The organism is Duganella kummerowiae (assembly GCF_053572355.1).
The window spans coordinates 1-55,324 of the sequence record NZ_JBKFEH010000009.1 but is presented as its reverse complement, the minus strand read 5'-3'; the positions used below and the strand labels follow the sequence as shown (position 1 = coordinate 55,324).

Here is a 55,324-nt window from a genome sequence, read left to right as displayed (position 1 = left end):
CATCATGCCGCTTGCCGCGTCCTTTATCCTGCGGGACTGTAACCACGGGATTGGCGCACAGCTGAAACTGAAGCTGCTGGCCCACGCTGAGTCGAGGATCGTATTCGCGGCTTTGCACCCCCCAGGCATCGCTGATGTCCCGCAGCGGACGGGATGAAACAACGTAGTAGCGTGGCAGCTGTTCCGCCTCGTGCTTACGATAGATAAAATCACGCGGCTGGTCCGGGTCGTCGGCAAAGAACTTCCATAACCACTGGTGCTCTTTATAGACGGAAAAAGGCATTTCGCTCGCGGCCTGACGCAACCGGCCTTGCTCCGGGGATATCACACTAAAGTACACGAAATTACTCCTTGTTGATGATGGCAATGTGCTCGGTTCTATCCGAGAACAACCAACCGGAACGTGTGATGACCTGATCCTTGCGTGGTACGCTCAGATCCTGGGCCACGCCGACGATCTGCAACGCCTGCGCGTCGTCACCCCAGGCGATGCGCCGCAAAGGCTGCAGCGTCGACACATCGCCCCCGCCCTTTTCCTTGTACTGCTGCCGCAACTGCTCCTGGTAAGACAAAAACGATGTCTTGATATCGACGTCCTGGAACAGGCATGGATGCAGAGGCAAAGCGGGAGGACAGGATTTACGGCCCAGGTACAACACATACTTGGGCCGCTTCAAGGCCTCGGCGATCTGGCTCAAGGTGTAGGGTGCAGCATCCGACGCCAGCTGTAAGGCAATCAGCGAGGCGGCGTCCTGGCGATAGTCGCGGGTGGACAGGATGGTGTTGAGATCGCGCTTGGGTATGCTCAACTCATCCTTCCGGCTAGCATGTGGCCGTTTCTTGAGGTCGGCGCGTCCCGGGACCTGCGCGGTGTGATAGTCCCGCAGCAGACGCCCCTCGGCCAGCAGCCCGACCACGATTCTCAATTGATCCCGCAAGGCCGCTTGAGCGCTGTCGTCATCGCGGGTAATACCGAGCGCGGCGCCAACCAGGCCCAACACTGCCGACCTGCCGGGATAATTGGCGGTCGGGCGATATTCGCCCACTGCCACATCGCCCCAGGCCGACAGCGGCGCATAGAGCTGGAAAACCAGGGTCTCCATGCTATTCCGCCACAAAGCCGGCTACTTCAGCCAGACTGCCCTCGCCCGCTTCGACATTGAATTCGACATGCGCATCGGCACAGGCTCCATACACCGCATCGAAATTGTCACGCCGCTTGCGCAACTCTGAGATGGCAGTACCCAGCACATCGACATTCTTGATCGGCTTGAGGAAGGCCTGCGACAAGGAACGTGGCTGCTGATCGCCTTTTTCGGCCAGCACATATCCGGCATAAGCCCGCGATGCAAAGCTGTTTTGCTTACCGGTGGGCGCGACCTTCGTCACCGCCGCGACCAGCGCGTGCAGCGTCCGCTTCGCCAGCGCAGCATCGCCGCCCAGGTTGGCAATCAATTGCTGCCGGTCGATACAGAGGTAAAGATAAAAAACCCCGGCGCCAAAGCCTTGCTCACCGATGTGAGCGGCGCCGCGATCCTCGTCACCATTATTCAAATCATCCACCGCGATGAAATAGTCGTCATCGACTGCTGCCTTATGGACCGTGATGGCGTGAGCGACCTGGACTGCAGCCTCGGTGTTATAGGCGGGCGAGTTAGCCAGCATGCGGCCAAACATCGCAATATCCGCAGCGGTGTGCTGCTTGCGTAGCAGATTCAAGTCCTCATCGCTGGGACCGCTTTCGGTGGCGGCCAGCTTTTCCACCAGCGCGTCGATGGCCCGTTCCTCCTCCGGGCTGAAATGAACCAGTTGTTCGACGTGCAGATCCCTGTTGTCCTTCTCTTTTTCGGATTTGAGCGCACCGAACCTGGCAGCGATCTTGCGCGCCCAGTCACGGGCATTTTTTTCGCTGACCTTCCTTTCACGCAGGGCATCGTAGATTTTTTCGCCCTTCTCTTTGGTACGCGTTCCGATATTACCTTTCAATTCAGTCTCGAAGATATCGGAAGTACGCCAGGCGCGCTTCAGGCTTTGCGAAGAAATGCGCAGCCGGGTGCTGTCTCCCACGACGGCAGTCTTGGGACGGCCGGTATCGTCGCGGTTCAGATTGGAGGGTGGGTAGCTGGTCAAGACGTGCAACTGGACGAAACGCGACATGCTTGCTCCTTTTGGTTTGTTAGGACTGCAATGAATCTCAGGTTGTTTTCTTGTCGGGCCAGCGATAGGTGTACGCCCAATGCCGCTTGACGCGGTCATCGCGGTCCCAGTTATAGATGTCGTTGGCCAACTGACGGATGTTGGCCTTGTTTTTCATTAGGGGCAGCACCCGCCGCATGGAGATGAAGATTTCATCGACACCCTCCCTGCGCAAAAGATCGCGGAAACGCAATTCAGACACCAGGGGGCGATCGCTTCCCTCGCTCGCGGGCAGCGACATCCCCTCGGCGGTAGGCACATCCACATTGACTTCCACCAGAACCAGCAGGCCAGCGATCGCGGCCAATCTGTCGTCGCGTTCGGGGCGTCTGCCGGCGGGCCAGCCATGCTGGAGCATGTAGCGGTAAAAGCGCTGGTAGGCCGGATCGAGCACCACTTGGTCCAGCGTGGCGCAACGGCGCAAGCTGGCCCTGGCGGCACGGTCGGTGGCCAAGCCCTCCCACCAGTCGACCAGTGCATCGCCGAAATGATGTTGCTTGCCGAAATTAACGTAATCAGACATGGTTTTCTCCTAAGAGGCCGATGGGGTGGCACCGCCTGCGGCGGGCGCTTTGCTTTTCCGCTTGTGAGCCGCTTCTTTTTCAATCGCAGGTAATCCCAAGATGTCACGTATCGCCTTGCCGTTCAGGGCATGTTTCAAGCCGTTATATGCCTCGGCAAGGCGGCGCGGATCGTGCTGGTCCAGCGGACTGCTGCCGACGATATCCTTGTCGAAGATTCGATATGCTTGTTTGGCCAGGGTAGCCAACCATTGCTCACGCTGTCCGGTCAACCAGCTGTTCCCGTCCACGTCGAGGCCGGCGTCCGATCGCGCTTGGTCAATCAGCTGTTTGATCTGTTCATAGAAGGAGGACTCCGTTCCATCCCAAAACATCTTGTCAATGAAGCTGAGATCGCCGGCCGCATCCGCTTCGCCAAACCAGGCGCGCTTGATGGCTTGGCGCAGATAAAACACCGCTTGCTCCGAGGCTTCGGTATACGCCTTGGCGACTTCCTGCATGTTTTTGCGGCTGGCCCGACTAGCCTCGCCCAGTTCATATAAGGGGAATATGGCCTCGTACCAGCAGCGTGGTTTCATCTTGTTCATGTCATAACCCGAAACCCACAAGCGTATTTGCCTGCCCCCCCGCAGCCGGTGTTCCTGCGCATAGTCAATGACGGCGGCTGCCTGTATCCGGCGCTTTTTCTGATCCACGCCCATCGACCAGGCCAGCCAGTGTTTGTAAGTGAGACCGCCGGGTTGGGGGTGAACAGGCAGCCAGTCTTCCTTGGTCTCGTAATACGGCGAGTATGGATGGCGCCACGGTCCCTTGTAGTGCAAGCCTTGCGTATGAGCTTGGTAACGCCGGACCAGCAGGGACGACTCGCGTTTACAAATGCTGCATGCGCCTTCTTCGGCGTCGGAGAAGTCCAAACGTATGCGTCGCGGCATGGCCCAAAACACATGGCAAGGATGCACATGCAATGGCTGGGTTTCTCCTGCGTCCGCCTGTATCTTGCTGATCGGCGATAGCCAAGGGAAAGTGAAATGGCGCTCGGTCTTGTTGATGTCGCCACCACGAGTGCGGAAAGTGGACTGCGGCAACACGTTCAGCCAGAGGTCATGCCACACGCTGTCGGGTGCTGCCTGCACCAGCAATGTGGTCAACGGCCCCCCGCCGCGCAGGCTGGGGAAATGACCAGAACCTCCGACGGGTGCATTGGTCTGCAAGGTGAACAGCGCCAGCGCTACACAATGCGGGCACATGGCCAGGGCTTGGCCGCGTTTGACGAAGTGGTCGGTGTTCTTTTCTAGCGCCGAGCCTCCTGGCGCGTCGATCAGCAAGGCGTCGATGGTGAATTCGGTGCCGTCGGCGAGATCGAAGTCCTGCATGAAGCGGGCGCCGGCACCGTCCAATACGAAGACATCCTCCAAGCCCGCCAACCATTGCCCCAGCACGGCTTCCGATGGCGGCGCCGCCAGCCATTCCGACCAGTCGCCGTCATCCTCAGCCGGAGAGACCGTCTGCAGCAAGCCGATAACGAACTGGGCCAGCGCGGCATTGAAATCCGGCCGGTTCGCCGCGAAGTCGAGGATATCGGGTTCGCCAATCTGCGCTGGCGCGATCCAATCCACCCCACCTCCACGCCGCCTTACCGGCAACCACTTTTCAGTCAACAGTGAAATCATATCTTCCTCATCAAGAACTCAAGCCCCCAAGAAGCGTTGACCGCACCCTGCGATCACTCCCGCCTGAAACCGAGCTTGTCGTCGTACAGCCATCGGTGGAGTGTCCTATTGCCTGGTTTGTCCGCTAGTGTCCAGGCGCTACCACTCCACATTCCGCCGCCATCAGCGCTGAGCGGCAGCAGTACGCAATATTTTCCCTCCGCTGGCAGTGTTTGCCGCAAGACCTCATGCGGCGGCTGGGCGTTAGCGGAAACTTCCGCTTCCGCCATATCCCGTTGCGCGACCTTCAACATGCTGTTTGCCCAGTGACCTTGGTTCCAAAGCGTCATGGCGCCGTTCTCATGGCGGGCCAGTATGACCTCGACCGTGTCTTCGCCCAAACGCGTGGGAACCCGTGATTCGTCGGACCATGCACCGCCAGCCCCCCTCACATAGCCGGTGACGACTTTCAAGGCATTCAGCTGAGCCAGGCTGGCCTCCGAGATTTCCTTTCCGTCGGCGGCTATCATGCTGCGCGCCAGGCTCTCCGGCACCGGTTCCGTACCGGAAAAAACGGCTTCGATAAAAGGTCGCGCATCTTCCGGCATACGGAAACGGCCTGCCTGCAGCACTTTCGCACTCAACCAGAGCTGGGCGTGATTGGCATACACGTATTGCCCTCCCCGAAAAACATCCGCATACCATTTGGGATGCGGCGTCTCGGTCCATTGCGGGCCGTACACCCAAAGACATGGCGCGGGCCGGCCGTCCTGCGCCGCGTTGGAGGCCAGCCGGTTGCCATCCGCATCGCGCACATGGCGTTGCAGACGGCCCGCCCGCTGCAGCACTCGGTCGATCGGCGCAAGATCGGTGAGCAGCACGTCAAAGTCCACATCCAGCGACTGTTCGGCGACCTGGGTAGCAATCATCACGCCGCCACGGCGACTCGCCGCATCGCTGCCGGCGCCGAAGCGGGCAAGCACCTGCTCCTCCTTGCCCAGCCTGTCCTTGAGCGTGAAACGGGCATGGAAAAGTACAATGTCCTTTTCATCCAAGACCGCAGCAAACTGCTGATAGGCTTCGATGGCATCCGCCACGGTATTACGTATCCATCCGACACAACGCCCCTGGGCGACGGCGTCGATAATGTACTGGTGGACGGCCTGCACATCCGACTCGTAATGCACCTGCACCGCGCGAGCGACACTGGCTCGCGAAGGCAACGCGGTCTCAAAGAGCATCGGTTCCCCATCGTTCCAGCGCGTCGCTAGCGGATAGGCATCGGCCTCCAGTACCGGCGCACGCGCCTGATTGCGGCCACGTGCATATGAATCCAGCAGCGCCTGTTTCATTTTTTCCGGCAATGTGGCCGACAGCAGGATTGCGGGACCGCCAGTACGCGCGTGGAACTCCAACAAGACCTCAAGCAAGCCCTGCATATATGCATCACATGCGTGCACCTCGTCGACCACCAGTACCTTGTCGAACAGTCCAAGCAGCCGCAATGATTGGTGCTTGCTGTGCAGAATGGCCAGCAAGGCCTGATCCACAGTGCCGACTCCCGCCGAGGCCAGCAGCGCCCGCTTACTGTGGTCCGCCAGCCAGGCAGAGCACATCGATGTGGCGGTCTCGTCGCGCTGGGCCGTATCGTTTTCCATCTCGCCAGCGCGCAACACAGAGCGGGCGAAATCCTCCACCAGCATCTTGAAACCATGCGCTAAGGTGAGGTGTGCGTCACCGGCAAACAGCTTCTGATACATATCGGCGATGCGCCGATACATGGCGTTGGCAGTTGCCATGGTCGGCAGTCCAATGAAAAAACCGGACGCCGATCCCTGCGACATCAGGCGATAGGCGAGCATGACGGCGGCTTCGGTCTTGCCCGCTCCCGTCACGTCTTCCAGCAAGTAGATTTGCGCGGCGCGCGGCAACTCCACCGTGGCGGCCCAATGCTGCAAGGGAGACGCCGTCTCGACGCGGGGAAACAAGTCCTGCAATGACTGGCCCGCGTCAACCGTGACTGGCAGGACGCCTGTATGCTTGAGCGCACGCCTCGCACTTTGCAAGGCATCGTTCCAGTATGAAGAAAGATCGACCGGACCGGACTCATAAGGAAAATAGTCCGTGTTGGAACCCAGCCAGTCCGCCAGTACTGCAACTCCAGCGAACCACCACGACAGCAGCTTGGAACAAGCCTCGAACTCCCTACCCGGCCCACGCGGAATGGTACGGGCCTCATCGGTGAGCAACATGGAGGCGAAAGCACGCACCATTTCCTGGGCAGCGCGCTTGTCATCCTTGTGGAAGAAACGGTCCACGTGGCCAACAGGCCGAGGAGGCATGCCGTGGTGGCCGGTCACGGCCCGCATCCACCACTGGATGCCGAGCATGCTGCGCTCATCGCCCATGCCTAGCTCTGCCAACACGCCGTCCTCGACCAGTTCCTCTGTCCACAACCAGAACCCCAGCGAATCATGCCGCTCGGTATATTGTTTGTCTTCGTACGCTGGCCTGCCTTTCAACTTGGCCACAAGGTCCGGCCTCTGGGACTGAAAAGCCTCACTTAATTTCCCGAGGTCGTGCAGGGCGAGGAAAAAAGCGGCCCATGACAAGAAAGCGTCTTCCGAACACTTCAATGTCTCGCAAAACAGGTGCAACACCGACCGGTTCGCTCTCAAATACTCCACGCCCATTGCGGCCACGTCCAGCGCATGCAAAGGCAACAGATGCAGCTGGGCGCCATCCGAAGTGGTTGGTCTGGCTTTTCCCCAGTAGAGGAAGGCTGGAAAATTGTTCAACACCGGCATTTGGACAGAGCAATAGTTTTTCTTTCAACCAACTGATATTACAGTCAAATTAACTATTTGTGTAATTTTTTTAGCAACTAGTAGTTTGCCAGTCATCCGAAAAAAACCGGCGCAAGCGCCGGTCTCAGAGGGACAACAATGCCGGATCTTAGTTCACCGTCAACTTGCCCGTCCCCGCATTGCCGACCACCGACGCCTTCACCGCGCTGGCGCTCAGCAGGCTGAAGCTATATGGCACGGTCCAGCCCACCGAGCTGCTGAAGCTGCAGGCGCTCGAAAGGTTCAGCGCGCTGCCGTTCAGCAGCGAGCCGGCATCGGTAATGGCGCCGGTCTTGCTCGACGAACCGGGGTTCTTCACCACGTGCGGGCAACTCGTGGCCCCCGTAATTGCGAACACATTGTTCTGCGAGATGATCTTGGCCTTGTAGCCCACCCCTATGCTGTACTGGTGCGGATAGATGGCGTGCGTGCGCGAGCCTTCGAAGTAGTTGTTATAGATGTGCACCTTGCCGAAGCGCACCCGCGGCGCGCGCTCGGCCACGTTCAGGAAGTAGTTGTTGTGGAAAGTGATGGTCAGGTGGCCGTCGTCACTGGTGGTGCTGTCCGAGGAACCGATCAGGTTGTTCTTTTCATGCAGCTCGAAACGGTTGTTGGAGATGGTCACGTAATCCGAGCCATTCTTCACATCCAGCGCGCCATCGTGGCATTCCTTGATCTTGCCGTTTTCCACCGGCAGCAGGTTGTCGGTCTTGGGCGCGTCGGTGAACACATTGTGGTCTATCCACACATTCTTGGAATTGCTGACCGTGATGCCGTCGTATTCCGAATTCCAGTTGCCGGTATCGCCATCGTCCGGGTCCCACACCGGGTTGATGGAACAGGGATTGACGATGTTCAGGTTGCGGACGATAACGTTCTGCACGCCGCTGATCACGATATTGCCGTTGACCAGCTTGGTGTCGCTGCCGATACCGATCAGCGTGGTGTTACTGCCCAGCTTGATCTGGATGCGCTTGGCCTCGTCGCTGGCGCTGGTGAAAGCGCCGCCGTTGTCGGCCGCCGCCATGTCGATAGTGCCATACAGCTTGATGATCTTGGCGTTGTTGCCCTGCGCCTTGATGGCAGCCAGCAGTTGAGACGCCGAATTAATCTTGTAGATAGCGGTCGAGGCTGCTGCCGCGCCGCCGCTGGTGCCGCCGTTCTGGCCGGCCCAGCCAGTGGATGGCGCCTTGTCGGTACTGGCGTCGGCCAGGGCCTGGCCACAGGCGCACAGGGCGACAGCGCCCGCGATGAGGGTGTGCTTGAACGTCACTTTGATCTCCATATGGTTATTATTGAAAGGTCAGTCATCGTATGACTAACGGTTTTATGATACAGATCAATAGAAAAATGACCACAAGTGCCGCCTATTAGTAGCTTTTTTGCTACAAAATGCGGTCAAGTCATCGCACAACTTGGGGAAGGACAGCGCATGGGCCGGGCCGCCAGCCATGCGGTGACCGGGCCAGTGCAACACAGTATAATGACCGCTGTTTTGGCCGGTGCCAGGCACCCGCCGCGTCCCATACCTGATGAATATTTAAGCGCATGCTAGCCCAACAAAAACAAGACCTTATCGCCCTGTTCCAGGCCGCCCTCGCTCCCTTGCTGGAAGGCACCGGCATCACGCCCAACGTGGTGCTGGAGCGCCCGCGCGATCCTGCCCACGGCGACGTGGCCTGCAATATCGCCATGCAGCTGGCCAAGCAGCTGAAATCCAACCCGCGCGAGCTGGCCACCAAGCTGGTCGCCGCGCTGCTGGATAACCCGGCTGGCAAGGGCCTGGTGGAATCGGCCGAGATCGCCGGCCCCGGCTTCATCAACCTGCGCGTGGCGGCCGCCGCCAAGCAGGCCGTGGTCAAGGCCGTGCTGGCCCAGGGCGCCAATTACGGCTTTAGCGACGCCGGCAGCGGCAAGAGCGTGATCATCGAATTCGTCTCGGCCAACCCGACCGGCCCGCTGCACGTGGGCCACGGCCGCCAGGCCGCGCTGGGCGACGCCCTGTCCTCGCTGTTCGCGTCGCAGGGCTACGCCGTCACCCGCGAGTTCTATTACAACGACGCCGGCGTGCAGATCCAGACCCTGGCCAACTCGGTGCAGGCGCGCCTGCGCGGCTACAAGCCGGGCGACGCCGAATGGCCGGAATCGGCCTACAACGGCGACTACATCGCCGATATCGCCAACGACTTCCTGGCCAGGAAAACCGTGTCGGCCTCGGACGGCGCTCCCGCCACCGCCTCCGGCAACGTGGAAGACATCGAATCGATACGCGCCTTCGCCGTGACCTACCTGCGCAACGAGCAGGACATCGACCTGCAAGCCTTCGGCGTCAAGTTCGACAACTACTACCTGGAATCCTCGCTGTACTCGGACGGCAAGGTGGATGCGGCGGTCGAGGCCCTGAACAAGTCCGGCAAGACCTACGAGGACGGCGGCGCCCTGTGGCTGCGCACCACCGAGTACGGCGACGACAAGGACCGCGTGATGCGCAAGACCGACGGCACCTACACCTATTTCGTGCCGGACGTGGCCTACCACATCGTCAAGTTCCAGCGCGGCTATACCCAGGCCATCAACATCCAGGGTTCGGACCACCACGGCACCATCGCCCGCGTGCGCGCCGGCCTGCAGGCGGTCGGCCTGGGCATCCCCCAGGGCTACCCCGACTACGTACTGCACAAGATGGTCACCGTGATGAAGGGCGGCGAGGAGGTCAAGATCTCCAAGCGCGCCGGCTCCTACGTCACCGTGCGCGACCTGATCGAATGGTCGGGCGGCGGCGACATCACCAAGGGCCGCGACGCGGTGCGCTTCTTCCTCATCTCGCGCAAGGCCGACACCGAGTTCGTGTTCGACGTCGACGTCGCGCTCAAGACCTCGGACGAAAACCCGGTCTATTACGTGCAGTACGCCCACGCCCGCATCTGCCGCATGCTGGAGCAGTGGAGCGGCGACCACGCCACCCTGGCCGATGTGGATCTGTCGCCACTGACGGCGCCCACCGAAGCGGCCCTGCTGGCCACCCTGGCCGCCTGGCCGGAAACGCTGGCGCGCGCCCAGGCCGAACTGGGCCCGCACCAGATCGCGTTCTACCTGCGCGACCTGGCCGCCAACCTGCACAGCTTCTATTTCGCCGAGCGCGTGCTGGTGGACGACGAAGCCCTCAAGCTGGCGCGCCTGGCGCTGATGGTGGCGACCCGCCAGGTGCTGCGCAACGGCCTGGCGCTGATCGGCGTCTCCGCTCCCGAAAAAATGTAATCGCGAAGGACATCACGCAGAATGAATTTCCGCTCCGGCAGCACCCCGCGTTCGCGCCAGCAGGGCAACACCCTGGTCGGCATCATCATCGGCCTGGTGGTCGGCCTGGTCATCGCGGTGATCGTCGCCCTGATGATCACCAAGGGTTCCAATCCTTTCACGGACAAGGGCAAGGCCAGCCGGGCCAGCGAACCGGCCGCCGGCCAGATTTCCGATCCCAACAAGCCCATGTACGGCAACAAGGAAGCGGCGCGCGAGGCGGCGCGCGACCTCCAGCGTGAGCAGCCCAAGGCCGAGGCGCCCGCCGCACCGGCCGCAGCGGCGCCCTCGCCGGCCGACCAGCTGCAGGCCGTGGTGGACAAGATACAAGGCCAGGACGCCAAGCCGGCGCCCAAGGCCAGCAACGTGACGCCCACTCCGCCCGCCAAGGCGGCAGAGGCCAAGACTGCCGACACCAAGGCGGCCGATGCAGGCGACGAGAAATACATCTATTATCTGCAGGCTGGCGCGTTCCGCGAGATTGCCGATGCCGAAAGCGTGCGCGCCAAGCTCGCGCTGATCGGCTACGAGGCCAACATCTCGGACCGCGCCACCGATTCCGGCGTGCTGCACCGGGTGCGCATCGGCCCCTTCACCCAGGTCGAGGCGATGAACAAGGTGCGCAGCAAGCTGTCTGAAAACGGCGTGGACATGGCCGTGGTCCGCAACCAAAAATAACAGGAGTAGCAATGCGATTTCTGAAACACCTGCTCGGCGCGCTGGCGCTGGGCTTCATGGCCGCCTCGGCCTCGGCCAGCCCCACCAACCCGACCGTCAACGTCGAATACAGCATCCTGCAGACGCCGCAGGCCACCGACACCGGCAAGAAGGTCGAGGTGATCGAGTTCTTCGCCTATTACTGCCCGCACTGCAACGCCTTCGAACCGGCGCTGTCGGCCTGGGTAAAAAAACAGGGCGACAACATCGTGTTCAAGCGCGTGCACGTGCCCTACAACGAGAGCGTGGTGCCGCAGCAGAAGCTGTTCTACACGCTGCAGTCCATGGGCCTGCTGACCCAGCAGCTGCATGAAAAAATCTTCGCCGAGATGCACGTGGCGCACAACCGCCTGAACCGCGACGAGCAGGTGTTCGACTTCATCGCCAAGCAGGGCATAGACCGCCAGAAGTTCATCGAGGTCTACAATTCCTTCGGCATGCCCGGCCAGCTGCGCAAGGCGGCCTCCATGATGGACGCCTACCGCATCGATTCCTGGCCCAGCATCGCCATTGATGGCCGCTTCATCACCTCCCCCAGCAAGGCCGCCGCCGGCGCCAGCGTCAGCGAGGAGCAGATGGGCGCCATGGTATTGCAGGTGATGGACGTGCTGGTGGCCAAGGCCAAGGCCGAGAAGAAATAAGCCGCGCCGCATGACGCAGCGCGTCTTCATTACCGGGGCCTCCAGCGGCCTGGGCGCGGCCATGGCGGCGTGCTACGCCGCGCAAGGCGCCACCCTGGGCCTGCTGGCCCGGCGCGGCGAGGTGCTGCAGGAACTGATCGCCGCCCTGCCCCACCCCGAACGCCATCGCGCCTATGCGGTGGACGTGCGCGACCATGCCGCCATCGCCGCCGCCGCGCAGGACTTCCTGGAGCATGCGGGCGGGGTGGACGTGGTGATCGCCAACGCCGGCATCTCGGCCGGCACGCTCACCGAACACAGCGAAGACCTGGCCGTGTTCGAGGCCATCATCGCCACCAATGTGCTGGCCACGGCCGCCACCTTCGCGCCCTTCATCGCCTCCATGCGCGCCCAGCGCGGACAGGGCCGGCTGGTGGGGATAGGCAGCGTGGCCGGCATCCGCGGCCTGCCGGGCGCCGAAGCCTACAGCGCCTCCAAGGCCGCCGTCATCAGCTATTGCGAATCGCTGCGGCTGGAGCTCAAGCCCTACGGCATCAAGGTGGTGACCATCTGCCCCGGCTACATCGACACGCCGATGACGCGCCACAATCCCTATCCCATGCCCTTTTTGATGCCGGCCGAGCGCTTCGCCAAGACGGCGCTGCGCACCATTGCCGCCGGCAGCAGCTACGCCGTGATCCCGTGGCAGATGGGCGTGGTGGCCAAGCTGCTGCGCCTGCTGCCCAACGCCGTCTACGACTTCGCCTTCGCCAAGGCGCCGCACAAGCCGCGCCAGGACGCCGGGCGCTGATACACTGCTGCACACCATGACCGATATCTTATCCGCTGCCGCCATCGCGGCGCGCTGCGCCTCCAGCGCCTCGCATGTCGCCATCGAGGTGGTGCCGGAAACCGGCTCCACCAACGCCGACCTGCTGGGCCGGGTGGGCGCCATGGCGCGCCCGGTGCTGCTGATCGCCGAGCGCCAGACGGCGGGGCGCGGCCGCGCCGGCCGCAGCTGGCTGTCGCAGCCGGGCGCCACCCTCACCTTCTCGCTGGCCTGGCCGTTCGAGGGTACGGCCCAGCGTCTGGCCGGGCTGCCGCTGGCGGTCGGCGTGGCCATTGCCGAGACGGTGGCCGGACTGGGCGTGCCGGTGCAACTGAAATGGCCCAACGACGTGCTGCGCGAGGGGAAGAAACTAGCCGGCATCCTGGTCGAAACCCAGGGCGCCGATGGCGCCATCTGGGCCGTGATCGGGGTAGGCGTCAACCTGGTCATGCCGGATGAGCTGGAACAGCGCATAGGCCGCGAGGTGGCGGCGGCGCCGTGGCTGGCGCAGATGGACCGCAACCAGCTGATGGCCGCGCTGCTGGGCCGCCTGGCCGCCGTGCTGGCCGAATTCGCCGTCACCGGCTTCGCGCCGTTCGCGGAGCGCTGGAACCGCCTGCATGCGTGGCAGGGACAGGAAGTGAACATCCTGGACCAGGGCCGCATGCTGCAGCAGGGCCGCGCAGCCGGGGTGGACGATATCGGCCGCCTGCTGCTGGAGACCGAAGGCGGCCGCGCGGAGGTGCTGTCCGGCGATGTGTCGCTGCGGCTGGCGGGAGCGCAGCCATGATGCTGCTGGTCGACGCCGGCAATACCCGCGTCAAATGGGCGCTGGTGGCGGAGCATGCCGCGCTGGGCGCCTGGCAGGCGCACGGCGCGCAAATGCACGCCGACCTGGCGCGTCTGGCGCCGGACTGGCTGGCGGCGCTGGAGGGCGCCGCGCTGACGCGGGTGATGATCTCCAACGTGGCCGGCGGCGCCATGCGCGCCCGCCTGGAAGATGCGCTGGCCACGATCGCCGCCCCGGCCGCCGTATGGTTCGCCTCCGTGCCCGAGCGGGCCGGGGTAATAAACGGCTACCGCAATCCCGCCCAGCTGGGCTGCGACCGTTTTGCGGCCGCCATCGGCGCGCATGCGCTGGCGCCGGGCCGCGACCTGGTCGTGGCCAACTGCGGCACCGCCACCACCATCGACGCCATCACGGCCGACGGCCGCTTCCTGGGCGGGATGATATTGCCGGGCGTGGGCCTGATGGCGGCCTCGCTGGCCCGCAACACGGCCCAGTTGCCGCAAATTGCGCAAGGCGGTAAGCTGCCGGACGGATTTGCCGATAACACGGACGACGCCATCCTGAGCGGCTGCCTGGCGGCGCAAGGCGGCGCCATCGAACATGCCTGCCGGCGCCATGGGGCGGCCGAGTGCATCCTGTCCGGCGGCGCCGCGCCCTTGGTGGCGCCGGCGCTAGTCGTGAACTATCGCCATGTCGAGAACATCGTGCTGATCGGCTTGCACGCCGCCTGCCGCGGCGCATAATGGGGGCGCCACTGGGAACCATGCTCAAATTTATCTTCTGGTCGCTGCTGGCCTTGAATGCCGCGCTGTTCGCGTATGGACGGGGCTATCTCGGCCATTTCAGCGGCAACGAGCATGAGCCGGAGCGCCTGAAGAACCAGCTCAACGCCGACAAGCTGGCCATCATCACCGAGGCGCGCGCCACCGCCAGCACCGTGCAGGAAAGCCCTCAGGAAGCGCCGCAGCCGAAGAAGCCGGAACCGCTGGCCTGCCTGGAAGTCGGCAGCTTCTCGCTGGCCGAGGCGCGCCGCTTCGAGCGCCAGCTGGAAGACCTGGACCTGGGCGACCGCCAGTCGCGCCACAACCTGCCGGGCACCGAGATATCGAGCTACATCGTGCACATCCCGCCGCAGGGCAGCAAGGAAGGCGCAGAGAAAAAAGCGGCCGAGCTGCGCGCGCTGGGCATCACCAATTTCTACATCCTGTCCGACTCGCCCACGCTGCGCTGGGGGATTTCGCTGGGCGTGTTCAAGAGCGAAACGGCGGCCCAGAACCAGCTGGCCGCGCTGATGAAACAGGGCGTGCGCACGGCGCGCATCACGCCGCGCATGAGCGGCAGCAAGCTGCTGATGTTCCAGTTCCGCGATGTCGATGCAGGCCTGCAGGCCAGGCTGGACAAGCTGCGCGCGGCCTATCCCAACGCGCAGTCCAGGGCCTGCAAATAATCAGTCCCAGGCTGGCGCCAGGCCATCCGGGTCGACCAGGCGGCCGTTGCGCTCCAGCGCGGCGATACTCGCCATCTCGTCCTCGCCCAGCACCAGGTCCAGCGCCTTCAGGTTGGACTCCTGGTTGGTGCGCTTGGTGGACGATGGAATCACCGCATGGCCCAGCTGCATGGCCCAGGCCAGCGCCACCTGCGCCGGCGTGGCGGCATGGCGCTCCGCGATGTCCAGCAGCACCTCGTCGTCCAGCACCTTGCCATAGGCCAGCGTCATGTAGGAAGTGATGTGGATGCCCTGGCTGCGCGCATACTCCGCCAACTTGCGGTTCTGCAGATAGGGATGCAGCTCGACCTGGTTGGTGGCGATGGCGTCCGCGCCTACCGCGCCTATCGCCTGGCGCATCAGGTCGATATTGAAGTTGGAGACGCCGATCTGGCGCGTCAGTCCCTGTTCGCGCGCTTCGGCCAGCGCGGCCATGGTCTCGGCCAGCGGCACCGCGCCCTTGGGCGATGGCCAGTGGACCAGGGTCAGGTCCACATGATCAGTACGTAGCTTGGCCAGGCTGTCCTTCAGGCTGGGGATCAGCTTCTCGCGCGACAGGTTCTCGGTCCAGATCTTGGTGGTGAGATAGAGCTGTTCGCGGGCGATGCCGCTGTCCGCAACGGCCTGGCCCACCTCGGCCTCGTTACCGTAGATTTGCGCCGTATCGATGGCGCGGTAGCCTGCTTCCAGGCCGTTGCGCACGGATGCGATGGCCGCCTCGCCCTGCAGGCGGAAGGTGCCTATGCCCAGTTTGGGGATGCTCATGGGTTGCCTCTTCATGTTGATCGATGAGGCATTATGGTACGAACGCGCCGCTGGAAACAGCGGCGCGCCGGCACATCATTATTGATTCTGAATCATCAATCAGGCTGCAAAACCGCCGTCCACTGCCAGGCTGGAGCCGGTGATGAAGGCGGCTTCGGGACCGGCCAGGTAAGCCACGAAGGAAGCGATTTCCTCGGCGCGGCCGTAGCGCGGCAGCGCCATCAAGCCTTTCAGCGCGGTCGAGAACTCGCTGTTATCGGGGTTCATGTCGGTGTCGACCGGGCCGGGCTGCACGTTGTTGACGGTGATACCGCGCGGGCCCAGGTCGCGCGCCAACCCTTTCACCAGGCCGAGCAGGGCCGACTTGCTCATGGCGTAGACGGCGCCGCCGGCGAACGGCATGCGGTCGGCGTTGATGCTGCCGATGTTGATCACGCGGCCGCCATCGCCCATGTGGCGGACGGCTTCCTGGGTGGCGACAAACACGCTGCGCACGTTCACGGCCACGCTGTGGTCGAAGTCCGCCAGGCTGAACTGGTCAACCTGGCCGAGGCGCAGCACGCCCGCATTGTTGACCAGGATGTCCAGGCGGCCGAAGGTTTGCGCGGCCAGGCGGATGGCGGCGGTGACGGCGGCAGCGTCGGCGCTGTCGGCCTTGATCGCCAGGGCATGGCCGCCGGCTGCTTCGACGTCCGCAGCCAGTTGCCGGGCGGCGTCGGCCGAGGCGGCATAGGTGAAGGCGACGGCGGCGCCTTCGCGGGCCAAACGGCGCACGGTGGCGGCGCCGATGCCGCGCGAACCGCCTTGGACGAAGGCGACTTTGCCGGCCAGGGTTTGGGTGGTGGTGGTCATTTGAAACTCCTCAAGTGGTTTGGAATGACTCCAGTATTGGCCGGAAACCACCTACCGACTAGATGGTGATTTATGACTTCAGTTAAAACCAATGGTTGAAAATCCGGGCGCCAAGCGCGTGCTGCGCTGATACGCGTCAAAGGTGGATGCCGCTCCGCGTGGCACCATGGTCAGTCTGCCCCGACTGATGGAGAGCCCCGATGGAACGCGATATCGACCTGGTCGACATCCTGCGCATCCCGCGCGAACTGATCACCAGCCACCGTCCCCTGCGGCTGCTGCTGGACATCAGCGGCGGGCCGCGCGACGACATCCTGCTGCCCCAGCACATGGTGGGCGAGGAAAGCATCTGCGGCGGTTTTGAATACCGCGTGCTGTGCGTGTCCACCAGCGCCTGTTTGCCGCTCAAGCGGCTGATCGGCCTGCCCGTCACGCTGGAAATCGTCACCGACCGGCGCGAGCTGCGGCTGGTGTGCGGCATCGTCACCGAGGCCAGCGCGGGCGACAGCGACGGCGGCCTGGCCGGTTACCAGATCGTGCTGCGCGACATGCTGGCCATCCTGGAGCGGCGCATCAATACGCGCGTGTTCCGCTGCATGAATGAAATCGAGATCGCGCTACAGATATTGAACGAATGGCGGCTTTCCAACCCGCTGCTGGGGACCGGCTTCCACTGCGAAGTGGACGCCATCATCACGGACCGGGACTATCCCAAGCGCGAATTCACCATGCAGCACAGCGAATCGGACGCCGCCTTCATCCGGCGCCTCTTGGCGCGGCGCGGCGTGGCCTGGTTCTTCCGTCCGCAACCGCGCGACGAGTTTCCCTATCACGTGATGGTGCTGGTGGGCGGCCCGGCCAGCCTGGATGAAAACGCGGCCGCCACCATCCGCTACCACCGCGACGACGCCACCGAGCAGCGCGACACCATCACCTCCTGGAGCGCGGTGCGCGTGCTGCGCCCCGGCCGGGTCGGTCGCCACAGCTGGGACTACCGCATGCCGCTGTCGCCGGACTTCATGTGTTCCGAGGCCCGCACCAGCGCCAGGCAGGGATCGCGTGGCGACGATCTTTCGGCCGGCATGGACGACTACCAGGTGCTGCCGCCGCACAGCGGCGCCGGCATCGACGACCTGGCCCGGCTGGGCAATATCCGCCTGCAGCGCCACGAGTTCGAGACCAAATGCTTCCACGGCGAAGGCAGCGTGCGCGACCTGTGCGCGGGCCAATACTTCACGCTGGAGGGACACCCCGAGATCGACCGTCATCCACCGCAGGAGCGCGAATTCGTGGTGACGGACATGCGCATCGCCGCGCGCAACAACCTGCCCACGGCGCTGGCCGAGCGCATCGAACGGCTGTTCCTGCCCAGCCGCTGGAGCGAACCGGAGGCTGCGCTGGCCGAGCGCGTGGCCAAGGGCCCGCTGCGTACTCAAGTGCAGTTCACGGCGGTAAGGCGCGGCATTCCCATCGTGGCCGCCTACGATGCGCGCACCGACCTGCCGCCAGTGCAGATGCAAAGCGCCATCGTGGTCGGGCCCCAGGGCGAGGAGGTGTATTGCGATGACCTGGGGCGCGTAAAAATCCGCTTCCCCGGCACTCGGCCGGAGGACCACGGCAACGGCCGCGGCGCTGCCGACAGCGACGAGGATTCGGCCTGGGTGCGGGTGGCCAGCAGCTGGGCCGGGAATGGCCCCGGCAGCGGCGCCCAGTGCGGCTTCCTGGGCCTGCCGCGCGTGGGCACCGAGGTGCTGGTGGCTTTCATGGGCGGCGATCCGGACAAGCCGGTGATTGTCGGCCAGCTGTACAACGGCGCAGGACTGCCGCCAGCGCTCGGCCGGGGCGAACTGCCCGAGAACCGCTATTTGTCTGGCATGAAAAGCCGGGAGGTGAATGGCGGCCGCGCCAACCAGCTGCGGTTTGACGATACGCCGGGGGAGATCAGTGCGCAGCTGGCCAGCGACCATGCCGCCGCCCAGCTGAACCTCGGCTTGCTGGCGGCATCGAGAGCCGGCGCCAAGGCCACCAAGCGCGGCCAGGGCGCGGAACTGCGCAGCGACAGCCAGGTATCGCTGCGCGGACAGCAAGGCGTGCTGATTACGGCGGAAACAGGCGATCCGGACGGCCAGCATCACCTCGAAAGGCCGGAACTGATACGCATTGCAGAAGGCCTGGAAAAAATCGCCCGCGAATTGAGCGACAGGGCTGGGCAGGCGGCAGGCCAGGAACTGCCAGCATTGCTGGACAGCCTGCGCCAGCTGGCCGACGGTGGCACGCCGATGGTTGCCGTCAGCGCTCCCGCAGGCCTGATCGCCACCAGCAGCGGCAATGCCGTACTGGGCGCGGGGACCAGTGTGGACATCATCAGCGGCGGTCCTGCGCGGCTGGCGTCGGGTGAGACCACCTCCCTGCGCTCGGTGCAGGAAATGAGCCTGTACGCCAACGAGGGCGGTGTGAAGGTCACCGCCGCCAGCGGCCCGGTCACGGTGCAGGCGCAACACGACCAAGTCACAGTGCTGGCGCAAAAGGTGCTGGAGCTGATCAGCAATACCGACTGGATCACCATCAAGGCCAAGCACGGCGTGCGCATACATGGCGGCGGCACCGAGCTGGAACTCAGCGCGGGTGGCATCAAGGGCTACACCGCGGGCAGGCACGAGATGCATGCGGCCGACCATCAAACCTTCCCCGCGCAAGGCCGCAGCGCGCAATTCGCGGGCGACCAGCCCGTTTCGCGTATCTGCGTGCCCTGCCTGCTGATCGCCGCCGAAGCCCACAGCGCCTTCGCGCTGCCGAAATGAGAGCATGCCCATGACTTCCTACCTCTTGGCCGACACCACGCTGCTCGGTGATCTAAACCACCGTCCGTGGCTGAAGAAGAAACGGCCGCCGCGCTGGATAGCGCCGATCTACGGGCGGGACGCGGCGCATGTCAGCCCGGTGCTGATCGACATCGAACGCGCGGTGCAGGCGGCGCGTGTGGCGGAAATGATGGAGCTGATCAGCAAGCGCCGGCCGCAACTGGGTGTGTCGCTGATCGAAACGGAGCTCACGCTGGACCAGTTGCTGCAGCACTTGCGCCAGTTCATCCACGTCTGCAAGGAGGACGGCGCCAGGCTGACGCTGCGCTTTGCCGACTGCGTGGTGCTGCCGGCGCTGGCGGCCATCTTCACCCCGGCCCAATGGGCGGCGCTGGTGCGGCCTTTCCAGAGCTGGAAGGTACACGGGCGCGATGGGCAGCTCATCCGCTTGCCGTCAGCCAATTCCGAAGAAACGGTGGCGCTGCCGCTGGTGGTCAGCGACACGCAGATCGCCGAGGTGGCCGACGCCCTTGGCACCGACCAGTTGCTGAGCAACCTGCGCAGGATGCGGCCGAAAAAGGCGGGCGAGTACGACACGCTGGAAGCCTTCCAGCAGGCCGACCTGGCGCGCCGCATGTGGCGCATGGCCGGGCAGACCGACGCCACCGCCCTGCTGCTATTCGTCCGCGACGTGTTCGACACCCAGGGCCGCATCCTGCGGCTGCCGGTCATGCTGAAGATCCTGGAGCAGAAGAATCTCGAGCACGTCAGGAAAGACCTGCAGCGGGTGGTCGCAGCGCAGTACTAACTTTCGAAGGAGTGAAACATGAAAAACAGCAAAGGACGCGGGGTGATCCGGTTCGGAGACAAAACCTCGCACGGCGGGAAAGTGGTGTCGGCACAAGCCGCCTTCAAAGTGCTAGGCAAACCGATCGCGGTCGATGGCGACATGGTGTACTGCCCGAAATGCAAAGGCACCTTTCCGATCCAGGTGGCCAGGGGCGAGCGCTACCACCATGGCAAGGCGGTTGCCTACGACGGCGACACGACCGCCTGCGGCGCTGAACTCATTTCTTCGATATGAAAGGACACATCATGAAACTGGTCGGGACAATGATGGCTTCGATAGCTGTAGTTTTGCTCTGCTCGTGTTCAACATTGGACGATCAAGAAAACTATTCCTACGCAGCTCCGATAGTCGGCGTCCACCACCTTGGCAAAAACTTCAGCATCAACGTATTTTTTTTAAACAAAGGTGGTGGTGGCAATGTCGACCGATATGGAGGAGGCACAGGATATCTTTGCTGCATATTAATTCCGAAAAAATGGCATAACCATTTAACAGCAGAGGTTCGGTGGAATGTTAGAGAATGGGAGGAAGGCCAACCAAAAATAAAGAAAGAAACCATTTACATTGCAACTGTTCCGGTAGAGGCCTATGAAAAGGTCCATGCTGTGTATGTTCACTTCTTAAAAGGTGGAAAGGTCCGTGTAACCCCCAGTTTTTACACCCCTAGAAATCCGATGCATCCAATTCAGCCTGAGAAATTAGGCGAAGATTTGGCCACAACTGGCAAAGAATTCGAAAGGATGTTTAGCGATGCGGAGCTTGAAGTTTTTCGCAAAGAAAGGGAAAAAAGTGCAGCCTTTCGATAACACAATTTCCGGATCCGTCCATCCACCGGAAATCAGCAGAAAACATTATCTTGCTGTTTGCGATGCGAGCAACTGCGAGTTGAATATCGAACTAGGAATCTTTTTTGATGGCACAGGAAACAATCTAAACCGAGACATTTATAACCACTCAGAATCCAACATTGCTAAACTTTATCAAGTTTATTCGAGCTCAAAGGCAGATAAAGTCTACGTTCCCGGTGTTGGCACAGAATTTCCTGAAATTGGAGAAATTAAAAAACTAACATTGGGGGCGGCAATTGGCAAGGGCGGTCAAGCGAGAATTATTTATGGACTGCTAAGCTTGATTAATTCCGTTTTCGACAAGACCTTGTCGAAAGTGGGATTGTCGTCTGAAGAAATCCTCGCACTATGCAGTCCTGGTCAAGCAAGCAGCCCGCAAAAAAGACTTCTTACATCACTGGGCACCGCGAAGATAGCAATCGATGGTGAAACCCTGTGGCTACCATTCCTGCATAAGCAAACTAAAGCACTCAAGGAGGCCTTGGCAGCGGCAGGCAAGCCCGTAATCAAAGAATGCGTTCTCGACGTGTTCGGGTTCTCGCGCGGTGCAGCCGAAGCCCGTGTATTTTGCAACTGGCTCTTGATGCTGACCGAAGAACAGCAGTTTGCTGGCATCCCAATCCGAATACGTTTCCTCGGCCTGTTCGACACCGTGGCCGCGGTCGGCACTTCGGATGGTATCTCCGGAGCCGTGCTCGACACTACCGGCGGCCATGGCGACTGGGCGCAGAGCAAGCATCTGCGCATTCCAGCCGAGGTCGAAAACTGCGTACACATGGTGGCGATGCATGAGCTGCGCCGGAACTTCCCGTTGGACGAGGTGACTGTGGACGGCGTGCTGCCGCCTAATTGCACCGAAGTCGCCTACCCCGGCAGCCATAGCGATGTGGGCGGCGGATATGCGCCCGGTGAGCTGGGAGTCTCGAAGGAAGACTCGCTCAAGCTTTCGCAGATTCCACTCAACCATATGTTCGAATGCGCCGTGGCCGCCGGTGTGCCGCTGTCCAGGGAACTGGACCCGCAATCGTTTGCCATCAGCCCCGAGCTGGCGCAGGCCTACCGGCAGTTCCTCGCATGCTCGCCACCAGGTCCGCAGCGCATCAGCGACTGGACGCTGCCCTACCTCGTGTGGCGCTGGCAGCAGCGCCACAATTACGCCAAGCTGGACCACGTGCGCAACGCCAGCGAAGAGGACCGCAAGCACTTGCTGGAAGCGAATGCCATCTTCGTCCGCGATGGCGAACGCATGAAGCTGTTTGGCGACGAGGTGATATCGGAACAGTTCGTCAGCGATGCGCGGTCCAGGAGGCTTAACCTCAAGGGCAACGTGCCGCGCCAGGAAGCGATCACCTATCTGGAAGCGGAAGCCTGGGAACTACGCAACCGCGTGCTGGCCGCGCGCCCCGTCGAGCCGGAGCTGGGCGCCTTCTTCGATCACTACGTCCACGACTCGCTGGCCGGCTTCCGCAGCGCCGTAAAAGAATCCACCGGCCATTGGCGCTACCGCCGCAAGTTCCAGGGCTACGACCAGCCTCTGCTCAGCCAGAACCCCGGCAACAACGCCAAGGCAGCGTGATTCAACGCTGCACCGGAATCGGCTTCAGGCCCAGCGAACCGGGCAGCGACTGCGCCGCCTGCAGGGCGTCCTGGCGGCTCGCATAGGGGCCGCTGAACAGGCGGAACACGGTGCCGCCCTGAACAACTTCCAATGCACCCAGCGCCTGGCCGGTTTGCGTGGCCAGCTTGCTGCGCGCCGCTTCGGCGTTTTCCGCGCGCGAATAGGCGCCCAGCTGCAGGTAGTAGCCGCCTTTGGCCGCAGCCTCGGCGGGCGCTGCGGCGGCTGGGCTGCGGTCGGCCAGCATCAGGGCTTCGATGTCGGTTTGCGTGGCGCTGGCCACGACCGGCGCGGCGGCCGCTGTGGACTGCGCGGAGGTAGCGCTGCCCGTAGCCGCCACAGGCGCGGGCACGGCGCCGGCGGCAAGCGCCACACCTGCGGCCGGGGTTCGGGTGACGGGAGCCGCAGTTGCTGGCATGCTGCTCGCGGCAGGCGCCACGCCGCCCAGCGAGGACTGCGGCACCGCGCTGGGCGACAGCACCAGCGGCTGGTTGGCGATGCTGTTGGCCGACAGCGCGCCGGCCTGCGACGGCAGGCGCGGCGCGGCCGGCGCAGTGCGCGTGATCAGGCGCGCCGGCGTGCTGGTACTGACGCCCCCCTTGGTCGCCAGCATGCGGTCTATCTCGTCCGGCAGGATGCGTTCTATCTGCAGCTCATGGCTGCCCTTGCCCAGCAAGCCCAGTTTCAGCGCCGCCGTGTACGACACGTCGATGGCGCGGTCGGAATGGAAGGGCCCGCGGTCGTTGATGCGCACGATCACCTGCGCCCCGCTCACCAGGTTGGTCAGCCGCGCATACGAGGGGATAGGCAGGATGGGATGGGCCGCCGTCATCTTGTACATGTCGTACAGTTCCCCGGACGAAGTGCGCTGGCCATGGAACTTCTTGCCGTACCAGCTGCCGATGCCAATCTGCGTGTAGGGCTGGTTGTCGGTCAGCGGCGTGTAGGTCTTGCCGAACACGGTGTACGGGCGGTTGGCGCGCGGAATCGGCGCGTCGTTGCGCACGTCGGCGTCCGGCACCTTGTCCAGGTTGGGCGGCGGATTCTCGCCCGGGCCGTCGTCCTGGTAATAGCCGCCGCGTCCCGATCCGGCGGGCGGCAGTACCGGCACGGCCGGATCCGGCTTGGCGGTGGATGGCTTGGAGGCGGACGGCGCCGGCTTGTGCACCGGCGCTGGAGACGTCGTGGGCGCCACCGGCGCGGTGCCGCAGCCCACCAGCGCCAGCAGCGCCAGCCCCGCACACCATCCAGGCAAGCGTTTGGTCAGCATGGCGTCCTCAGGTCTGCACCAGCTTGCGGTGGCGCTGTATGCTCATCAGGATGCCGGCGCCCAGACCCAGGGTCAGCAGCGCGGTGCCGCCGTAGCTCATGAATGGCAGCGGCACGCCCACCACCGGCAGGATGCCGCTCACCATGCCCATGTTGACGAAGGCATAGGTGAAATAAATCATGGTGACGGCGCCGGCCAGCAAACGGGTGAAGAAGTTGGGCGCATTGGCCGCGATCATCAGGCCGCGCCCGATCAGCAGCAGGTACAGCACCATCAGCACCAGGTTGCCGACCAGGCCGAACTCCTCGGAATACACGGCAAAAATAAAATCGGTGGTGCGCTCAGGGATGAATTCCAGGTGGGCCTGGGTGCCATGCGTCCAGCCCTTGCCGGTGATGCCGCCCGAGCCCACGGCAATGGTGGACTGGATGATGTGGAAGCCCTTGCCCAGTGGGTCGGAGGACGGATCGATCAGCGTCATGACGCGCTCGCGCTGGTAGTCGTGCAGCACCGACCAGATCACCGGCAGGCTGGCCGCCCCCATCACGAACAGCGTGGCCAGCGCCTTCCACGACAGCCCGGCCAGGAAGATCACGCAAAAGCCGGCCGCCACCACCAGCAGCGCCGTGCCCAGGTCCGGCTGCTTGGCGATCAGGCCCACCGGAATGGCCAGCAGCACCGCCGCGATCACATACGAGTGCCACTCCAGGTGGCCGGAGCGCTGCTGGAAGAACCAGGCCAGCATCAGCGGCATGGCGATCTTCATGAATTCGGACGGCTGGATGTCTATCCCCACGTGCAGCCAGCGCCGCGCGCCCAGCTTGATGGTGCCGAACAGCGCCACCGCCACCAGCAGCAGCACCGCCACCACGTAGACCGGCACGGCGATGCGCATCATGAACTGCGGCGAGACATTGGCCACCACCCACATCACGAAAAAGCTCATGCAGATATTGCGCACCTGGTCTTCCATCTTGCCGGGTATGCCGATGCTGGCCGAGTACAGCGTGATCATGCTGACCGTCAGCAGCATCAGGATGATGACGAACAAAGGCCCGTCGAACACGGTGAAGTAGGGCCGCAGGCGGCGCCACAAGGAACGCCTTTCGTTGATGGGCATGATGCCTTCCTTATTGTTTCTTGCGTACCGGGTTGGCCGGTGGCGGCGCCTTGGTCACGTCCGGCTGGGTCGGCGCCGGCGCCGGCTCGGGCTGCGGCTGGCGGCGCGCCTCGCTGGCGGCGGCGGCTTCCTCCACGTCGGCCGGTTCCTCGACCGGCGCCAGCACCTCGGCATCTTCCTTCGGCACCTTGGTGGTTTCCTTGTCGGCCGGGCGTTTGCCCAGCAGGTAATAGTCGAGGGCCTTGCGCGCGATGGGCGCGGCAATCTCGGCGCCGAAACCGGCGTTCTCCACCACCATGGCCACCACGATGCGCGGCTTGTCGGCCGGCGCGAACGCGGTGTACAGGGAGTTGTCGCGCAGGCGCTCGGCCAGCTTGGCGGCGTTGTACTTCTCATTGGCCTTGATCGCCACCACCTGCGCGGTACCAGTCTTGCCTCCCGAGGTATAGCCGGCGCTGGCGAAGGCGCGGTAGGCGGTGCCGCCCGGTTCGCTGTTCACGCCCACCATGGCGCTCTTGATGATATCGATGTTGTCCTGCTTGAGCGGAATGCGGTAGCTCTCGGTCGGCACGGTCAGTTTGCGGGCGCGCGTGACGCCGTCTTCCAGGATCTTGACCAGGTGCGGCTTCATCACCACGCCATCGTTGGCCAGGTTGGCCATGGCGTGCGCGATCTGCAGCGGGGTATAGGAGTTGTAGCCCGAACCGTTGCTGACCGAGATGGTGTCGCCGCCCACCCAGCGTCCGGCATTGCCCTTGAAGCGCTTGCGCTTCCATTCCTTGGACGGCAGCACGCCGGTCTTTTCGTTTTCCAGGTCGATGCCGGTCTTCTCGCCAAAGCCGAAGGGCTTCATGAAGTCGTGGATGGCGTCGATACCCATGTCATTGCCGAGTATGTAGTAATAGGTGTTGCAGGACACGATGATGGAACGGCGCATGTCCACCGTGCCGTGGCCGCCCACCTTATCGTCGCGGAATTTGTGGCCGCCCAGGTAAAAGAAGCCGGGATCGGCGTAAGCCTGGCTGGGCGTGCGCTTGCCCAGCTCCAGCGCCGCCAGCGCCATGAAGGGCTTGAAGGTGGAGCCGGGCGCATAGGTGCCGGACAGCGGCCGGTTCACCATGGGACGGTCCAGCGAAGTATTGAGCTCGTTCCAGCTCTGGGTATCGATACCGTCCACGAACAGGTTGGGGTCGTAGCCGGGCCGCGATACGTAGGCCAGGATGTCGCCGGTGGACGGCTCGATCGCCACGAAGGCGCCGCGCCATTCGCCAAACGCTTCCTCCACCACCTTTTGCAGCTCGATGTCGATCGACAGGATCAGGTTGGCGCCCGGCTTGGCCGGCGTGCGCGACAGGGTGCGCACCGCACGTCCGCCGGCCGACACTTCCACTTCCTCGTAGCCAGTGGTGCCGTGCAGCTGGCGCTCGTAGCTCTTTTCCAGGCCTTCCTTGCCGATATGGTCAGTGCCGTTGTAGTTGGCCGCGTCGTCGGTGGCTTCCAGCGCCTTCGCTTCGGCGCGGTTGATGCGGCCGATATAGCCGATCACGTGGGAAGCGGTCTCGCCCAGCGGATACTGGCGGAACAACCGGGCCTGGATCTCCACCCCGGGGAAGCGGAAGCGCTGGGCCGAGAAGCGCGCCACTTCCTCGTCGGTCAGGCGGGTGCGCAGTGGCACGCTCTCGAAGTTCTTGGATTCCTCCAGCAGCTTCTTGAAGCGCTTGCGGTCCTTGATGTCGATCGCCACCAGCTTGGCCAGTTCATCGATGGTCTCGTCCAGCGTGACGTGCAGCTTGGACGGCGTGATCTCCAGCGTGTAGGCCGAGAAGTTACGTGCCAGGACCACGCCGTTGCGGTCCAGGATCAGGCCGCGATTGGGCTGGATGGGAACGATGGCGATGCGGTTTTCCTCGGCCTTGGTGGCGTAGTCGCTATGCTTGACCACCTGCAGCCAGATGAAGCGCGCCAGCAGCAGCGCGAAGCAGAAGAACACCAGCCCCCCCAGCGCCGTCAGGCGCAGGCGGAACAGGTGCAGTTCGCGTTCCGTGTTCTTTATTTCGGTCATGCGTGCACTTCAGGTCAGATCGGGCGCGTGTGGTCGCGGTCCACGGCGCGCCGCTGCGGCGCCAGCAGCAGCCAGGTGACGGTCGGCCACAGCACGGTGGCCACCGCGCTTTCGATGAAGTAGAACCAGCCGGGGAAGCGGCTGGACACGATCCAGCGCACGATCAGTTGCACCGACTGCGCCAGCAGCAGCAACGGGAACACGTGCATGGCCTGGGTCCAGACGGGGAACCACAGCACGCGCCGGTGCAGCATGATGGCGAAATAGGAGAGGATGGTGTAGGCCAGCGCGTTCTCGCCCAGCAGGGTGGAATCGTGCACGTCCATCAGCAGGCCGAGGAAGAAGGCGGTGCCGATGCCGACCTTGCGCGGCTGGTGTATGCCCCAGAACACCAGCAGCAGCGCGACGAAGTCGGGCGCGCCAATGAACTGGCCCCAGGGCAGCAGGTTGAGCAGGAAGGCGCAGAACAGGCTGAACGCGATGAACAGCGGGCTGACCGGCAGGAGGATGTAGTGCGGACGATTCATCGTGCCGGCTCCTTGGACGGTGCGGCCGCCGGCGCCTGGGCGGCCGGCGGCGTGGCGGGTTTGGTTGCTGGCGTGCCGGCGGCCGGCTTGGCCACAGCGGCGCCGGTAACGCCAGGCGCGCCGGCGACGGACGGGTGGGCGGCGCCGGTGGCAACACCGGGCGCAGCCGTAGCGGCGGCGGGCTTGGCCGCTGCGGCGCCGGCGCCGCCAGGGGCGGCGTTGGCAGGGTTCGCGGCGGACGGAGTGGCGCCGTTGGCTTCATGCGGCGCGGGCTGTGCGGCAGTGGCTGCGGCCGGCTTGGGCTGAACCGGCATCAGGCCCGGCCCGGCGGCGGCCGGGACGGCGCCGCCATTGGCCGGGACGGCGCCGCCATTGGCCGGGACGGCGCCGCCGTTGGCCGGGGCGGCGCCAGCGGCAGGCGCGGCGCCGGCGGCAGCATCGGCGCCCTCCTTCGGCGGCTCCTTGATGGGCGCCATGCGGTTGTTCTTCTTGAGCGGTTTGCTGTCGTCCTCGGGAGGTCGCGGCGGCAGCTCCGGCGTCGAGGTCAGTATCAGCAGTTGGGTGTGGTTGCCAATGCCGGCCAGCGGCTGGCACAGTACGCCGCCAAACCTGCCGCCGGCGCCGTTCTCCACCTGGGTCACGCGCGCCACCGCCAGGCCGGCAGGATAGACCCCATCCAGGCCCGAGGTGACCACGATGTCGCCGATCTGGATATCGGCATTGGGCGCCATGAAGCGCAGCTCCAGCTGGCCCGACTTGCCGCGTCCATAGGCCACGCTGCGCAAGCCATTGCGCAGCAGCTGCACCGGGATGGCCTGCTCCTTGTCGGTCAGCAGCGTGACTTCCGAGGTGAACGGGAACACCCGCGTGACCTGGCCCACCACGCCCTGGTTGTCGATCACCGGCAAGCCCAGGGCCACGCCCTGCTGCGTGCCGCGGTCGAGGATGATCTTGCGGCTGTTGACGTCGCGCGCGTCGTACAGCACCTCGGCCAGCATGGACTTGACCGGAACCTGCTCGCGCGCATCCATCAGCTTGCGCAGCTGCTTATTCTCCATGGCCTGGAGCTGGGCCTGCTGCAGCAGCTGGGCGCTGGCGATCTGCTGCTGGCGCAGTTCGCGCACCTGTTTTTCCAGCGCCGCCTGCGAGGAAAAATAATCGCCCACGCCGTAGATGGCGTCGCGCGGCAGCAGGGCCGCGCGCTGCAGCGGATTGAGCACGGTGCCGACCACCGTGCGCACCACCGCCAGCGCGCGCACGCGCGAGTCGGCCAGCAGCAGCGCAACTGATATGCACGCGAACACCACCATCTTGACCCGGGCCGAGGCGCCTTGCTTGAACAGTGGCGGAGGACTGTATTCCATGACTTCCCAAAAATCCGGCGCTCGCGCGCCAACGAACGGTATGGTCTTGCCTAACGCAGCGGGGCCGCTGTTGGCGGCCCCGTCTGGTCAGATCATTCGTAGGAGAAGATCGAGCCCAGTTGATCCATCCGCTCCAGCGCCATCCCGGAGCCGCGCACCACGCAGGTGAGCGGATCTTCCGCCACCAGCACCGGCAGCCCGGTTTCCTCCATCAGCAGGCGGTCCAGGTCGCGCAGCAGGGCGCCGCCGCCGGTCAGCATCATGCCCTTTTCGGCGATGTCGGCGCCCAGTTCGGGCGGGGTCTGTTCCAGCGCGTTCTTGACGGCCGAGACGATGTTGTTGAGCGGGTCGGTCAGCGCTTCCAGGATCTCGTTGGACGAGATGGTGAAGGAGCGCGGGATGCCCTCGGACAGGTTGCGGCCCTTGACTTCCATTTCCTTGACCTCGGAACCGGGGAAGGCTGAACCGATGGCCTTCTTGATCGCTTCGGCGGTCTGTTCGCCGATCAGCATGCCGTAGTTGCGGCGGATATAGTTGACGATGGCTTCATCGAACTTGTCGCCGCCCACGCGCACCGAACCCTTGTACACCATGCCGCCCAGCGAGATGATGCCCACCTCGGTGGTGCCGCCGCCGATGTCCACCACCATGGAGCCGGTGGCGTCCGAGACCGGCAGGCCGGCGCCGATGGCGGCCGCCATCGGCTCCTCGATCAGGTACACCTGCGAGGCGCCGGCGCCCAGCGCCGATTCGCGGATGGCGCGGCGCTCGACCTGGGTCGAGCCGCACGGCACGCAAATGATGATGCGCGGCGAGGGACGGAAGAACTTGGAGTCGTGCACCATGCGGATGAACTGCTTGAGCATCTGCTCGGTGACGGTGAAGTCGGCAATCACGCCATCCTTCATGGGGCGGATCGCTTCGATATTGCCGGGCACCTTGCCCAGCATTTGCTTGGCCTCCTTACCGACGGCCTGGATGGTCTTTTTGCCGTTCGGGCCGCCTTCCTGGCGGATCGCGACAACCGAGGGTTCGTCCAGGACGATGCCCTGGCCGCGTACATAAATCAGGGTGTTGGCCGTGCCCAAGTCGATGGCCAGATCGGAAGAAATATACCTGCGTAAAAAACCAAACATGAGTATCCTGTGGCGCCCTGTGCGCGGCGCGTAACCGTTGAAAACAATCTCCGTAGGCACGTCGCCCATGGGCGCCGCGCTGAGTATCCCCGACGCGGTGGCGGCGATGATTCCGCGCCAGCAACGCATCAACCCGCCATTCTACCTTATAATTTGAATGCTATTTGCCCTATATCCCGCCAAAAGTGCATTGCTTCAGCCCGCAATTTAAGCGGCATTCGGAAGCTTTTGGCAGGAATTGGCAGCCTGTTCAAGTATTTATCAATATAACAACCAAACCCGCGCGGCAGCGCCGCGCCATACGCCATGTCCCTGACCTTATCCGACGTAAAACGCATCGCCCACCTGGCCCAGCTGGAAATGAGCGACGAGAAATCCGGCACCGCCCTGGACCAGCTGAACGGCATTTTTGCGCTGGCCGAGCAGATGCAGGCGGTCGATACCGACGGCGTCGCCCCGCTCAGCCATCCGCTGGCGGCGCACATGAATAACATCGCCCTGCGCCTGCGCGAGGACGCGGCCACCGAACCCAACCGCCGCGACGCCTACCAGGAAGTGGCGCCCAAGACCCAGGATGGCCTGTACCTGGTGCCGAAAGTGATCGAGTAAGGCCGTCGCTCCCGCACATGCGGGAGCCCATGCTGAGCTGGCCGCCACGCTCAGCATGGATTCCGCAGTGGCGGACCACCGCCTGCGCGGGAATGACGACGTAGCTGCCGCCGAACGAATAAACTGAACTGTCATGCACACTAAAACGATCAAAGAATTATCCGCCCTGCTGCAAAGCAAGGCGATTTCCGCCACCGAACTGGCCACGATCTACCTGGACCGCATCGAAAAGAGCGACCTGAACGCCTTCCTGCACGTGGACCGCGCCCTGACCCTGGCCCAGGCCGCCGAGGCCGACGCCCGCATCGCGGCCGGTACCGCCACCCCGCTGACCGGGGTGCCCATCGCCCACAAGGACATCTTCGTCACCAAGGGCTGGCGCTCGACGGCCGGCTCGAAAATGCTGGCCAACTACATCAGCCCCTTCGACGCCACCGTGGTCGAGAAATTCCAGGCGGCCGGCATGGTCACCCTGGGCAAGCTCAATTGCGACGAATTCGCCATGGGCTCGGCCAACGAGAACTCGGCCTTCGGCCCGGTGAAAAACCCGTGGGACAAAAATGCCGTGCCGGGCGGCTCCTCGGGCGGCTCGGCCGCCGCCGTGGCCGCGCGCCTGGCGCCGGGCGTGACCGGCACCGACACCGGCGGCTCGATACGCCAGCCGTCCGCCTTCTGCGGCATCACCGGCATCAAGCCCACCTATGGCCGCGTGTCGCGCTTCGGCATGATCGCCTTCGCCTCCTCGCTGGACCAGGGCGGCCCGATGGCGCAGACCGCCGAAGACTGCGCCCTGCTGCTCAATGCCATGGCCGGCTTCGACGAGCGCGATTCCACCAGCCTGTCACCCGAACTGGGCGGCGTCGAGGAAGACTTTACCCGCGAGCTGGGCCAGCCGCTCACCGGCCTGCGCATCGGCGTGCCCAAGGAATACTTCGGCGAGGGCTTGTCGAAAGACGTGGAAGACGCCGTGCGCGCCGCACTGGCCAAGTACGTCGAGCTGGGCGCCACCCTGGTCGATATCTCGCTGCCCAACACCGCGCTGTCCATCCCGGCCTACTACATGATCGCCCCGGCCGAGGCCTCGTCCAACCTGTCGCGCTTCGACGGTGTGCGCTACGGCCACCGCGCCGAGGGCTACAAGGACTTGCAGGACATGTACAAGAAAACCCGCGCCCAGGGCTTCGGTCCCGAAGTCCAGCGCCGCATCATGGTTGGCACCTATGTGCTGTGCCACGGCTACTACGACGCCTACTACCTCAAGGCGCAAAAGATACGCCGCCTGATCGCACAGGACTTCGAGAAGGTGCTGAACGGTCCGGACGCTGTGTGCGACGTGATCATGGGCCCGGTGGCCCCGACCGTGGCCTGGAACCTGGGCGAGAAGTCGGACGATCCGGTGGCCGCCTACCTGGCCGACATCTACACCCTGTCGACCAGCCTGGCCGGCTTGCCCGGGATGTCGATCCCGGCCGGCTTCGGTAACCAGGGCCGCCCGGTCGGCCTGCAGATCATCGGCAAGCACTTCGGCGAGGCCAGGCTGCTGAACGTGGCGCACCAGTACCAGCTGGCAACCGACTGGCACACCCGCGCCCCGGCAGGCATTTAAGGACGTCATTCCCGCGCAGGCGGGAATCCATGCTGAGCATGGGCTCCCGCCTGCGCGGGAGCGACGGGTCAACAAACGAATACGGCCCACGGGCCACACACAGCGAGAAATGTATGGAATGGGAAGTCGTCATCGGTCTTGAGAACCACGTGCAGCTCACGACCGACTCCAAAATCTTCAGCGGCTCGCCGACCAGGTTCGGCGCCGAACCCAACACCCAGGCCAGCCCGGTGGACCTGGCCCTGCCCGGCGTGCTGCCGGTGCTGAACAAGCAGGCCGTGGACCGCGCCATCCGCTTCGGCCTGGCCGTGGATGCGAAAATCGCGCCGGTCTCGGTGTTCGCCCGCAAGAACTACTTCTATCCCGACCTGCCCAAGGGTTACCAGATCAGCCAGTTCGAAGACCCCGTGGTCCAGGGCGGCGCGCTGACCTTCGGCTACGAGAAGGATGGCGAATTCGTCACCAAGACCGTCAACCTGACCCGCGCCCACCTGGAGGAAGACGCCGGCAAGTCGCTGCACGAAGACTACGCCGGCATGTCGGGCATCGACCTGAACCGCGCCGGCACGCCGCTGCTGGAAATCGTCTCCGAACCGGAAATCCGCAGCGCCGCCGAGGCGGTGGCCTATTGCAAGGCCCTGCACTCCCTGGTGATGTGGCTGGGCGTGTGCGACGGTAACATGCAGGAAGGCTCGTTCCGCTGCGACGTCAACGTCTCGGTGCGCCCCAAGGGCCAGAAGGAATACGGCACCCGCTGCGAGATCAAGAACCTGAACTCGTTCCGCTTCATCGAGGAAGCCGTGCACGTGGAAGTGCGGCGCCAGATCGAGCTGATCGAGGATGGCGGGAAGGTGGTGCAAGCCACCCGTTTGTACGATCCGGACCGCAAGGAAACGCGCGAAATGCGCAGCAAGGAAGACGCGCAGGATTACCGCTACTTCCCCGATCCCGACCTGCCGCCACTGGTCATCTCCGACGCCTGGATCGAACAGGTGAAGGCCTCCATGCCCGAGCTGCCGGCCGCTATGCGCGCGCGCTTCATCAGCGAATACAAGCTGCCCGAGTATGACGCCCTGGTGCTGACCCAGTCCAAGGACATGGCGAGTTATTTCGTGGCGGTGGTGGCCAAGGCCGGCCAGGACAACGCCAAGGCAGCCGCCAACTGGCTGATGGGCGATGTGTCCTCGACCCTGAACCGCGAAGGCGTGGACATTGCCGATTCGCCGGTGTCGCCGGCCCAGCTGGCCAAGCTGCTGCAACGCATCGCCGATGGCACCATCTCCAACAAGGCCGGCAAGGAAGTGTTCGCCGGCATGTGGGAAGCCAAGTCGGACGACGAGAACCTGGCCGACAGCGTCATCGAAGCCAAGGGCCTGAAGCAGATTTCCGACAGCGGCGCGCTGGAAGCCATCGTCAACGAAGTCATCGCCAATAACGCCAAGTCGGTCGAGCAGTACCGCGCCGGCAAGGAAGCCGCGATCAACGCCCTGATCGGCCAGGCCATGAAAGCCTCGCGCGGCAAGGCCAACCCGGCCCAGCTGACCGAGCTGCTGAAAGCCAAGCTGGCGGGTTAAGCGGGGCCAGCAACGGGAAAAGGACGCTGCGGCGTCCTTTTTTCTTGTGGCTGATGGACTGTGACAATGTGCGTCTTTTCGACCTGACGCAAGCTGATAAGCTGCAGGTTCAAACGCCGCCACCTCGAAACGCCATGACGCCACGACTGCCGCAACGCTTGCTTCCCCTGCTCCTGCTGCTTGCCTTCCCTGTGCCGCCGGCTTACGGCGCGCCGCCGGCGTCCGGCGACCTCGCGCCCGACTACGTCGGCAAGACCCTGGCTGGCGATCCCCTCGCCGTCAGCGCCTACCGGGGCAAGGTGGTGGTGATATCGTTCTGGGCCACCTGGTGCCCCTACTGCCTGAAGGAGCTGCCGGTGCTGGAAGGCATACAGAAACTGGCAGGCGCGAACAAGGTGCAGGTGGTCGCCATCAACACCGAGGACCGCGAGACATTCCGCGATGCCTCGCGTGTACTGAAGAACTACACGTTGAAACTGGCCTACGATCCGGGCAAGAAAAGCCATGATGCGTATGGCGTGAACGGCATACCGCACTTGCTGATCATCGGCCGCGACGGACGAATTCTGAGTGTTTATCGCGGCTATGACGAGTCTTCGCTGAACGATATCGTGGAGGATCTGAACAGCGCCATCCGTGCGCCAGGCAGCGAAGAGGGGCAGCCGCAACAAGCACAGCACACGGCCAGCCGTCCCTGAACGCTGGAGCAGGGTAAAGCATGACAGCCCTCGCCATAGGTTTTCCCTCAATTCAGGAGAGCACCATGCCACCTCGCAAACTTGCCGGACTGGTGTTGTGGCTTGCTGGCTTTAGCATTGCCAGCGGCGCCATGGCTCAGGCGGCTGGCGGCAAGCCGGCCTACGATCCGGTCGCGGGACAGCCCGCCTGCGCCAGGCCGGAATGGCCGGCCGCGTCGCTGGCAGCGGGGGATAGCGGCGTCGTCACCCTCAAGCTGCTGATCGATGTCGATGGCGCGGTGGTCGATTCCAGGGTGCTGCGCTCCAGTGGTCACGAGGCCCTGGACGAGGCCGCCCGTATCGCCATGCTCAAGTGCCATTTCAATCCCGGCCTGAAGGACGGCAAACCCGTCAAGGCCTGGCTGATGCTGCAATACGTCTGGAAGCCCGACTGAAGGGCGATTCCCCGAAAGCGCTTCTGCGCAGGATCAAAGCGGGGCCTTCCTGCTGCGGCAACCTGTTCCCATCACCGGACAGGCCCATCATGCTGACGACCAAGACGCTACGCCAACTTTCCAGCGCCAGATGGCAGGATGCCCGCATCTTGTATGAGACAAGGCGCTACGATGGCGCATACTATCTTTGCGGCTACGCTGTGGAACTTGCCTTGAAAGCCAGGATATGCAGAACCTTGAGGTGGCCGGGTTACCCCTCCACGAACAAAGAGTTTGAACATTTTCGTTCTTTCAAAGTCCATGATCTGGAGGTCCTTCTACAACTTACGGGGCGCGAGGCCTTTATCAAGAACACCCACTTTTCTGAATGGTCCGAGGTATCACTATGGAATCCAGAAGTTCGGTATCAACAAGGCGGCAACACCACAGCGCATCAGGCGCACCGTATGCTGAGGTCGGCATCGGTCGTGATTTCCAGGTTATGAAAGACATCGCCGAAAAATTGAGGACGGTGGAACAGCGGCTATCCGACAGCGGCAAGCCTTTCTCTTTGTTTGCGCTGCTATGGGCCGAGGCTGGATCGAATCGTTGGAACCTACTCGCCTCGGCCGACTGGCTGCAAGATGACAGGTTGGCAGCCATGCGTGTCATCGCGGCCGAAATGAACAAGCTCATCACCAAGGACGAAATCGTCCGCTTGTCGGGCATCGTCATCATCGAGACCGGCAATCCCGGCCTGGACGCCGTCTGCTCTACCTATAACGTGGCGCACGGCATGGTCGAGGTCAACAACGCCGTGCTGTTCGGCGTCGAGATCAAGCGCGGCTACATTATCACCGCGCGCCGCGACATCAGCCCTGTATCCGCGGCTCCATCCAGGCCAGGATGTCGGCAAAAATCTGTTCCCGGTTGAGCTCGTTAAAATTCTCGTGGTAGTTCTGCGCGTGGCGCTGCAGGGTCAGCAGCTTGGGGCGTATGGTGCGCAGCATCAGCTCGGCCGCGTTGCTGTCGGCCAGCCTGTCTTCGCCGGCCAGCACGGCAAACAGGGGATGCTTCCATCCCGGCAGGCGCGCCGCCAGCCCCTGCTGCGCATGGGTCAGCGCATTGCCGAAGCGGACCGTGATCTCGCTGGCGCGTATGCCGTCTCGCTCATCGTTCAGGTGGCGCTGCGTGATGGCGGCGTCGTGCGTCAGCTGGTGCGTGAAGGACGCCATCGGCACCTTCATGCGCGGGGCCAGCGCTCCCAGCACGCCGGACAGCGACAGCAGCAGCGGCGACACCTTGATCGCGTTCACATAGTAGGGCGAGGAAAAGATGAAGCCCTTGATGCAGGCATGCGAGGAAAAATGCCCCAGCCCCAGGTGGGTGGCGATCAGTGCCCCCATGGAGTGCCCCATGACGAAGATGGGCAGGCCCGGGTAGGCGCGCTTGGTCCATTCCAGGAAGCGCACGCTTTCGTCCAGGAACACGTGGAAGCTGGGGATATCGGCCCGGCGCTGGCCCTGGTGCCCGCACAGGTCGTAGCTGACCGTGGCAATGCCGTGCTGGCGGAAGTACAGGGCCGGGGTGCAGTAGTCGCCGCCGTGGGCCATGCCGCCATGCAGCGCCAGGATGACGGCGCGCGGAGCGGGCGGCTCCCAGATGTGGATTTGACGCTCGGCCTGTGGGCCGCAGTTTAGGCTTGCTACACGGTCTTCATCAAAGCGCATGGCAACTCCGGTTATGCTTTTGGCAAAAACCGTTAGCTTAGCGCAAAATAATGAGGATTGAGCAAAATCAAGAAGTAATAATCAAGATGTAATACTCAAAGAAATCCCCATTTCCACCAGCAGGGTCAGGTCTGCCAGCGAGAAATCCAGGCTGGGCGTGGGGCCGTCGGCATTGGTGGTGAAGGCCACGCGCAATTCGGCAGCCACGTCGGCGCGCTCGAAATGGATGCCGCGCGCCTGGCTCTCGGCCAGGTACGAACGTATCATGCGCAGCAGCACGTCCGGATCCTTGTCGGTACCTATCGACACGTAGAAGCCGGAATCGATGCGCACCCGGCCGTCGGGGCGCACGTCGCCCTTTTCCCAGGTGCTGTCCGGTTCGGTGGGCAGGCCGTCGCGGATATCCGCCAGGCCTTCGGAATCGCCGTTGACTTTCAGGGTTGCGATATTCATGGTAAACCTCTGGTTACTCGGTCTTGCGCCGCTGCGAGGAGGCCGGAACGCCGGCCGCACGTCTCTGTCAAAAGGTTACACCAAAGAAACTCGAAAGTCTATCGTGCTCAGGCCACGCCGTATTGCGCGCGATAGGCCGCCACGGCGTCCTTGTACTGCTGCAGCTGCGGGTCGCCGGCGGCGCTGTCCAGGTAGGCAAACAGGTCATTCAGGTTGCCGATCGAGATCACCGGAATGCCGTAGGTCTGGCTGACTTCCTGCACCGCCGACAGGGCCGACAGCACGCCATCCTTGCCGCCGCGCTCCATGCGGTCCAGCGCGATCAGCACCGCGCACGGCTCGGCGCCGGCGGCGCGTATCATGGCCACCGACTCGCGCACCGAGGTGCCGGCCGAGATCACGTCGTCTATGATGACCACCTTGCCCTGCAGCTTGGCGCCGACGATGGTGCCGCCCTCGCCGTGGTCCTTGGCTTCCTTGCGGTTGAAGGCAAACGAGGTATTGCGGCCCTTGCCGGCCAGCGCCACGGCGGTGGCCGAGGCCAGCGTGATGCCCTTGTAGGCGGGACCGAACAGCATGTCGAATTCGACGCCGGAATCGAGCAGGGTCTGGGCGTAGAACTGCGCGACCTGGGCCAGGGTGGCGCCATCGTGGAACAGGCCGGCATTGAAGAAGTACGGCGACTGGCGGCCGGCCTTGGTAGTGAATTCGCCGAAGCGCAGCACGCCCGCGTTGACCGCGAAAGCGATGAATTCCTGTCGTAGATTGCTCATGGTGCCCCTTTTTTATGTCAGTGGGCGGTATTTTACCCCGCCACCGGGGCCGGCCAAAACAGGCTACACTATGGCCCGTTTCGACTTTCCGCCCTTGATCCCATGCCCAAAATTATCTCCGCCAACCTGAATGGCATCCGCTCCGCCGCCAAGAAAGGCTTCTTCGAATGGATGGCCAAACAGGACGCCGATTTCGTCTGCGTGCAGGAACTGAAGGCGCAGTCGCCCGACATGACGCCGGAATTCCTCAACCCGGGCGGCTATCACGGCCACTTCCACTATGCGGAGAAAAAGGGCTATTCGGGCACCGGCGTGTACAGCAAGATCGAACCGGACCGCGTGCTGATCGGCTTCGGCAGCCCGGAATTCGACGCCGAGGGCCGCTACGTGCGCTGCGACTTCGGCAACCTGTCGGTGATCTCGGTGTACTGCCCATCCGGCTCCTCGGGACCGGAACGCCAGGAAGCCAAGTTCCGCTTCATGGACCTGTTCCTGCCCCACCTGCTGGCACTGAAGGCCGAGGGCCGCGAGATCGTCATCTGCGGCGACTGGAACATCGCCCACAAGGAAATCGACCTGAAGAACTGGAAGGGCAACAAGAAGAATTCCGGCTTCCTGCCCGAGGAACGCGAGTGGATGACCCGCATCTTCGAGGAAGTGGGCTTCGTCGACGTGCACCGCACCATCGACACCCGCGAGGAACAGTACACCTGGTGGAGCAACCGCGGACAAGCCTGGGCCAAGAACGTGGGCTGGCGCATCGATTACCACGTCGCCACGCCCGGCATCGCCAAGCAGGCAAGAAGCGTCGCCATCTACAAGGACGAGCGCTTCTCCGACCACGCGCCGCTGACCATCGAGTACGTCGACGTCTAAAGACTACGCTTGCTGCAGAACTGGCGCCACTCGCCGGTCAGCGGGTCCAGGAAGGAGATGGCGCGCGCCAGCAGCTTCAATGGCTGCGACACGTCGTCCTGCTTGCATGGCAGGGCGACCGGATAGAAGGCATCGTTCAGGATCGGGATGCCTAGCGCCGCCAAGTGCACGCGCAGCTGGTGCTTGCGCCCCGTGTGCGGGTACAGGCGGTACAGCGTGCAATCCTCCCGGTGCTCGATCACGTCGATCAGCGTTTCCGAATTCGGTTCGCCCGGCTCCTCCTTCATGAGGAAGAACTTGTCGCCATCCACCATGCGGCTGCGGTAGTGGAACGGAAATTCGCGCCCGTGCAGGCGCGGCGCCAGCGCTTCGTATTCCTTGTCGATCACCCGCTTCTGGAACATGGACTGGTAGGCCCCGCGCGACTGGGCATTGCAGGAGAAGATCACCACGCCGGCCGTCTCGCGGTCCAGGCGGTGGATGGGCGTGAGGTCTTCCAGGCCCAGCTTCTTTTTCAGGCGCACCAGCAGGGTCTCATGCAGGAAGCGGCCGGTCGGGATCACGGGCAGGAAGTGCGGCTTGTCGACCACCACCAGGTGTTCGTCGCGGTGCAGAATTTCTTCTTCGAAGGGGATGGGCGTTTCAGCCTGTTCCAGCTCACGGTAGTAGAAGATGCGCATGCCGCGCCGGTAGCGGCTGGACGGCCGCAGCGGATTGCCTTCGCCATCGACCACCTCGCCGCGCGCCATGCGCTCGCGCCAGGCCGCCTCGCTGACGGCCGGATAGCGCTCCACCAGGAAGCCCAGCATGTCGCTCCATTCGCCTTCCGGCAGCCACAAATAGCTGGGCGCGACGCCGTCGCGCACCGGCAGCGGCGCGCGCGGCTTGCCGTCCTGCGCGGCCATGTCAGCGCTTCTGCTGCTGTTGCGGCTGGGATGCCGCGGGCAGCGCCAGCGAGTGGTACTTGGGCAGGGCGTTGGGGTCCAGGCCCTTGGCCCGCGCGTACACCGGCAGCACCAGGTGCATATTCTTGTTCATTTCCTCGATGCGCGACTTGCCGCTCGGGTGGGTGGACAGGAATTCCATGGGCGCCCGGCTGTTTACGGCGCTCATTTTCTCCCACAGCGCGATGCCGGCGCGCGGGTCATAGCCAGCCCGCGCGGCCAGGTCCATGCCGACCAGGTCGGCCTCGGTTTCATCGCTGCGCGAGAACTTCAGCGCGAAGCCCTGCGCCGCCATATTGCCCACGCCCTCGCCCACGCGCGGATCGAAGCCCAGATAGGCGGCGCCGGCCGCGCCGGCGATGCGCGAGATCAGCGAGGTGGCGGCATTCTTGCCGGCCTGCTCGCGCGCGTGCTCGCGCAGCGCGTGGGCGATCTCGTGGCCCATCACCATGGCCACTTCATCGTCGGTCAGATTGAGCTTGGTCAGGATGCCGTTGTAGAAGGCGATGCGGCCGCCCGGCATGCAGAAGGCGTTGACGGTGTCGGACTTGAGCAGGTTGACTTCCCACTGCCACTTGGCCGCATCGGGATTCCAGCGGGTGGTGAACGGAATCAGGCGGTGGGCGATGGCGCGCAGCCGTATCAGCTGCGGATTGGTGGGCGTGGCCAGCGCATGCTTCTGGTCGGCCTGGGCCAGCAATTGCTGGTACTGCAGGCGCGATTGCTCCTCGAAGCGCGCGGAGTCGCCGCTCAGGCCGCGCATGCGCGACATGCTGGTGACGGGAATGCCGTCCGGCTCAGGCGCCGCATAAGGGCTGGATGCGGCGCCCAGCAGCGCCAGCACCAGTACGAGGTGTTTAAGCTTGTTCATCTTTGCTATTCCAGGGTGCGATTTTCGGCAGCATCATCATCGCAGGAAAAGCCAGTATAAAGCACACAATAAAGAACCAGAACCAGCCCGTTTCAGCGATGATGTAGCCCACCGAGGAATTGATGAAGGTGCGCGGCACGGCCGCCAGGCTGGAAAACAGGGCGTACTGGGTGGCCGTGTAGCGCGGATCGGTGGCGCGCGACATGAAGGCCACCAGCGCCGCCGAGCCCAGTCCCAGGCTGGCGAAGGCCTCGAAGCCGAACACGGCGGAGAGCAGCACCGGATCCGGGCCCACCCTGGCCAGCCAGGCAAAGCCCAAAATCGCCAGCGCCTGCAACACGCCGAAGACCCACAGCGCGCGGTTGATACCCAGCTTGATCATCCAGATGCCGCCCACGGCGCCGCCGGCCAGGCTGGCCCACCAGCCGGTGGCGTTGGCCGCCAGCCCGATCTGCTTGGTCGTGAAGCCTATGTCGAGGAAGAACTTGGTCGACAGCGCGGTGGTCATGGTGTCGCCTATCTTGTACAGCAGGACGAAGGCGATGATCAAGAGCGCCTTGTTCCAGCCGTCGCGCAGGATGAATTCGCGGAACGGCAGCACCACCGCTTCCTGCAAATTCTTGGGCGGCTCGCCATACACGGCCGGCTCGCGCGCCAACAGGGTGCACACCAGCCCGGGCAGCATGAAGGCGGCCACGATCCAGAACACGGCCTGCCACGGCATGCTGTCGGCCAGCACCAGGCCCAGCGCGCTGGGGATCAGGCTGGCGGCCTTGTAGGCGTTGACGATGATGGCCGCGCCCAGGCCCTGCTCACGCTCCTCCAGGATTTCGCGCCGGTAGGCGTCGATCACCACGTCCTGGCTGGCCGAGAGGAAGGCGATCACGCTGACCGCCAGCGCGATCAGGCTCAATTCCGTCAGGGGATCGAGCATGCCCAGGCCGCCCATCACCAGGAACAGCAGCAGCTGGGTCAGCGCCATCCAGCCGCGCCGGCGTCCCAGCCGTCCGATGCTGTAGCGGTCCATCAGCGGCGACCACAGGAACTTGAAGGTGTAGGGAAAGGTCACCAGGCCGAACAGGCCGAGCGCCTTCACGTCCAGCCCGGCCTTGGCCAGCCACGCCTGCATCAGGTAGATCAGGGTGTACAGCGGCAGCCCGGAGCTGAAACCCAGGAACAGGATGGAGACGGTGCGGCCGTTCAGCAGGGAGCGCCAGCTGCGCTGCTGTTCCGGGGCCGCCATCAGTGCGCCGCCTTGCGCCGCAGGCGGAACACCGCCAGGTCGCCGCGCAGGTTGGGCAGCACGGTGACCATCCTGCCTTCGGCCAGGGCCACGCACTCGATCACTTCCAGGCCGCACTCCTCGGCCAGTTCCTGGAAGTCCTTGATGGTGGCGCAGCGCAGGTTGGGCGTGTCGTACCACTGGTAGGGCAGCGATTCCGACACCGGCATGCGGCCCTTGAGCAGGGCCACCCGGTGCGGCCAGTAGGCGAAATTGGGGAAGGACACGATGGCTTCCTTGCCGACCCGGACGATGTCGCGCAGCAGGCCCTCGACATGCTTCATCATCTGCAGCGAGGACAGGCAAAGCACGGTGTCGAAGCTGTTCTCGCCAAACAGCGCCAGCCCCTTTTCCATGTCCTGCTGGATGACCGGGATGCCGCGCCTGGTGCTGGCCAGGACTTTGTCATCGGCCAGTTCGATGCCGTAGCCGCTGCACTGCTTGTCGCTGCGCAGGTAGTCCAGCATCACGCCATCGCCGCAGCCCACGTCCAGCACGTGCGACTTCTCCCGCACCCAGTGCGCGATGAAGGCCAGGTCGGGACGGGCCGCGCTCAGTTCATTGAAATTCATGCGATCTCCTTCCATACCTTGTCATAGTAGGCGCGCACGACATTCATGTAGCGCGGGTCTTCCAGGAGGAAGGCGTCGTGGCCGTGCGGCGCGTCGATCTCGGCATAGGTCACCTCGCGCCGGTTGCTGACCAGCGCCCGCACGATCTCCTGGCTGCGCTCGGGCGAGAAGCGCCAGTCGGTGGTGAAGGAGGCCAGCAGGAACTGGGCGCGGGTGACGGCCAGGGTCTTGGCCAGGTCGCCGCCATGCACGCGCGCCGGATCGAAGTAGTCGAGCGCCTTGGTGATCAGCAGATAGGTATTGGCGTCGAAATATTCGCTGAACTTGTCGCCCTGGTAGCGCAAATAGGATTCGATCTCGAAGTCGATGCCGAAGTCGAACTTGTAGTCGCCTTCTGCTGCAGCATCGCGCAGCTTGCGGCCGAATTTTTCGGCCATGTCGTCGTCCGACAGATAGGTGATGTGGCCCACCATGCGCGCCACCCGCAAGCCGTTCTTCGGCACCACGCCATGCTCGTAGAAGTCGCCGCCGTGGTAGTCGGGATCGGACAAGATGGCCTGGCGCGCCACGTCGTTGAAGGCGATGTTCTGCGCCGACAGCTTGGGCGTGGAAGCGATCACCACGCAGTGGCGCAAGCGGTCCGGATACATGATGCTCCAGGCCAGGGCCTGCATGCCGCCCAGCGAGCCGCCCATCACGGCGGCGAACTGGGTGATGCCGAGGCGGTCGGCCAGACGCGCCTGGGCCGCCACCCAGTCTTCCACCGTCACCACCGGGAAGGCCGCGCCATACGGCTTGCCGGTGGCCGGATTGACGTGCATGGGGCCGGTGGAGCCGAAGCAGGAACCCAGGTTGTTGACGCCGATGACGAAGAACTTGTCGGTGTCGAGCGGCTTGCCCGGCCCCACCATGTTGTCCCACCAGCCCGTGCTTTTCGGCTTGCCTTCATATTCGCCGGCCACGTGGTGGGAGGCGTTGAGCGCGTGGCAGACCAGCACCGCGTTCGATTTATCGGCGTTCAGGGTGCCGTAGGTCTCGTACATCAGCATGTAGTCGCGCAGCGAGGCGCCGCTCTGCAGCGGCAGCGCGTCGGCGAAATGCATGGTTTGCGGCGTAACGTATCCTATCGATGACATCTGTGTATGTGTATGGGAAGCCCCGCGGGCCGTTCAAGAAGGCGGAACCGTGATGATGGTTCCGCCGGGATTACATCAACTGCAACTGCTGGACCGCGTCCGCGATTGCGTTGGGTTCCATCGAGCGCATGATCTTGCGCGTCTGCGGCATGATGAGCGCCAGATCGCTGTTCAGGATTTCCTGCTTGACCGACAGCAGCTGTGCCGGGTGCATGGAGAATTCGCGCAGGCCCATGCCCAGCAGCAGCCGGGTCAACTTGACGTCGCCCGCCATCTCGCCGCATACCGCGACGTCGATGCCTGCCTTGTGCCCAGCCGCGATCGTCATGGAGATCAGCTGCAGCACCGCCGGATGGAGAGGATTGTAAAGGTGCGCCACCTCATAATCAACCCGGTCGATGGCCAGGGTGTACTGGATCAGGTCATTGGTGCCGATCGACAGGAAGTCCATGCGCTTGACGAACATGGGCAGGGCCAGGGCCGCGGCCGGGATCTCGATCATGGCGCCCACCTCCACGCCCTCGTCGAATTTGACGTTCTGCTCGCGCAGGGCGGCCTTGGCCTGGGCCAGCATGGCGAGGGTCTGGTCGATCTCGAAGGCGTGCGCCAGCATGGGGATCAGGATGCGCACCTTGCCGAAGGCGGAGGCGCGCAGGATGGCGCGCAGCTGGGTCAGGAAGATCTGCGGCTCGGCCAGGCAATAGCGGATGGCGCGCAGGCCCAGGGCCGGATTCAGGGCCGTGTGCTCGCTCTGGTCGAGCGGCTTGTCGGCGCCGATGTCCAGGGTGCGAATGGTGACCACCCTGCCCTTCATGGCCACCACGGCCTTCTTGTACTGCTCGAACTGCTCGTCCTCGGACGGGATGCGGTTGTTGCGCCCCATGAACAGGAACTCGGAGCGGAACAGGCCCACGCCGTTGGCGCCGGCCTCCATGGCGGCGGCGCAGTCGTCCGGCAGTTCGATGTTGGCCAGCAGGGTGATGGCGGTGCCATCCCTGGTGACGGCCGGGGTTTTCTTCAGTTTGTTGAGCTTCTTGCGGGCGCGCTGCATGGCGGCCTGGCGCTCGCGGTACTGGTTCAGGACCAGCGCGCTCGGGTTGCAGATCACCACGCCGGCGTCGCCGTCGATGATCAGCCAGTCATCCTGCTCGATCAGGGTGGAGGCTTGCGACATGCCGACCGCGGCCGGGATGTCCAGGCTGCGCGCCACGATGGCCGTGTGCGAATTCTGGCCGCCGACGTCGGTGACGAAGCCAATGAAGGAACGGTCGCGGAACTGCAGCATGTCGGCCGGCGAGATATCGTGCGCCACCACGATCATCTGGGCCTGGAATTCGTCGTCGCCGCCGGGCGCGGGCAGGATTTGCTCGCTGCCCATCAGCACCTTGAGCACGCGCTCGGCCACCTGCTGGATATCGGCCTTGCGCTCGCGCAGGTAGGGGTCCTCGATCTCGTCGAACTGGGCCGACAATTCATCGATCTGGGTCAGCAGCGCCCATTCGGCGTTGTAGTGGCGGGTGCGGATGATGTCCAGCGGCGCTTCCGAGATCATGGGATCGGACAGTATCAGCACATGGACGTCGATGAAGGCGCCCAGCTCGGTGGGAGCATCCTTGGGCAACTCGTTCCACAAGGTCTGCAGTTCCTTGTGCACCTGGGCCAGGGCGTGCTGCAGGCGCTGCACCTCGGCTTCCAGGTGCTCCTCGGCCACCAGGTAGTGCTTGACGTCGAGCACGGCCGGCGACAGCAGGTGGGCGCGCCCGATCGCGATGCCGCGCGAAACGGGGATGCCATGCAGGGTGAAGGACGCCACGGCCGGTCCGTAGGCGCCACGGGGGCGGCTGCGCTCGCCGGGCATTACTCGCCTTCGCCGAATTTGTCGTTGACCAGGGCGGTCAGGGCGGCGATGCAATCGGCTTCATCGGCGCCATCGGCCTCCAGGGTCACCTTGGCGCCCTTGCCGGCGGCCAGCATCATCACGCCCATGATGGATTTGGCATTGATGCGGCGCCCGTTGCGGGTCAGCCAGACGTCGCTCTGGTACTTGGCCGCCAGCTGGGTGAATTTGGCGGAGGCACGCGCATGCAAACCTAACTTGTTCACTATCTCCAGTTCTTGCTGAATCATTTTTGTTCTATCTCTGTCAGTATGCGCATTGCAAAATTGCCGCCACGGCGGGCGCGGCGGCCACTCGTACTACCCGGTCCGGCTAAACCCGGATCCGGTTGTCGACCCGCACGGCGCCGCTTTGCGCGCCGGCCAGGGCCATTTCCACCACCACGTCCAGGCTGTCGCGCCGATAGGTGATCGCGCGCAGCAGCATGGGCAGGCTGATGCCGGCGATGACCTCGACCCGGCCGGCGTCGGCCAGCCGGTTGCAGCAGTTGGCGGGCGTGCCGCCCTTGACGTCCGTCATCACCAGCACGCCGTCGCCGTCGTCCAGGCGCGCGATGGCGGCGCTGGCCAGGGACTGCACCTCCGCCAGGTCCTGGTCGGCGATCACGTCGATCGCTTCCAGCCGCTCCGTGGGACCGCGAAACACATGGTTGCAAGCCGCTATGAAAGCTTGCCCCAGTGGCGCGTGTGTCATCAGCAGTATGCCTACCATATGAATAAACCGCTAGTCATGTCCATGGGCCCGGTTGCGCTCACGCCAGCGCGGCGGCGTGTTCCACCGCGTCGATGAACATGGCGGCCACCGGGAAGTCCGCTTGCTGGCTGATTTCCTGGAAGCAGGTCGGGCTAGTGACGTTTACTTCCGTCAGGAAATCTCCAATTACGTCCAATCCTACCAGCAACAAGCCCCGGCTGGCGAGTTCCGGTCCCAGCGTATTGGCGATCTCATAGTCGCGCGGGCTGAGCGGCTGGGCCACACCGGTGCCGCCGGCCGCCAGGTTGCCGCGTACCTCGCCGTTTTGGGGGATGCGCGCCAGCGCATACGGCACCGGCACGCCGTTGATGACCAGGATGCGCTTGTCGCCCTTGGCGATGTCCGGGATGTAGCGCTGGGCCATGATGGTGCGGGCGCCATTGCCGGTCAGGGTTTCGATCACGGAACCCAGGTTCATGCCGTCGGCGCCGATGCGGAACACGCCTGCTCCGCCCATGCCGTCCAGCGGTTTCAGGATGATGTCGCCATGCTGGGCCTGGAAGGAGCGCAGGCGCGCTTCGCTGGAAGTCACCAGGGTGGGCGCCGTGAACTGGCTGAACTGGGCGATGGACAGCTTTTCATTGTGGTCGCGGATGGCGGACGGCTTGTTGAACACGCGCGCGCCCTGCTTCTCGGCCAGCTCCAGCAAATAGGTGCCGTACACATATTCCATGTCAAAGGGTGGATCCTTGCGCTGGATGATGGCGTCAAATTCGCCCAGCCCGGTTTCCCGGGGCGGGTCGGCGCGGTACCAGTCGCCTGGGTCGCCGGTCAGGTGGATGCGCGCCACCTGGGCCGTCACCTTGCCGCTGTCCAGCGCCATGTCCTTTTGCTCGAAAGCATAGACCTGGTGGCCGCGCTGGTGGGCCTCCAGCATCATGGCGTAGGTGGAATCCTTGTAGGTCTTGAAAGTGGACAGCGGATCGGCGAGGAAGGCGATTTTCATGGACGTTTCCGTTCGGGGTAATGACTGATTTTAGCCTAGTTGCCCCAGGTCCCGCTCAGTACACCTCCGGGTTGGGGTCGGTGCGCTCCATTTCCAGCGACGCGGCCAGCAGCGCCAGGCGCGCCACCACGCCGTACACATAGAAGCGGTTGGGCGCGGCCGTGCCCGGCTTGGCCTTCAGGTCCGGCACCGCGTGCTGCTGGGCGAAGGCCAGCGGCACGTACTGGGAGCCGGGCGCGTTCAGGTTCTGGTCCACGCCCTTTTCCGCATGCACGCGGTAGAAGCCGCCCACCACATAGCGGTCTATCATGTAGACCACGGGCTCGGCCACGTCGTCCTTGATGCTCTCGAAGGTGGGCACGCCTTCCTGGATGATGAAGTCGGTGACTTCCTTGCCATCCTTGATGACGCTCATCTTCTCGCGCTGGGCCGGGCTGAGGTCGCGGATTTCGCTGGAATCCTTGATGGTCAGGATGCCGGTGCCGTAGGTGCCGGCGTCCGGCTTGACAATCACGAAGGGCTTCTGGTCCTTGATGCCGTATTCCTTGTACTTCTTGCGTATCTTGGCCAGCAGGGTGTCGACGGCGGCCGCCAGGCAGTCGGCGCCCTCGCCGGTCTTGAAGTTCACTTCGCCGCACTTGGCGTGGAAGGGGTTGACCATCCACGGATCGACGCCGATCAGCTTGCCGAACTTCTTGGCCACCTCGTCATAGGCGGTGAAATGGTTGCTCTTGCGGCGCAGGGCCCAGCCGGCGTGCAGCGGCGGCAGCAGGCTTTGCTCGTGGATGTTCTGCAGGATGTCCGGGATGCCGGCCGACAGGTCGTTGTTCAGCAGGATGGTGCAGGGATCGAAATCCTTGAGGCCCAGACGGCGGCCGTTGGGTGAGCGCAGCAGGGGCTCGACCACCAGCATGTTACCGTCCGGCAGGGCCAGCGGGGTGGGCTGCGTCACTTCCGGCGACAGCGAACCCAGCCGTACATGCAGGCCGGTCTGGCGGAAGATCTGCATCAGGCGCGCCACGTTCTGCAGGTAGAGCGGATTGTTGCGGTTGTTGGTGGTTTCCGGTATCAGCAACAGGTTGCGCGCATCCGGGCAGTATTTGTCGATGGCGGCCATGGCGGCCTGCACCGACAGCGGCAGCATCTCGGTGGCCAGGTTGTTGAAGCCGCCCGGGAACAGATTGGTGTCCACCGGCGCCAGCTTGTAGCCGGCGTTGCGCATGTCCACCGAACAATAGAACGGCGGCGTGTGCTCCTGCCACTCCAGCCGGAACCAGCGCTCGATGGCCGGCGTGGCCGCCAGGATTTTCTCTTCGAGGTCGAGCAGGGGGCCGTTCAGGGCGGTGACGAGGTGGGGAACCATGGCTACTTCCTTAAATGATGCTGAGCATATTACCGTGCAAGTATGCCAAATCGGGGCGGAAATGCCATTTTAAAGTCCGGAAATGAAAAAAGCGCCTCTTTTGAAGGCGCTTTTGGTGCGGCCCGCAGGCGGGCCGTTGCAAAATTGTTACTTTATTTAAGCGTGGTAGGCGGACTCGCCGTGGCTGGTGATGTCCAGGCCTTCGCGCTCGTCTTCTTCCGGCACGCGCAGGCCGATGACGATGTCGACCAGCTTGTAGGCGATCACGGACACGATGCCCGACCACAGGATGGTGGTGCCGACGCCGGTGGCTTGCACCAGCACCTGGGCGCCGATGTCGTAGTCAGCCGAAGCCTTGTTGGCAACGTAGTCGAAGATGCCTTGGCCGCCCAGCTTGGGCGCGGCGAACACGCCGGTCAGCAGTGCGCCCAGGATGCCGCCCACGCCGTGGACGCCGAACACGTCCAGGGAGTCGTCGGCGCCCAGCAGGCGTTTCAGGCCGTTCACGCCCCACAGGCAGATCACGCCAGCCAGCAGGCCCATGACCAGGGCGCCCATCGGACCGACGAAGCCGCAAGCCGGGGTGATGGCGACCAGGCCGGCAACGGCGCCGGAAGCACCACCCAGCATGGACGGTTTGCCTTTGGTGATCCATTCGCCGGACACCCAGGCGACGGTGGCGGCGGCGGTGGCCAGCAGGGTGTTGATGAAGGCCAGGGCGGCGATGTCGCCGGCTTCCAGGGCCGAACCGGCGTTGAAGCCGAACCAGCCCACCCACAGCAGCGAGGCGCCGATCATGGTCATGGTCAGCGAGTGCGGCGCCATGGATTCACGGCCGTAGCCCACGCGTTTGCCCATCATGTAGGCGCCGACCAGGCCGGCAACAGCGGCGTTGATGTGCACCACGGTGCCGCCGGCGGTGTCGAGCGCGCCTTTCTGGAACAGGAAGCCGGCCTTGGCGGTTTCAGTGGCCAGGGTGGCGGCGTCCTTGATGGCGTCCGGACCGGTCCAGAACCAGACCATGTGGGCCACAGGCAGGTAGGCGAAGGTGAACCACAGCACCACGAAGGCCAGCACGGCGGTGAACTTGGCGCGCTCGGCGAAGGCGCCGATGATCAGGCCGCAAGTGATGGCGGCGAAGGTGGCCTGGAAGGCGACGAAGGCGAATTCCGGAACAACCACACCCTTGCTGAAGGTGGCGGCGTAGGCGAAGCTGCCCTTGACCGGATCCCAGATGCCGTTCAGGAAGGCGCGGTCGAACTTGCCGTAGAACGCATTGCCTTCAGTGAACGCCAGCGAGTAGCCGTAGATGCACCACAGCACCACGATCAGGGCGAAGATGAAGAACACTTGCATCAGGATGGACAGCATGTTCTTGGAACGCACCAGGCCGCCGTAGAACAGGGCCAGGCCGGGGATGGTCATCAGCACGACCAGCATGGTGGCGGTCATGAGCCAGGCGGTATCGCCCTTTTGCGGCGTCGGCGCGGGCGGCTCGGCGGCGGCCGGCGCGGCCGGTGCGGCGGCGGGCGCGGCAGCAGCGGCGGCAGGCGCGGCCTCAGGAGCGGCGGCAGCCGGGGCGCTGGCGGCCGGTGCAGCGGCGGCAGGCGCCGAAGCGGCAGGCTGGGCCTCGTCGGCGGCATAGGCCGGCAGGGCGAAATTCAGTGCGAACAGGACCGAGACCCCGGCCAGCACCGTCGATATGGTTTTCTTCATCAGGATTCCCCTTAAAGGGCATCGTTACCGGTTTCGCCGGTGCGGATGCGTATGACTTGTTCCAGGTTATAAACGAAGATCTTGCCATCACCGATTTTGCCGGTGCGGGCAGCGCCTTCGATGGCCTCGATCGCCTGTTCAACGATCGAGTCGTCCACTGCAGCTTCAATCTTGGTCTTGGGCAGGAAGTCCACCACGTATTCCGCACCGCGATACAGCTCGGTGTGGCCTTTCTGGCGGCCGAAGCCCTTGACTTCGGTGACGGTGATGCCTTGCACGTTAATCGCGGACAAGGCCTCACGGACCTCGTCCAGCTTAAACGGCTTGATGATGGCGGTTATCATTTTCATACTGGCCTCGCTTAGAAGGTTTTGGAGATGGTCAGCACTGCGCCGGTTTTGGCCAGGTTCTTGCCGTTGGGGCCGTAGTAGGCCTCGGTATCGGCATAGATGGCCGCCAGCGCGACGGTCACTACGCCGAAATCCTTGGTCACGCCCAGCTTGTAGTCGGTGTAGCTGGATGCGCTATTGTTTTTGACGTTCTGGTGGCCCACATGCAGGTTCAGCATCCAGCTGGGAGCGATCTCGAAGTTGGCCGAGGCGTCCAGGTAGCCGGAATTCTTGCTGTCCTTGAAGCCGAACAGGTTGGTGGTCGAGTGCGAGTATTTCAGCGAGGCCGGGCCATAGGACACGGCGGCGTACAATTCAAAGGTGTTGGCGCTGGGGCTCAGGCCATTGGACGGGTAAAAGTAGTACAGGCCGCCGACATCGTAGCCCACGTCGGGCACGATTTCGCCGCGCTTGCCGCCGTACAGATCCCATTCTACGTCGCCATCACCGCCCGCATCCTTGGTCCATTTGATGGTGGACAGCCAGGTGCCGGCGTAAAAACCGGTTGGATTATTGACATAATCGGCGCCGCCCTGCAGCGCTGGTTTCAAACGGGTTTGCGATATGCCGCGGTAGCGGTAGTCGCTGACAATGGCAGCGTTAAAGCTGACTTCATTGTCCGGTTTTGCCTCGGCAGCGGGTGCCGCTTCCTGGGCCTGGGCGTATCCTGCGCCCAGAGTTGCGAATGCTAAGGTCAACGCAGCAGCAAGGGTGGTTTTGGACAAACTTTTCATCACGGTTTTCCTTTTAGGTTGAGCTCAGTTAGCAGTTGCGGTTTAAAATTCGGGTTTTGAGGCTCTTGAAAGTTTTTCATTAGCCTCTATAGCAGAATGCGTGCCAGCCAACCTTGCACAGAAGACAGCGAATCGTGCAGTAACAGCAACGCCAGTCGCGTCATCGAGACGCCCTAGCGGGGTATTAGCGGAGTAAAGTACGTAGAAATACGGAGACGGCGCACCACTTTAACGCTGGAATGCACTGCAATGGTGCAGTGCGGAGCCGGCAAGATCAAGGACTATTATGGACATGAATGCTTTTTTCACTGATCTGCAAAGCAAGATCAATCAGGCCATTGAAAATTCGCCGGCCAAGGACATCGAGAAGAATGTGAAATCGATGATGACCCAGGGTTTCGCCAAGCTGGATCTGGTCACCAGGGAGGAATTTGACATCCAGACCCAGGTCCTGGCCAAGACCCGGGCCAAGCTGGAAGCGCTGGAAACCCGGCTGGCCGAACTGGAAGCACAGCTCAAGTCCTGAGCGTTTCTCCCTCCCGCTGTCCTCGCGCTGAAGGCGGAGACGCGCATGCCCGAGTATGGCGCATGTGGCGGGCTTGGACCGCACCAAGGCGGTGAAACTGGCGAGAGTATCCTGAAGCAAGCCGCTACCGCACCAAAGCGGGGCCTTGCACCAGCTTGGGCTAGCGCAAAGCCCTCATGCCGGGTTGCGCTAGGCTGGCGTTTGGTCCACGCCCAACGTCAGCCCCATGAGCCTCGCCGTCCTCAAGAGCCGCGCCCTGTCCGGCATGGCAGCGCCCGAAGTCAATGTCGAAGTGCACCTGGCCAACGGCCTGCCCGCCTTCACCATCGTCGGACTGCCTGAAACCGAAGTCAAGGAGGCGCGCGACCGGGTCCGCGCCGCCATCCAGAACGGTGGTTTCGAGATGCCGGCCCAGCGCATCACCGTCAACCTGGCGCCGGCCGACCTGCCCAAGGAATCGGGGCGCTTCGATTTGCCTATCGCCTTGGGCATATTGGCGGCCTCGCGCCAGATCCCGTCCACCCGCTTGCACCAGTATGAATACGCTGGCGAACTGTCGCTGTCGGGCGAGCTGCGGCCGGTGCGCGGCGCCCTGGCCATGTCGCTGGCCACCCGCCGCAATGGCGGCCGGCTGGCCTTCATCCTGCCGCAGGCCAATGCCGATGAGGCGGCGCTGGTCCGCGACGCCGCCATTTATCCGGCCTCGTCGCTGCTGCAGGTATGCGCCCACCTGGCGGCGCGCGATCCGCAAGCCATGCTGGCGCGCCACGAGGCGGCGCCGCCGGCTGCTGCGCCGGCCTATCCCGACTTCGCGGACGTCAAGGGACAGCAGAATGCCAAGCGCGCCCTGGTGGTGGCGGCGGCCGGAGGCCACAGCGTGCTGATGGTGGGCCCGCCTGGCGCCGGCAAGACCATGCTGGCGACGCGCTTTCCCGGCATCTTGCCGGAAATGAGCGATGCCGAGGCGCTGGAATCGGCCGCCGTGCAGTCGCTGCAGGGCCAATTCAGCGTGGCGCAGTGGAAGCGCCGGCCCTTCCGCTCGCCGCATCACACATCGTCCGGCGCGGCCCTGGTGGGCGGCGGCGGCAATCCCCGGCCGGGCGAAATTTCGCTCGCGCATTGCGGCGTGCTGTTCCTGGACGAGCTGCCGGAATTCGACCGGCGCGTGCTGGAGGTGCTGCGCGAACCGCTCGAATCGGGCCACATCACCATCGCCCGCGCCTCGCACCATGCCGATTTCCCGGCCCGCTTCCAGCTGATCGCCGCCATGAATCCCTGCCCCTGCGGTTTCGACGGCCATCCATCCGGCACTTGCCGCTGCACGCATGAGCAGATCCTGCGCTATCAGGGACGCATTTCCGGTCCGCTGCTGGATCGCCTCGACATCCAGATCGACGTGGCGCCGGTCGAGCCGGAAGTCCTGGCGCGCGACGCCAACGGCACATCGAGCCAGGACATCGCGGCCCAGGTACAGCTGGCGGTCGACCGCCAGCTGGAAAGGCAAGGCAAGATCAACCAGCAACTGGGCACGCGCGAAATCGACAGGCTGTGCCAGCCAAACGCCGAAGGCGCTGCCTCCCTGCACCAGGCCATGACCCATTTCCAGTGGTCGGCGCGCGCCTATCACCGGGTGCTGCGCGTGGCCCGCACCTGCGCCGACCTGGCTGAAGACCGGGAAATCCAGAACAAGCATGTGTGCGAGGCCATCCAGTACCGCCGGACGCTGCGCGAGCGTTGATGGGGGCGCGGGTCTGCTACCATCGGGACATGCGTAAACTCATCGTTTTATTGGCGGCAGCCATGCTGGCCGCCTGCAATCCCACCTACAACTGGCGCGACTACCACAGCGACGGGGAGCGTTATGCCGTGCTGTTCCCCGCCAAGCCCGCCAACCAGTCCCGCGTAGTGGACTTGAACGGCATCAAGGTGGAGATGGCCATGACGGCAGCCGAGGTGGAAGGCGTCACCTTCGCGGTCGGCAGCGCGGTGCTGCCGGATGCCAGCCTGGCCGGTCATGCCGTGGACGCCATGAAGACCGCCCTGGTGCGCAACATCGGCGGCACCCTGGTTTCCGACCACGACAACACCATCGAGGCCAAGGGAAAAACCATGCAGCTAATAGGCCATTTTGCCTATCGCGACGGGCGTGTCTACCAGGCCGTCGTGGTCGGCAAGGCCGGCGAGGTGCAGCGCGAGGCTGCCGATACCTTCCTGGCATCATTCAAGCTCAACTAACGCTTAGGGCTGGCTTAATCGCAGGTTCTTCAGTACTGAAGTAGCTTGTAAATTTATGCCAGAAGCGTAATGTCTAGTCACGGATACGCCAATGTGAGTAGACAGTTTGGCGGGCCGCGACGCTGTTATCACCACGCTGTTATCACCAACAAGACCAAGAAAGACTGCCATGCTGATCTCATTCAAATCCAAATCGTCCCCAGAGGTCCTGATGTACCAGGAGCACGCCCAGCGCATCCTCGACCTGCTGCACAAGAACCCCAAGCGCGGTGTCATCACTGCCGCCGAAGCATCCCAGGCCCTGGAAATCCTGGAACAGCAGATTACCGAGACCAGGCTGCATCCCGAGCTCGATGTCGAACACGACGCCCATGCGCACGAGCAGGAGGAAGGCGAAACCACCGAGCACGCCCTGCTGCAGCGCGTACACTTCTCGGCCCGCGCCTATCCGCTGCTGGAAATGCTGCGCACCGCCAAGCAGGACAACGAGAGCATCGTCTGGGGTATCTAGGCCCCGTCGGGAGCCGGCTTGAGCAAGGCCGCCAGCAGTTGCTGGCGGTGGGTCATGACGAAAGCGATGAAAGCCGGCTCCTTTACCGCCAGCCGCAGCAGGCCGGGCAGCACCTGATAGCAGTATGCGGCCACCGTTCTCACCGCCTCGTCGTTCTGTAACGCCGTGCGCGCCAGGGTACCGGCATTTCCGCCCAACATGGGCAGCACCCGGTCGCGGTGCTGGTGCAGGATGGCCGTTACCGGCCCGCTCAATTTGTCAGTCAACAGCTTATCGTTCATGGCGGCACTCCAGTCAGGGGAGTATTGATCTTGCCGTAGCGAACGCTTTAGGTGCTGAGATGGCACAAGAAAAGCAAAAAACCCCTCGTCTGCACTGAGCGCGATCTTGAGCGCGTTCAGGCTGAGGAGGGGTTTTTCTAAAAACTAGCCTGACGATAACCTACTTTCACACTGGTTGCAGCACTATCATCGGCGCAGAGTCGTTTCACGGTCCTGTTCGGGATGGGAAGGGGTGGGACCGACTTGCTATGGTCATCAGGCATTGACTTGTACGC

Annotated in this window: 55 protein-coding genes, 1 rRNA gene and 1 pseudogene (1 of these 57 cut by a window edge); 24 read left to right on the top strand and 33 right to left on the bottom strand. The window is 63.6% G+C overall.

All coding sequences use genetic code 11. From position 1 onward, the window contains the following. The 7 genes from cas6e to ACLB1G_RS11380 all read right to left on the bottom strand — a co-directional run. Window positions 1-340, bottom strand: partial view of a type I-E CRISPR-associated protein Cas6/Cse3/CasE gene (gene cas6e / locus ACLB1G_RS11410; protein WP_491627329.1) — the 5' portion only. It extends 356 nt beyond the left edge of the window; the window shows 340 of its 696 coding nt (coding positions 1-340); its start codon is at window positions 338-340; its stop codon lies beyond the left edge, outside the window. Between the two features lie 4 nt (window positions 341-344). Beyond that, complete coding sequence (gene cas5e, locus ACLB1G_RS11405; RefSeq protein ID WP_491627328.1) at window positions 345-1,103, bottom strand: type I-E CRISPR-associated protein Cas5/CasD; 759 nt, start codon at window positions 1,101-1,103, stop codon at window positions 345-347. Between the two features lies 1 nt (window position 1,104). Further along, on the bottom strand, window positions 1,105-2,157 hold the full coding sequence (gene cas7e, locus ACLB1G_RS11400) for a type I-E CRISPR-associated protein Cas7/Cse4/CasC (protein ID WP_491627327.1): 1,053 nt from the start codon (window positions 2,155-2,157) through the stop codon (window positions 1,105-1,107). A 37-nt stretch (window positions 2,158-2,194) separates the two neighbouring features. Next, on the bottom strand, window positions 2,195-2,719 hold the full coding sequence (gene casB / locus ACLB1G_RS11395) for a type I-E CRISPR-associated protein Cse2/CasB (protein WP_491627326.1): 525 nt from the start codon (window positions 2,717-2,719) through the stop codon (window positions 2,195-2,197). A gap of 9 nt (window positions 2,720-2,728) precedes the next feature. Then, window positions 2,729-4,387 carry a type I-E CRISPR-associated protein Cse1/CasA gene (casA, locus tag ACLB1G_RS11390; RefSeq protein WP_491627325.1) on the bottom strand — a complete coding sequence of 553 codons (1,659 nt, stop codon included), beginning with the start codon at window positions 4,385-4,387 and terminating at the stop codon, window positions 2,729-2,731. 53 nt (window positions 4,388-4,440) lie between these two features. Further along, window positions 4,441-7,164, bottom strand: coding sequence for a CRISPR-associated helicase Cas3' (cas3, locus tag ACLB1G_RS11385; protein ID WP_491627324.1), 2,724 nt, complete (start codon window positions 7,162-7,164; stop codon window positions 4,441-4,443). Window positions 7,165-7,321: 157 nt separating this feature from the next. After that, window positions 7,322-8,497, bottom strand: a complete 1,176-nt coding sequence (locus ACLB1G_RS11380; protein WP_491627323.1) for a pectate lyase family protein — start codon at window positions 8,495-8,497, stop codon at window positions 7,322-7,324. A gap of 263 nt (window positions 8,498-8,760) precedes the next feature. Between ACLB1G_RS11380 and argS the strand changes: the two genes are divergently transcribed. Genes argS through ACLB1G_RS11345 form a run of 7 tightly spaced genes read left to right on the top strand, consistent with a single transcriptional unit; the run spans window position 8,761 to window position 14,912 of the window. Beyond that, window positions 8,761-10,470, top strand: coding sequence for an arginine--tRNA ligase (argS, locus tag ACLB1G_RS11375; RefSeq protein ID WP_491627322.1), 1,710 nt, complete (start codon window positions 8,761-8,763; stop codon window positions 10,468-10,470). Window positions 10,471-10,491: 21 nt separating this feature from the next. Next, window positions 10,492-11,187 carry an SPOR domain-containing protein gene (locus ACLB1G_RS11370; RefSeq protein WP_491627321.1) on the top strand — a complete coding sequence of 232 codons (696 nt, stop codon included), beginning with the start codon at window positions 10,492-10,494 and terminating at the stop codon, window positions 11,185-11,187. Window positions 11,188-11,198: 11 nt separating this feature from the next. Beyond that, window positions 11,199-11,867 carry a thiol:disulfide interchange protein DsbA/DsbL gene (locus ACLB1G_RS11365; protein ID WP_491627320.1) on the top strand — a complete coding sequence of 223 codons (669 nt, stop codon included), beginning with the start codon at window positions 11,199-11,201 and terminating at the stop codon, window positions 11,865-11,867. Window positions 11,868-11,877: 10 nt separating this feature from the next. Continuing rightward, entirely contained in the window at window positions 11,878-12,657 is a 780-nt protein-coding gene (locus ACLB1G_RS11360; RefSeq protein ID WP_491627319.1) for an SDR family oxidoreductase, read from the top strand. Window positions 12,658-12,673: 16 nt separating this feature from the next. After that, on the top strand, window positions 12,674-13,465 hold the full coding sequence (locus tag ACLB1G_RS11355) for a biotin--[acetyl-CoA-carboxylase] ligase (protein WP_491627318.1): 792 nt from the start codon (window positions 12,674-12,676) through the stop codon (window positions 13,463-13,465). Then, window positions 13,462-14,208 (top strand): type III pantothenate kinase, encoded by a 747-nt coding sequence (locus ACLB1G_RS11350; protein WP_491627317.1) that lies wholly within the window; start codon window positions 13,462-13,464, stop codon window positions 14,206-14,208. The genes ACLB1G_RS11355 and ACLB1G_RS11350 overlap by 4 nt, the downstream gene beginning before the upstream one ends. A 20-nt stretch (window positions 14,209-14,228) precedes the next feature. After that, the gene (locus ACLB1G_RS11345) at window positions 14,229-14,912 is read left to right on the top strand and encodes an SPOR domain-containing protein (protein WP_491627316.1); all 684 of its coding nucleotides are present in this window, start codon (window positions 14,229-14,231) and stop codon (window positions 14,910-14,912) included. On the opposite strand, the gene dkgB is transcribed toward ACLB1G_RS11345, so the two are convergent. Further along, entirely contained in the window at window positions 14,913-15,716 is an 804-nt protein-coding gene (gene dkgB / locus ACLB1G_RS11340) for a 2,5-didehydrogluconate reductase DkgB (RefSeq protein WP_491627315.1), read from the bottom strand. A 99-nt stretch (window positions 15,717-15,815) separates the two neighbouring features. Then, window positions 15,816-16,568, bottom strand: coding sequence for an SDR family oxidoreductase (locus ACLB1G_RS11335; protein ID WP_491627314.1), 753 nt, complete (start codon window positions 16,566-16,568; stop codon window positions 15,816-15,818). Window positions 16,569-16,768: 200 nt separating this feature from the next. Here ACLB1G_RS11335 and ACLB1G_RS11330 point away from each other — a divergent pair, with 200 nt between their 5' ends. Genes ACLB1G_RS11330 through ACLB1G_RS11310 form a run of 5 tightly spaced genes read left to right on the top strand, consistent with a single transcriptional unit; the run spans window position 16,769 to window position 22,643 of the window. Continuing rightward, window positions 16,769-19,369 (top strand): type VI secretion system Vgr family protein, encoded by a 2,601-nt coding sequence (locus tag ACLB1G_RS11330; protein WP_491627313.1) that lies wholly within the window; start codon window positions 16,769-16,771, stop codon window positions 19,367-19,369. 10 nt (window positions 19,370-19,379) lie between these two features. Then, window positions 19,380-20,177 carry a DUF4123 domain-containing protein gene (locus tag ACLB1G_RS11325; RefSeq protein ID WP_491627312.1) on the top strand — a complete coding sequence of 266 codons (798 nt, stop codon included), beginning with the start codon at window positions 19,380-19,382 and terminating at the stop codon, window positions 20,175-20,177. A gap of 18 nt (window positions 20,178-20,195) precedes the next feature. Next, a complete protein-coding gene (locus ACLB1G_RS11320; RefSeq protein WP_491627311.1) occupies window positions 20,196-20,453 on the top strand; it encodes a PAAR domain-containing protein in 258 nt (85 codons plus the stop codon). A gap of 11 nt (window positions 20,454-20,464) precedes the next feature. Continuing rightward, window positions 20,465-21,025, top strand: a complete 561-nt coding sequence (locus ACLB1G_RS11315; RefSeq protein ID WP_491627310.1) for a DUF3304 domain-containing protein — start codon at window positions 20,465-20,467, stop codon at window positions 21,023-21,025. Next, on the top strand, window positions 20,979-22,643 hold the full coding sequence (locus ACLB1G_RS11310; RefSeq protein WP_491627309.1) for a T6SS phospholipase effector Tle1-like catalytic domain-containing protein: 1,665 nt from the start codon (window positions 20,979-20,981) through the stop codon (window positions 22,641-22,643). The genes ACLB1G_RS11315 and ACLB1G_RS11310 overlap by 47 nt, the downstream gene beginning before the upstream one ends. Window position 22,644: 1 nt before the next feature. Here ACLB1G_RS11310 and ACLB1G_RS11305 read toward each other — a convergent pair whose 3' ends face one another. The 6 genes from ACLB1G_RS11305 to ACLB1G_RS11280 form a co-directional block, all read right to left on the bottom strand. Next, the gene (locus tag ACLB1G_RS11305) at window positions 22,645-23,952 is read right to left on the bottom strand and encodes a septal ring lytic transglycosylase RlpA family protein (protein ID WP_491627308.1); all 1,308 of its coding nucleotides are present in this window, start codon (window positions 23,950-23,952) and stop codon (window positions 22,645-22,647) included. A 7-nt stretch (window positions 23,953-23,959) separates the two neighbouring features. Next, window positions 23,960-25,072, bottom strand: a complete 1,113-nt coding sequence (gene rodA, locus ACLB1G_RS11300) for a rod shape-determining protein RodA (protein ID WP_491627307.1) — start codon at window positions 25,070-25,072, stop codon at window positions 23,960-23,962. 10 nt (window positions 25,073-25,082) lie between these two features. Continuing rightward, entirely contained in the window at window positions 25,083-27,134 is a 2,052-nt protein-coding gene (gene mrdA / locus ACLB1G_RS11295) for a penicillin-binding protein 2 (protein ID WP_491627306.1), read from the bottom strand. Window positions 27,135-27,148: 14 nt separating this feature from the next. After that, window positions 27,149-27,661, bottom strand: a complete 513-nt coding sequence (gene mreD / locus ACLB1G_RS11290; RefSeq protein WP_491627305.1) for a rod shape-determining protein MreD — start codon at window positions 27,659-27,661, stop codon at window positions 27,149-27,151. Beyond that, entirely contained in the window at window positions 27,658-29,025 is a 1,368-nt protein-coding gene (gene mreC / locus ACLB1G_RS11285; RefSeq protein WP_491627304.1) for a rod shape-determining protein MreC, read from the bottom strand. Before mreC ends, mreD begins: the two co-directional genes overlap by 4 nt. A 92-nt stretch (window positions 29,026-29,117) precedes the next feature. Then, entirely contained in the window at window positions 29,118-30,161 is a 1,044-nt protein-coding gene (locus ACLB1G_RS11280) for a rod shape-determining protein (protein WP_072789105.1), read from the bottom strand. A 306-nt stretch (window positions 30,162-30,467) separates the two neighbouring features. On the opposite strand from ACLB1G_RS11280, the gene gatC reads away from it, so the two are divergent. The 7 genes from gatC (at window position 30,468) to ACLB1G_RS11245 (ending at window position 35,995) form a co-directional block, all read left to right on the top strand. Further along, complete coding sequence (gene gatC, locus ACLB1G_RS11275) at window positions 30,468-30,770, top strand: Asp-tRNA(Asn)/Glu-tRNA(Gln) amidotransferase subunit GatC (RefSeq protein ID WP_491627303.1); 303 nt, start codon at window positions 30,468-30,470, stop codon at window positions 30,768-30,770. 133 nt (window positions 30,771-30,903) lie between these two features. Next, window positions 30,904-32,376 carry an Asp-tRNA(Asn)/Glu-tRNA(Gln) amidotransferase subunit GatA gene (gene gatA, locus ACLB1G_RS11270; protein ID WP_491627302.1) on the top strand — a complete coding sequence of 491 codons (1,473 nt, stop codon included), beginning with the start codon at window positions 30,904-30,906 and terminating at the stop codon, window positions 32,374-32,376. A gap of 113 nt (window positions 32,377-32,489) precedes the next feature. Beyond that, window positions 32,490-33,950: an Asp-tRNA(Asn)/Glu-tRNA(Gln) amidotransferase subunit GatB gene (gene gatB / locus ACLB1G_RS11265; RefSeq protein ID WP_491627301.1), complete on the top strand. Its 1,461-nt coding sequence runs from the start codon at window positions 32,490-32,492 to the stop codon at window positions 33,948-33,950. A 134-nt stretch (window positions 33,951-34,084) separates the two neighbouring features. After that, window positions 34,085-34,648 (top strand): TlpA family protein disulfide reductase, encoded by a 564-nt coding sequence (locus tag ACLB1G_RS11260; protein WP_491627300.1) that lies wholly within the window; start codon window positions 34,085-34,087, stop codon window positions 34,646-34,648. Window positions 34,649-34,713: 65 nt separating this feature from the next. After that, complete coding sequence (locus ACLB1G_RS11255) at window positions 34,714-35,082, top strand: energy transducer TonB (protein ID WP_491627299.1); 369 nt, start codon at window positions 34,714-34,716, stop codon at window positions 35,080-35,082. An 89-nt stretch (window positions 35,083-35,171) separates the two neighbouring features. Further along, a complete protein-coding gene (locus ACLB1G_RS11250) occupies window positions 35,172-35,567 on the top strand; it encodes a HEPN domain-containing protein (protein ID WP_491627298.1) in 396 nt (131 codons plus the stop codon). Next, entirely contained in the window at window positions 35,564-35,995 is a 432-nt protein-coding gene (locus ACLB1G_RS11245) for a hypothetical protein (RefSeq protein WP_491627297.1), read from the top strand. Before ACLB1G_RS11250 ends, ACLB1G_RS11245 begins: the two co-directional genes overlap by 4 nt. Here ACLB1G_RS11245 and ACLB1G_RS11240 read toward each other — a convergent pair. The 3 genes from ACLB1G_RS11240 to pyrE form a co-directional block, all read right to left on the bottom strand. Further along, window positions 35,934-36,791 carry an alpha/beta fold hydrolase gene (locus ACLB1G_RS11240; RefSeq protein WP_491627296.1) on the bottom strand — a complete coding sequence of 286 codons (858 nt, stop codon included), beginning with the start codon at window positions 36,789-36,791 and terminating at the stop codon, window positions 35,934-35,936. The two genes, ACLB1G_RS11245 and ACLB1G_RS11240, sit on opposite strands and share 62 nt — an antisense overlap. An 81-nt stretch (window positions 36,792-36,872) precedes the next feature. Beyond that, window positions 36,873-37,244, bottom strand: coding sequence for a DUF4279 domain-containing protein (locus tag ACLB1G_RS11235; protein WP_491627295.1), 372 nt, complete (start codon window positions 37,242-37,244; stop codon window positions 36,873-36,875). A gap of 107 nt (window positions 37,245-37,351) precedes the next feature. After that, window positions 37,352-38,017, bottom strand: a complete 666-nt coding sequence (gene pyrE / locus ACLB1G_RS11230; RefSeq protein ID WP_491627294.1) for an orotate phosphoribosyltransferase — start codon at window positions 38,015-38,017, stop codon at window positions 37,352-37,354. A 102-nt stretch (window positions 38,018-38,119) separates the two neighbouring features. On the opposite strand from pyrE, the gene ACLB1G_RS11225 reads away from it, so the two are divergent. Next, window positions 38,120-38,893 (top strand): exodeoxyribonuclease III, encoded by a 774-nt coding sequence (locus ACLB1G_RS11225; protein WP_491627293.1) that lies wholly within the window; start codon window positions 38,120-38,122, stop codon window positions 38,891-38,893. On the opposite strand, the gene ACLB1G_RS11220 is transcribed toward ACLB1G_RS11225, so the two are convergent. The 13 genes and pseudogenes from ACLB1G_RS11220 to ACLB1G_RS11160 form a co-directional block, all read right to left on the bottom strand. After that, window positions 38,890-39,798 (bottom strand): pseudouridine synthase, encoded by a 909-nt coding sequence (locus ACLB1G_RS11220; protein WP_491627292.1) that lies wholly within the window; start codon window positions 39,796-39,798, stop codon window positions 38,890-38,892. The two genes, ACLB1G_RS11225 and ACLB1G_RS11220, sit on opposite strands and share 4 nt — an antisense overlap. A gap of 1 nt (window position 39,799) precedes the next feature. After that, window positions 39,800-40,708, bottom strand: a complete 909-nt coding sequence (locus tag ACLB1G_RS11215; protein WP_491627291.1) for a M48 family metallopeptidase — start codon at window positions 40,706-40,708, stop codon at window positions 39,800-39,802. Continuing rightward, window positions 40,695-41,951 (bottom strand): AmpG family muropeptide MFS transporter, encoded by a 1,257-nt coding sequence (locus ACLB1G_RS11210; RefSeq protein WP_491627290.1) that lies wholly within the window; start codon window positions 41,949-41,951, stop codon window positions 40,695-40,697. Before ACLB1G_RS11210 ends, ACLB1G_RS11215 begins: the two co-directional genes overlap by 14 nt. Beyond that, window positions 41,951-42,562: a methionine biosynthesis protein MetW gene (gene metW, locus ACLB1G_RS11205; RefSeq protein ID WP_491627289.1), complete on the bottom strand. Its 612-nt coding sequence runs from the start codon at window positions 42,560-42,562 to the stop codon at window positions 41,951-41,953. Before metW ends, ACLB1G_RS11210 begins: the two co-directional genes overlap by 1 nt. After that, window positions 42,559-43,728, bottom strand: a pseudogene (gene metX, locus ACLB1G_RS11200) (homoserine O-succinyltransferase MetX); the annotation flags it as partial. The pseudogene metX and the gene metW, both read right to left, overlap by 4 nt. 40 nt (window positions 43,729-43,768) lie before the next feature. Further along, window positions 43,769-45,511, bottom strand: coding sequence for a phosphoenolpyruvate--protein phosphotransferase (ptsP, locus tag ACLB1G_RS11195; RefSeq protein ID WP_491627751.1), 1,743 nt, complete (start codon window positions 45,509-45,511; stop codon window positions 43,769-43,771). A gap of 44 nt (window positions 45,512-45,555) precedes the next feature. Then, on the bottom strand, window positions 45,556-45,825 hold the full coding sequence (locus tag ACLB1G_RS11190; RefSeq protein ID WP_491627288.1) for an HPr family phosphocarrier protein: 270 nt from the start codon (window positions 45,823-45,825) through the stop codon (window positions 45,556-45,558). An 82-nt stretch (window positions 45,826-45,907) separates the two neighbouring features. Further along, the gene (locus ACLB1G_RS11185) at window positions 45,908-46,306 is read right to left on the bottom strand and encodes a PTS sugar transporter subunit IIA (RefSeq protein WP_491627287.1); all 399 of its coding nucleotides are present in this window, start codon (window positions 46,304-46,306) and stop codon (window positions 45,908-45,910) included. A 40-nt stretch (window positions 46,307-46,346) separates the two neighbouring features. Next, the gene (gshB, locus tag ACLB1G_RS11180; protein ID WP_491627286.1) at window positions 46,347-47,294 is read right to left on the bottom strand and encodes a glutathione synthase; all 948 of its coding nucleotides are present in this window, start codon (window positions 47,292-47,294) and stop codon (window positions 46,347-46,349) included. 55 nt (window positions 47,295-47,349) lie between these two features. Next, window positions 47,350-48,657, bottom strand: a complete 1,308-nt coding sequence (gshA, locus tag ACLB1G_RS11175; protein ID WP_491627285.1) for a glutamate--cysteine ligase — start codon at window positions 48,655-48,657, stop codon at window positions 47,350-47,352. Between the two features lie 156 nt (window positions 48,658-48,813). After that, entirely contained in the window at window positions 48,814-50,373 is a 1,560-nt protein-coding gene (locus tag ACLB1G_RS11170) for an ammonium transporter (protein ID WP_491627284.1), read from the bottom strand. A gap of 11 nt (window positions 50,374-50,384) precedes the next feature. Next, the gene (locus ACLB1G_RS11165) at window positions 50,385-50,723 is read right to left on the bottom strand and encodes a P-II family nitrogen regulator (RefSeq protein ID WP_491627283.1); all 339 of its coding nucleotides are present in this window, start codon (window positions 50,721-50,723) and stop codon (window positions 50,385-50,387) included. 11 nt (window positions 50,724-50,734) lie between these two features. Then, window positions 50,735-51,496: a TorF family putative porin gene (locus ACLB1G_RS11160; protein WP_491627282.1), complete on the bottom strand. Its 762-nt coding sequence runs from the start codon at window positions 51,494-51,496 to the stop codon at window positions 50,735-50,737. 286 nt (window positions 51,497-51,782) lie between these two features. Between ACLB1G_RS11160 and ACLB1G_RS11155 the strand changes: the two genes are divergently transcribed. The 4 genes from ACLB1G_RS11155 to ACLB1G_RS11140 all read left to right on the top strand — a co-directional run bounded on the left by ACLB1G_RS11155 (window position 51,783) and on the right by ACLB1G_RS11140 (window position 54,768). After that, on the top strand, window positions 51,783-52,022 hold the full coding sequence (locus tag ACLB1G_RS11155; protein WP_491627281.1) for an accessory factor UbiK family protein: 240 nt from the start codon (window positions 51,783-51,785) through the stop codon (window positions 52,020-52,022). 226 nt (window positions 52,023-52,248) lie between these two features. Next, the gene (locus ACLB1G_RS11150) at window positions 52,249-53,760 is read left to right on the top strand and encodes a YifB family Mg chelatase-like AAA ATPase (protein WP_491627280.1); all 1,512 of its coding nucleotides are present in this window, start codon (window positions 52,249-52,251) and stop codon (window positions 53,758-53,760) included. 29 nt (window positions 53,761-53,789) lie between these two features. Continuing rightward, window positions 53,790-54,257, top strand: a complete 468-nt coding sequence (locus ACLB1G_RS11145) for a hypothetical protein (RefSeq protein ID WP_491627279.1) — start codon at window positions 53,790-53,792, stop codon at window positions 54,255-54,257. A 169-nt stretch (window positions 54,258-54,426) separates the two neighbouring features. Further along, a complete protein-coding gene (locus ACLB1G_RS11140; protein WP_491627278.1) occupies window positions 54,427-54,768 on the top strand; it encodes a DUF1840 domain-containing protein in 342 nt (113 codons plus the stop codon). Here the strand turns inward: ACLB1G_RS11140 and ACLB1G_RS11135 are convergent. Both ACLB1G_RS11135 and rrf read right to left on the bottom strand, forming a co-directional pair. Next, the gene (locus ACLB1G_RS11135) at window positions 54,765-55,049 is read right to left on the bottom strand and encodes a hypothetical protein (RefSeq protein ID WP_491627277.1); all 285 of its coding nucleotides are present in this window, start codon (window positions 55,047-55,049) and stop codon (window positions 54,765-54,767) included. The two genes, ACLB1G_RS11140 and ACLB1G_RS11135, sit on opposite strands and share 4 nt — an antisense overlap. A 147-nt stretch (window positions 55,050-55,196) precedes the next feature. Next, window positions 55,197-55,309 (bottom strand): 5S ribosomal RNA (rrf, locus tag ACLB1G_RS11130). Window positions 55,310-55,324 lie beyond the last annotated feature (15 nt).

Coding starts and splice junctions, on each gene's coding strand:
- cas5e (WP_491627328.1), bottom strand. CDS start 1,103: ATGGAGACCCTGGTTTTCCAGCTCTATGCGCCGCTGTCGGCCTGGGGC.
- cas7e (WP_491627327.1), bottom strand. CDS start 2,157: ATGTCGCGTTTCGTCCAGTTGCACGTCTTGACCAGCTACCCACCCTCC.
- casB (WP_491627326.1), bottom strand. CDS start 2,719: ATGTCTGATTACGTTAATTTCGGCAAGCAACATCATTTCGGCGATGCA.
- casA (WP_491627325.1), bottom strand. CDS start 4,387: ATGATTTCACTGTTGACTGAAAAGTGGTTGCCGGTAAGGCGGCGTGGA.
- ACLB1G_RS11380 (WP_491627323.1), bottom strand. CDS start 8,497: ATGGAGATCAAAGTGACGTTCAAGCACACCCTCATCGCGGGCGCTGTC.
- argS (WP_491627322.1), top strand. CDS start 8,761: ATGCTAGCCCAACAAAAACAAGACCTTATCGCCCTGTTCCAGGCCGCC.
- ACLB1G_RS11370 (WP_491627321.1), top strand. CDS start 10,492: ATGAATTTCCGCTCCGGCAGCACCCCGCGTTCGCGCCAGCAGGGCAAC.
- ACLB1G_RS11365 (WP_491627320.1), top strand. CDS start 11,199: ATGCGATTTCTGAAACACCTGCTCGGCGCGCTGGCGCTGGGCTTCATG.
- ACLB1G_RS11360 (WP_491627319.1), top strand. CDS start 11,878: ATGACGCAGCGCGTCTTCATTACCGGGGCCTCCAGCGGCCTGGGCGCG.
- ACLB1G_RS11355 (WP_491627318.1), top strand. CDS start 12,674: ATGACCGATATCTTATCCGCTGCCGCCATCGCGGCGCGCTGCGCCTCC.
- ACLB1G_RS11350 (WP_491627317.1), top strand. CDS start 13,462: ATGATGCTGCTGGTCGACGCCGGCAATACCCGCGTCAAATGGGCGCTG.
- ACLB1G_RS11345 (WP_491627316.1), top strand. CDS start 14,229: ATGCTCAAATTTATCTTCTGGTCGCTGCTGGCCTTGAATGCCGCGCTG.
- dkgB (WP_491627315.1), bottom strand. CDS start 15,716: ATGAGCATCCCCAAACTGGGCATAGGCACCTTCCGCCTGCAGGGCGAG.
- ACLB1G_RS11335 (WP_491627314.1), bottom strand. CDS start 16,568: ATGACCACCACCACCCAAACCCTGGCCGGCAAAGTCGCCTTCGTCCAA.
- ACLB1G_RS11330 (WP_491627313.1), top strand. CDS start 16,769: ATGGAACGCGATATCGACCTGGTCGACATCCTGCGCATCCCGCGCGAA.
- ACLB1G_RS11325 (WP_491627312.1), top strand. CDS start 19,380: ATGACTTCCTACCTCTTGGCCGACACCACGCTGCTCGGTGATCTAAAC.
- ACLB1G_RS11320 (WP_491627311.1), top strand. CDS start 20,196: ATGAAAAACAGCAAAGGACGCGGGGTGATCCGGTTCGGAGACAAAACC.
- ACLB1G_RS11315 (WP_491627310.1), top strand. CDS start 20,465: ATGAAACTGGTCGGGACAATGATGGCTTCGATAGCTGTAGTTTTGCTC.
- ACLB1G_RS11305 (WP_491627308.1), bottom strand. CDS start 23,952: ATGCTGACCAAACGCTTGCCTGGATGGTGTGCGGGGCTGGCGCTGCTG.
- rodA (WP_491627307.1), bottom strand. CDS start 25,072: ATGCCCATCAACGAAAGGCGTTCCTTGTGGCGCCGCCTGCGGCCCTAC.
- mrdA (WP_491627306.1), bottom strand. CDS start 27,134: ATGACCGAAATAAAGAACACGGAACGCGAACTGCACCTGTTCCGCCTG.
- mreD (WP_491627305.1), bottom strand. CDS start 27,661: ATGAATCGTCCGCACTACATCCTCCTGCCGGTCAGCCCGCTGTTCATC.
- mreC (WP_491627304.1), bottom strand. CDS start 29,025: ATGGAATACAGTCCTCCGCCACTGTTCAAGCAAGGCGCCTCGGCCCGG.
- ACLB1G_RS11280 (WP_072789105.1), bottom strand. CDS start 30,161: ATGTTTGGTTTTTTACGCAGGTATATTTCTTCCGATCTGGCCATCGAC.
- gatC (WP_491627303.1), top strand. CDS start 30,468: ATGTCCCTGACCTTATCCGACGTAAAACGCATCGCCCACCTGGCCCAG.
- gatA (WP_491627302.1), top strand. CDS start 30,904: ATGCACACTAAAACGATCAAAGAATTATCCGCCCTGCTGCAAAGCAAG.
- gatB (WP_491627301.1), top strand. CDS start 32,490: ATGGAATGGGAAGTCGTCATCGGTCTTGAGAACCACGTGCAGCTCACG.
- ACLB1G_RS11260 (WP_491627300.1), top strand. CDS start 34,085: ATGACGCCACGACTGCCGCAACGCTTGCTTCCCCTGCTCCTGCTGCTT.
- ACLB1G_RS11255 (WP_491627299.1), top strand. CDS start 34,714: ATGCCACCTCGCAAACTTGCCGGACTGGTGTTGTGGCTTGCTGGCTTT.
- ACLB1G_RS11250 (WP_491627298.1), top strand. CDS start 35,172: ATGCTGACGACCAAGACGCTACGCCAACTTTCCAGCGCCAGATGGCAG.
- ACLB1G_RS11245 (WP_491627297.1), top strand. CDS start 35,564: ATGAAAGACATCGCCGAAAAATTGAGGACGGTGGAACAGCGGCTATCC.
- ACLB1G_RS11240 (WP_491627296.1), bottom strand. CDS start 36,791: ATGCGCTTTGATGAAGACCGTGTAGCAAGCCTAAACTGCGGCCCACAG.
- ACLB1G_RS11235 (WP_491627295.1), bottom strand. CDS start 37,244: ATGAATATCGCAACCCTGAAAGTCAACGGCGATTCCGAAGGCCTGGCG.
- pyrE (WP_491627294.1), bottom strand. CDS start 38,017: ATGAGCAATCTACGACAGGAATTCATCGCTTTCGCGGTCAACGCGGGC.
- ACLB1G_RS11225 (WP_491627293.1), top strand. CDS start 38,120: ATGCCCAAAATTATCTCCGCCAACCTGAATGGCATCCGCTCCGCCGCC.
- ACLB1G_RS11220 (WP_491627292.1), bottom strand. CDS start 39,798: ATGGCCGCGCAGGACGGCAAGCCGCGCGCGCCGCTGCCGGTGCGCGAC.
- ACLB1G_RS11215 (WP_491627291.1), bottom strand. CDS start 40,708: ATGAACAAGCTTAAACACCTCGTACTGGTGCTGGCGCTGCTGGGCGCC.
- ACLB1G_RS11210 (WP_491627290.1), bottom strand. CDS start 41,951: ATGGCGGCCCCGGAACAGCAGCGCAGCTGGCGCTCCCTGCTGAACGGC.
- metW (WP_491627289.1), bottom strand. CDS start 42,562: ATGAATTTCAATGAACTGAGCGCGGCCCGTCCCGACCTGGCCTTCATC.
- ACLB1G_RS11190 (WP_491627288.1), bottom strand. CDS start 45,825: ATGATTCAGCAAGAACTGGAGATAGTGAACAAGTTAGGTTTGCATGCG.
- ACLB1G_RS11185 (WP_491627287.1), bottom strand. CDS start 46,306: ATGGTAGGCATACTGCTGATGACACACGCGCCACTGGGGCAAGCTTTC.
- gshB (WP_491627286.1), bottom strand. CDS start 47,294: ATGAAAATCGCCTTCCTCGCCGATCCGCTGTCCACTTTCAAGACCTAC.
- gshA (WP_491627285.1), bottom strand. CDS start 48,657: ATGGTTCCCCACCTCGTCACCGCCCTGAACGGCCCCCTGCTCGACCTC.
- ACLB1G_RS11170 (WP_491627284.1), bottom strand. CDS start 50,373: ATGAAGAAAACCATATCGACGGTGCTGGCCGGGGTCTCGGTCCTGTTC.
- ACLB1G_RS11165 (WP_491627283.1), bottom strand. CDS start 50,723: ATGAAAATGATAACCGCCATCATCAAGCCGTTTAAGCTGGACGAGGTC.
- ACLB1G_RS11160 (WP_491627282.1), bottom strand. CDS start 51,496: ATGAAAAGTTTGTCCAAAACCACCCTTGCTGCTGCGTTGACCTTAGCA.
- ACLB1G_RS11155 (WP_491627281.1), top strand. CDS start 51,783: ATGGACATGAATGCTTTTTTCACTGATCTGCAAAGCAAGATCAATCAG.
- ACLB1G_RS11150 (WP_491627280.1), top strand. CDS start 52,249: ATGAGCCTCGCCGTCCTCAAGAGCCGCGCCCTGTCCGGCATGGCAGCG.
- ACLB1G_RS11145 (WP_491627279.1), top strand. CDS start 53,790: ATGCGTAAACTCATCGTTTTATTGGCGGCAGCCATGCTGGCCGCCTGC.
- ACLB1G_RS11140 (WP_491627278.1), top strand. CDS start 54,427: ATGCTGATCTCATTCAAATCCAAATCGTCCCCAGAGGTCCTGATGTAC.
- ACLB1G_RS11135 (WP_491627277.1), bottom strand. CDS start 55,049: ATGAACGATAAGCTGTTGACTGACAAATTGAGCGGGCCGGTAACGGCC.